We start from the raw sequence: 50,972 nt of genomic DNA, 5'->3' as shown, positions 1-50,972 counted from the left end.
AAATTGCTAATCGCGGGGCTAAAGCCAGCGCCTACAACGAACCGTAGCATGGCCTTTAGGCCATGGGTGTTAAATTGCTAATCGCGCGATTAAAGCCACCGCCTACAGCGAGCAAAAACATATCTCCTACTTATTTTCGTTTTTAAGTTTCAATTTAACCCTATACAGGTTATTTTTAATCCCGCTATAATTGCTATTTATATGTTTCCTCAAAGGGATTTTAGGATTTAGCTAGAAGTTTGTAATTAATATTTGTCGAACTATGTATCTAAGAAGACAAATATTAATTACAAAGTCTGATGAATATAGTGCTGTAGATTGATTTTGGGGTAAGCTTTGATAAAACTACTTTTAGTAGATGACCACGAATTGGTGAGAACCGGTATCCGTCGCATTCTTGAAGATGTTGCTGATTTTAAAGTTGTTGGCGAAGTCAATAATGGTGAGGAAGCGATTAAGTTTTGCCGCAACTCTCCACCTGATATTGTGCTTATGGACATGAATATGCCAGGTATTGGCGGGTTAGAAGCAACGAAGCAAATTATTCATTATGCCCAAGATTCAAAAGTAATAGTGGTTTCTGTGCATACCGAAAACCCGATTCCTGCAAGAGTGATGCAATTAGGCGCATACGGCTACATCACTAAAGGTACTGAACCGCAGGAAATGGTCATTGCTATCCGTAAAGTTTCTTCTGGTCAACGTTATATCGCGCCTGAAATTGCCCAGCAAATTGCCATAGGTCAATTAAACCTTAATGATACTAACCCTTTTGATCAGTTATCTCGTAGGGAACTGGAGATTACTATTATGCTTACCAAAGGGAGCCGAGTGCCAGATATTGCAAACAAATTAAATATTAGTGCCAAAACGGTTAATACTTACCGCTATCGAATGTTTGAAAAATTGAAAGTTGGGTCAGATGTGGAATTGACCCATTTAGCCCTGCGTCATAATTTAATCGATAGTAATCAACTATAAAAATTTGGCATGATGGATAAAGCAGTTCCTTTTGATCACAAAGGCTTTCTAAAAAATCTCACTTCAAAACCCGGTGTCTACCGGATGTATAATGATAAAAACGACGTTATATATGTTGGTAAAGCGAAAAATTTAAAAAAGCGTGTATCGAGTTATTTTAGAACCAACGTCGACAGTATCAAAACACAGTCGTTGGTCAGGCAAATTGCAGACATGGATGTGACTGTTGTACACAGTGAAACGGAAGCATTCATTCTTGAAAATAACTTCATCAAGAAATATAAACCTCGATACAACGTTGTTTTACGTGATGATAAGTCTTACCCCTTTATTTTCCTCTCCGAACATAGACATCCTCGTTTAGCATTGCATCGCGGATCAAAAAAGTTAAAAGGCTCTTATTTTGGACCATACCCAAGTGCTTGGGCAGTCCGAGAAAGTCTTAGGACTATGCAAAAGCTTTTTCCGATTAGGCAGTGTGAAGACAGCTATTATCGAGCGAGAAGCCGTCCTTGTTTGCAGTATCAATTAAAACGTTGTGCAGGTCCTTGTGTGGAAGGTTTGGTGACGGACGAGGAGTACACTGAACAAATTAATCTTGCGACCATGTTTTTGAAAGGCAAAAATCAGCAAGTTATTGAAAGTCTGGTGAATAAAATGGAGCAAGCCAGTAAAGAGTTGCGTTTTGAATCTGCCGGCCGCTATCGCGATCAAATTAGTGCCTTGAATAAAGTTCAAGAGCAACAGTGGGTGAGTGGTAACGAACAAGAGATGGATGTGTTAGGTTTTGTTTATCGTAACGGAATCGCCAGTATTCAAGGCTTATTTATCCGTGACAATAAGTTGTTAGGTAGTAAAAGCTTTTTTCCAAAAGTACCTAGCCAAACGACAGTAATGGAAATCTTACAATCCTTCGTTTTACAGTTCTATTTAGCTGGCAACAAAACCATCCCCAAACAAATTGTTATGCCAATGGGGTTAGAAGATGAAGACGCGATTACAAAACTGTTAAGTGCTGAAGCTGGATACAAGGTTAAATTTTACAAAGGTGCCAGAGACGAGAAAAAACGTTATTTACAACTGGCCATCACTAACGCTGAGAACGCATTAGAAGCTAAACAGAATCAACAAAAATCTGTGTTTGCTCGTTATTTGGAGTTGGAAAAGGTATTGGAGTTCGAGCAACCGATTCAACGAATGGAATGTTTCGATATCAGCCATACATCTGGCCAGCAAACTGTTGCCTCTTGTGTTGTGTTTAATCGTGACGGACCATTTAAAACAGATTATCGTCGCTATAATATTGAAGGTATCACCCCAGGGGATGACTACGCTGCTATGGCGCAGGCATTGAGCCGACGCTATAAACAACCTACTGACGAATCTAAAATTCCAGATATCGTTTTTATTGATGGTGGTAAAGGCCAATTAGCCCAAGCAGAAGCGCATTTTGAAAATTGGAAAGCCCCTAAAAAACCATTGTTAATTGGTGTGGCTAAAGGAACGAGTCGAAAACCTGGGTTAGAGACGCTTATTCTTGCTGGGAATCATGATACTATACCTTTGTCCGCCGATTCCCCAGCACTACATTTGATTCAACATATTCGAGATGAATCCCATCGTTTTGCTATCACCGGTCACCGACAACAGCGTCAAAAAGCTAAGCGCACCTCCGTATTAGAGTCAGTTCCCGGAGTGGGTGCTAAGCGGCGACAAAGTTTATTAAAGTACATGGGGGGAATCCACGGCGTCTTGCAAGCTAGCCGAGACGAGATATCCCGAGTGCCTGGAATTAGTGAAGAGCTTGCTGATATTATTTATGAGCATCTGCATTCTTAACCAAGACTCAAATACTGGAAAATTAAGCAAAGGTTAGATAGAAGTATGTGGACAATTCCAAATATTATTACCATGTTAAGAGTCGTACTCATCCCTGTATTTGTGGTGGTGTACTATCTCGATTGGGAGTGGGCCAGACAAGCTGGAGCATTTATATTCTGGTTTGCAGCGTTAACTGATTGGTTTGATGGTTACTTAGCACGGAAATTAAAGCAGTCTTCTGCATTTGGGGCATTTTTAGACCCAGTGGCAGATAAACTGATTGTAGCTGCCGCATTGTTAATGATTACCCATAGTTATAATACTGTGTGGATCACTATTCCTGCGATTTTGTTAATGTCGAGGGAAGTGTATATTTCAGCGCTGCGCGAATGGATGGGGCAACATGGTAAAAGTGACATCGTTGCGGTTTCATTTATTGGTAAAGCAAAAACCATGGCGCAAATGCTTGCGTTGATCGGTTTATTGTCTGAAATGGATTATTTCATGGGATTCCCCATCTATTGGGTGAAACTGGGTTACGTATTATTATATATTTCTGCGGTGTTGTCGGCTTGGTCGATGGTTTCTTATACAGTCGCAGCTTGGAAAAGCTTAACCAGTAATGAGCAATCTAGTATAAAATAAACACGGTTTGCTCGAAATTGATGCGTTTAAGTCATTTTTCGTGCAAACAGTACAAAATCATCATTTTTGTTGTTGACAGTTATCTCTTTGAATGTAAAATGCACGCCATCATTTAGCGAGAGCCAAATGTAATTAACTGAAAAGATTTAAAAGCAGTTAAATGCGGGAATAGCTCAGTTGGTAGAGCACGACCTTGCCAAGGTCGGGGTCGCGAGTTCGAGTCTCGTTTCCCGCTCCAAATTGGCGGAATGGCAGAATGGCTATGCAGCGGATTGCAAATCCGTGGATCTCGGTTCGACTCCGGGTTCCGCCTCCATAACGCCTCCTCATTTAGTATGAGGATTGGAAAACCCTCTCACAGGTTATGTGAGTTCATCCGATGCCCGGGTGGTGAAATTGGTAGACACAAGGGATTTAAAATCCCTCGATCGTAAGATCGTGCCGGTTCAAGTCCGGCCCCGGGCACCATTCTCTTTTTAGAGAATTCAGCAATACTTCTTCATTTAGGCTCTACCCTGTAAATGGGGGATCAGCATTCACCTTACTCGATTGATAACACCATTCCACCCACAATGGGTTATCACTCTTATTCTGTAATTTTCAAAATTTCTAAAACCATACGCTCTTCTCGATATCATTTCCATTTTGTTGTGGAAGCCTTCTGTAATGCCGTTGTTGCGTGTAAAGCGCCACATGGCAATGATGGGTTGTAACCATGAAGTTAGGGTTTTGGCCAGTGCTCGTAGTGGACTGTGATGTAATTGCTCAACTAGATCTAAAAAACCGGGGAGCTTCTTTTCCATCCGCTTTTCATTCATTGTCTTTAAGAGCATATATCTGATGAGCTTTTGTTTAACCTCATACAAGGTTTTTAGCACCGGATAATCAGCTAAGTAACGTTGTAAGTTAGCGTTATTATCTTCGTTCAGTCGCCACTGATGCCGCCGCATCAAACTCAGTAAACCTCTGTTCTTACGCCCCTCAGGGTGATGTTGCTGCCAGGCTTTTAAAAAGTGGTGGTTTATCAGGCGAACCACATGAAACCGGTCAGCAACTATCGTCGCATTAGGGAAGTACTTATTAGCAATGCTACGGTACGTCTCTGACAAGTCCATGGCGATTAGCTTAACGTTTTCTTTGCTGGGTAAGTGGCGCAGGTAACTACGTAAGCTCAACTCAGAGCGTCCCAGCTTCACATCAAAGACACTGCGATGCCGTAAATCCACAAACGTGGTTGCGTAGCCCTTCTTACGGGTGAAAAAGTGCTCATCAATCCCTAACATCTCGGGGCAAGGGCGACTGATAATCTCTTTGTATTTTTGACTGATGTGAGACTGATACCAACGCTCGACGGTGGTCGGGCTAATACGGTGTGTGCGTGATATACCACGCTGCGTGACACCGCCATGATGCGCTTCGAAGACTTCTAATCGAAAGCACTCCGACGCGCGATAGCGAGGACGAATACCCACAAACGGGTGTCTGAAATAGCGACCACAACACCGACAGTGATATTTAGGCACCTTAAGGTGCAACGTTAATACCTGATTACCTTGGCGCGTGTGTTTTACCGTGCGTTTATGCGTGGCTTTAATCCGTAATTGTCGGCTTTCACAATGCTTACATACCGGCTTTTTAGTGGGCCTTGCCCACACTTCAATAAAATCATGTCGATGAACACGTTCTATTTCTAACTCACTTATGCCTAAAATAGTACCTGCGTGGGACATCTGTACTCTCCATTAAATGATTCTTCGCAAAATCAGTTTAATGAATGCGGATGTCCCCCGTTAATGATGAAGAGCCTTCATTTATTTCATACTTCATACTTCAATTTGCGCGGACTTTAACAGTCGCTGTGTGTATTAAAATTTCCAGTTCAACAGTTAGCCATATCAGTTGGTTTTGTCGGTGGTGGCTTTAGCCCCGCGATTGTTAATTGATGTCCATGGCCTAAAGGCCATGCTACGGTTTTTGTAGGTGGAGGCGTTAACCTAGCGATTGTTAATTGATTAGATCAGGGATGTGTTTTACTCTGCTTTCTTTTATTTCAGACGTAACGATAACTGAATAACCTGTTATCTGTTCGACCTCATTAATGGAGTAGGATTACGATGCACTTTGTGCACTATTGGAAAAATATTTTACGGGATACAGGTAAATTGTGGTTGGATGAAAATGCCTTCAGTTATGCTGGGGCTCTAGCTTTTTACACACTGTTTTCGTTAGCGCCTATTGTCATTATTGCAGTCACTGTGATTGGCCTAGTTTTAGGGGAAGACGCCGCTCAAGGGCAAATAGTCGCTCAGTTTGCTGACATCATGGGCAAAGAGGCCGCTGCTGTAGTTGAACGTGCGGTAAGCCAATCTCGAATAGAAGCTTCAGGAATATTACCAACTTTACTTGGGGTTGGAGCATTGATGTTAGGTGCAACCACGGTATTTGGTCAAATGCAGTATTCTCTAAATTCAATATGGGGGGTAACCGCGAGTCCTGATCGCAACGGTTTGTTTTTGCTAGCCAAAAAACGATTATTTTCATTAATGGTGGTGCTATCAATCGGTTTTGTATTGCTTGTGTCTTTGCTACTTGGTGTAGCTTTGCGAGCCGTGCTTAATTACACCGCTGAGTTTCTACCATTCGTTGAAATGTTACTCGGAAGCGCTGAGTTTATCGTTTCATTGGCGATGATCGCACTGTTGTTTGCGACTATTTTTAAAGTACTGCCAGATGTCAAACTCAGTTGGAAAGATGTTATGGCGGGTGCTCTGGTCACCGCGATATTGTTTTCATTAGGCCGTTATGGGATTGCAGCTTATCTGGCTTATACCGCAACCGCGTCTGCCTATGGTGCGGCTGGTTCAGTGGTGATAATTTTACTTTGGGTTTATTATTCGTCGCTAATCTTGCTATTCGGGGCTGCATTTACCCGTGTTCATTTGGAGGCTAGAGGAAAATCTATAGTGCCGCGTAATACTGCAGTACGAATCGATAAACGAATAATGTCGTAGGTTTTCTGTTTCGTGTAAGCGCAGGATAAGAGGGCACAGACAGTCGGATTAGGCGGTACAAACAGAACGCCTAAAAATCATATGTACAACGAAGCCTTCAAATGGTGTTTTCACAGCGGTTCCCAAGACGGATCAAACCATCTTTTTAGATCTTAAGATGCAATGAGTTGTATAAGTTTAATGCACACAATGTGTGCATTAAACTATTGATAGCTGTTTATCTGAGCCTTATTATATGCTTTACTTAATCGATTTAGTTTGAATTAAGCATGCAAATGACTAACTTAAGCGTAGGCAAATTAGTTTATCTGAAGTTTTGCGCTTAATTGAATTGAATCTTGGATGCTAAATAACTTGTGCAGCTATGATTGGCGTGAACCTTGCTCGCTAACTTTATATTAAGCTAAGTACAGATATGGCCCTAAGTAGTAAAACAAGTAGTTAAAGACGTAACTCATTTTTGAAATCACGGTGGTAATTTATCGATCGTACTAAAAGCATAATGTGATTAACTTTTTCAAGATGCACATTTTCAGCATCTCTTTTCCACAGTGATAGGAACGACTATGCAAGACATTAACTTAAGAATTAGCCTAGATAAATATTATCAGCAAATTAAGGCGGTCATAATTGACAAACAGCACCCTATATCGGGGTTATTGCCGGCTAGTACTGCGATAACAAATCATGGTAATTATCAAGATGCGTGGGTAAGGGATAATGTTTACAGTATTTTAGCGGTTTGGGGACTAGCGTTAGCATATCGCCAATTGGATGATGATGGAGGGCGTGGATTTGAGCTTCAACAGCGCACAGTAAAATTAATGCGTGGTTTGTTACGGTCAATGATGAGTCAGTCAGCTAAAGTCGAAGCCTTCAAAAAAAGCCGTAGTCCAGATGATTCCCTGCATGCAAAATATGATACCGCGACCGGCGACAATGTAGTGGCAGACCATGAATGGGGACATTTGCAAATTGATGCGACCTCTGTATTTTTGCTGACACTAACGCAAATGATCGCATCTGGATTAGAGTTAATTTGGAGCGATGAAGAAGTTGATTTTATTCAGAACTTGGTGTTCTACATTGAACGGGCTTATCGCACACCAGATTTTGGTATTTGGGAGCGCGGGGCTAAATCTAACAGCGGACATGTTGAGCTAAACGCAAGTTCGTTAGGCATGGCCAAAGCCGCGTTGGAAGCATTATCAGGATTTAATTTATTTGGCGCTAAGGGCTCACAAAATTCTGTTATTCACGTTGTACCGGATAATATCGCTCAAGCCAATATTACGCTAAGTGCTATGTTACCAAGGGAGTCCATTACCAAAGAAATAGATGCAGCTTTGTTGAGTGTTGTCGGCTTTCCGGCGTTTGCGGTTCCAAATCAAACGCTTTCGGATAAGGTACGGAACGATATTATTGGTAAACTTGAAGGTAGATATGGGTTAAAACGTTTCCTACGTGACGGCCACCAAACCGTGTTAGAAGATGAAGGTCGTCTTCACTATGAAGAACAAGAGCTAAAACAATTTGAAAACATTGAGTCAGAGTGGCCTTTGTTTTATGCCTATTTGTATTTAGACGCCATTTTTAGAGATGACAGAGAGCAAGTGGAGCATTATCGAAGTCGTTTAGACTTGGTGATGGTTGAGCAAGAAGGTCATCTACTGCTTCCCGAATTGTATTATGTGCCTTTAGAATCCATTGATAAAGAGCGAAAAACTCCACATTCGCAAGATCGTTTGCCAAACGAGAACGTTCCTCTTGTTTGGGCTCAGAGTTTATTCTTATTAGGCGCGATGTTGGAAGATGGACTGTTGCGTCCGGGTGACTTAGATCCGATCGGACGTCGACATGTTAAACCTGTCAAACAACCAGTTGTTCAACTAGTATTTTTGGCTGAAGACGAAGCACTGCAATCTGAATTGGCAGGCAGTGGACTAATGACGGAAACGATCAGCGATATTTCACCGGTTAAGGTTTGTCGACCAGAAGACATTGCAACTATGTATTCGCAAGTCGGTGCGAATCAGTCGTTAGGATTAACTGGGCGCTCTTTTAGGATCCCCAAAAGTTTAACCACAAGCCGAGTGTATGTATTAGGCAAATCACGTTTTGTTTGCTTAACCCCATCTTTTATTCAACAAGCGTTCTTTTTAAGCTATGACATCGATTTTATGGTTCGACGCTTCAAAAGTGAGTTGAGTTATTTGCATCGAAATTGGACGGAAACAGGCAGACCTACCGTGACCGTTATGTTAACTCGTCAAATGTTAGATGCTGACAGAACTTCCTTTTTCGAACTGATAAAAAAGATTGATTCCGGTTACGTAGACGGTATTCCTGTGAAAATGGGCAAAATGGCGCAACTCACTCCTACAGCGGCAATTGAGCGTTTTGATGATTTGAATGGCTATGCGTTACCAAATGAAATATCCATTAGTGTTACGCCATTTAGAACTACATTAATCTCTAGCGGCTCCAATGCACCTTTAACACAAAGTGAAGAAGTTGAAATCTCCTTTATCACTGATACGCAATTGCTAGCAGATAGATTGGCCGCCTCAGATAATTTATTTGAACAAGTCGAAATTTTATCGGTATTGGTAAAACTTCAAGGGTTGGATTCAACCATTACCTACAGTGATACCTGTTATCGATTAACAGACGCGCTTGAAGAGGTTTATAGTGAAGCAGGGCGCTTACGGCTTTGGTCTGTATTGCGCCATGCAGCAGGCTTATTAGAAAAAGTAGATGGTGATCTTGGCTTAGTGGTAAGCGCAATCCTGGTTGCCCAGAAAAACATTCAAGTTGGGCGTTCTTATACCGACGAATCGCTTATATCTAGGCCTTTAACTGATGACGAGTTATTAGCAAAAATTCATCATTATTGCCGTGATGATGTGCGCGACCAAATTTTAACCCAAGAAGTGTTGTTATGCCTTGGATTGTTAATTAAAGCACGTCCCGAATTATTCAGAGAATTAATGACGATCCGTGTCAGTCACCTAATTATATTGCTTACCAGCCAAATTGCGCGTTCACAGAAGTTAGCTACCGATGAAGCGTACGAAAGTTTGATGGCCATGGCACCGTCGGTCATTCAGGAACGCTTGGAAGCGGTATTAGAAGATTATCAATCGCTCTCTGATTTACCGCAAAAAATGGAAAAATTGCATGCTAAAGGTATTTCCGAAAAACTAAACTGGCAGCAAAACTTAGGGCTTGAACAACTTTCTACGCCGAAAGATGGCTGGTTAGTGTGGCGACAACATCAGGGGATTATTGACCGTCGTTCTGCATCTTTCAATCAACAGATTTGGCAAATTTTACACCATACGCCAGGGCTAGTGATTGGTAATAAGATGGACCGCAGGAATCGCATTGATAGCGGTATTGTATTGAGTGATATGACTCCTGGAGAAACAGCCTTTGCGCTGATAACCGAACACCTGTTGAATAATATTCATGCCGCAGAATATCGCCAATTAACCATTGAATCATTAAATGCAATGGCAAGCTTTTTTGAACAAAATTCAAGTTTGAAAATCGATGAGCCGATTATTGTTGATGCTACTATCGGTCACGCTGTCAAACTAGCTTATATCGACAAATATCCCGATAGAGTAGATAGTTATACCGATTATAAGAGTCAGGCATGGGATTATTTTTACACTCTATCACCACAAAAAACCACAGCATTTATTGTGTCTGCTCTGAGTATGTTATTAACGGTTCGCTCTAGTGCGAATGAACAGTTTGAACCACAACAGGATGACAAAAAGAAGGTCAATTCTGAAGCAGACGAGTAAAATACGTTTAACAATGACTAAGTTTAAAAAAAAACGTATAGCGCAAATTAAAGCTGAGATTACGAATAGATTATTGGTGTTTTTCACGGTAATCTATTCGTTCAGAAAATGATTTAACGGAGTAAAGTTATGTTTAGTCACATTATGTTAGGTGCAAATAGCATAGAAGAGTCGAAAGCGTTTTATGATGCTACTTTCGCTGAGTTAGGTTGCAAACCTGGTGTCATTGACCCTAAAGGTCGCTGTTTTTATATAACTGATACTGGTATTTTCGCAATTACTAAACCAATTAATGGTGAGCCTGCAAGTCATGGTAATGGCAGTACTATTGGTTTTTCAGTAGATAGTCCAGAACAAGGAAATGCTTGGCATGCTGCTGGTTTGGCAAATGGTGGTACTGACTGTGAAGATCCTCCTGGGATCCGCAAATCTCCTTCAGGTGACATGTATTTAGCTTATTTGAAAGATCCAGCAGGAAATAAACTCTGTGCTTTGAAGCGCATGGGCTAAGCGTTACATTATTTATATTTATGTCTGCCGAATAAGGCAGGCATAAATTGTTAACTTGTTATCTTGTTATCTTTTTCTTATACCTCTTATTCAGTTTTTCCGTCACAATTTTCTGTCAAATAAATTTACACTTTCACTCCTTTAAGCAACCTGCTTGTTTTTATGTTTTTGTTTTTACAAAGATAAATATTTTGGCCTATGTTATGCTTGCTCATAAAATGAACAAAACTCAGGGAGTAGAGGTATTATTGGGTTTTAAGATAAAACATGTTTACATTTGATAAGGATTAATCTAATGAAAATAAAAAACCTTGGCATTTCGCTATTCTTCGTCTCCTCTTTTAGTGCTAACGCAGGATTGTTAGGACTGGATTTAATTGAAACTGGCGATGACGCTATCTCTGACATTACCAGTTCTTTGGTTGTTTCCGGTGGTGGTGTAAGTGTAATTGCAGGTAGTGAAACCTTTGTAGGGGCAATTGGTGATGGTTTCAGCAGTAACTCTGCCCAGTCTGGTATTTTTTCCGGTGTTAATATTACTGATGGCTCTTCTACTGTCAGTATGGGAGAAGGTGCAGTATTAACCAGTGGTACAGCGAACATACCTAGTCTTAACACAGAAACAAGTTTTGACCCTTTCATTCCAGGAACCGGAGGTGATGCAGACTTAACCGCAATTTTGAATGATGCGGGTGCGCCATCATCAATAACCAATGATGTCAATTATATAGAATTTGATTTCATGTTGGGCGCAGGTTTTAACGCTATATCTCTAGATTTCATATTCGGTAGTGATGAATTCCCAGATCAGGGAGTCACTGATGTGTTCGGTGTATTTGTAGATGGAACCAACTATGCGTTTTTTCCAGATTCAAGTTTAGTGTCATTTGTTGAAGGAGCTAATGCGAGTAACTTCTTGGATAATACAACAGGATTATTCGATATTGAGTATGATGGATTTAGTCAGAACTTAAATTTAATCGGTCTGGTTGATGAAAGTTTAACTCAGCATACCCTTAAAATTGCTATCGCTGATACGTCAGACAGCGTTTATGACAGTGGCGTATTCTTAAGTAACTTAACTGGTATTTATACTGACAACGACGGTGGAGTGAATAATCCACCGACTACCAACGTCGATGAACCTCTAGGCGTTTTTTTATTGCTCAGTGGACTAGGTTTAATGATGCGGTTGAGACGTCGTAGCTAAGTGTATTTGTGAGAATATAAGAGACCAAGTTTAGCTTGGTCTTTTTTTTGTCTGTAATCTCACTTTTGCAGTTGAAGCTTATATCATCCCAATGTGCCTAAATTAATGTTGCCTTTTTACAGCAGTTTTAATTGGACGAGATCTGAAAGTGCGTGACTGCGAATGAGAGTTTTTGCGTTCTCAATATCAGGTGAAAAATATCTATCTTTATCGTAAAAAGGTACTTTTGAACGCAGTAAACGCTTAACTTTTTCGAGTTGAGTACTGGATGTCAAAGGCGCTCTAAAGTCCACGCCTTGGCTTGCTGCAAGCCACTCAATGGCTAATATTCCCGCCACATTATCATAGATATCTCTTAATCGACGGGCAGCAAAAGTAGCCATGGATACATGATCTTCTTGATTTGCAGAGGTTGGCAGTGAATCTATAGACGCCGGATGAGCATAGGTTTTATTTTCGCTAGCTAGCGCTGCACAGGTGACTTGGGCGATCATAAAGCCGGAATTGACCCCGCCATTTTCAACTAAAAATGGGGGTAAACCGCTAAGATTATTGTCGATCAGTAATGCCATTCTGCGTTCTGCCAAAGATCCTATTTCACACAATGCAATGGCTAACATATCAGCGGTCATAGCAACCGTTTCAGCATGAAAATTGCCGCCAGATAAAATATCTCCGCTATCTGCAAACACCAGTGGGTTGTCTGATACGCCATTCGCTTCAACAAGCAGGGTTTGCGCGGCAAATCGTATTTGCGCTAAACAGGCACCCATTACTTGAGGCTGACAGCGCAAAGAGTAGGGGTCTTGTACTTTGTTACAGCCTTGGTGGGAATTGCCTATAGTGGAAGATGCCAATAGTTGTCTATAAGCCGCTGCGATATCCGTTTGCGCTTGATGTCCACGGACAACATGAATACGTTCGTCAAAAGGCACTCTCGAGCCCAACGCGGCTTCCACGCTTAAACTGCCGATTGCAATGGCACTGTTTAATGCGTTTTCGGCATAAAACAAACCTTGCAGGGCAAAAGCGGTTGACGCTTGTGTTCCGTTTAACAGCGCAAGCCCTTCTTTTGGTGCCAATGCAATCTTCGATAACTTGGTGATTTTTAATGCCTTTTTAGCTGGGTATTTTTGACCTTGAAAAAAGGCTTCACCTTCACCAAGCAGCACTGCACTCATATGTGCTAATGGTGCTAAATCGCCAGACGCTCCAACTGATCCTTTTTCTGGAATGGCTGGATAAACTTGCGCATTAAATAGAGTGATAAGGGCATTAATGACACTTAATCGAATACCTGAAAATCCCCTTGCTAATGAGTTAATTTTTAGAAACATCATTAACCGAACGGTATTATCAGGCATGAAGTTACCTGTACCAGCAGCATGGGATAACACAATACTGCGTTGTAATGCCTCTAATTCATGTTGCGGAATTTTGGTGTTTGCAAGTAAGCCGAATCCAGTATTAATACCGTAAACTGTTTTGCCTTTTTCGATGGTATTTAACACTGTTTCTTCAGCGGCATTAATGCCTTCAATGGCAGACTCATGTAACTCCAATGGAACATGCTTGCGATGAATCTTAGCTAATTGTTCAAGACTAACCTGACCTGGTTTTAAGATGATTTTAGCCATGGTTAGCCTCTTCTATCATAGGCAAATCTAAGCCTTTTTGTTTTGCACATTGAATTGCAATATCATAACCGGCATCAGCATGGCGCATGACTCCTGTGGCTGGATCATTAAGCAATACTCTTGCTATGCGCTCATCTGCCTCGGATGTTCCGTCACAGACTATGACTACCCCAGAATGCTGGCTAAATCCCATACCAACACCGCCACCATGATGCAAACTTACCCAAGTCGCGCCACTAGCCGTGTTTAACATTGCATTCAATAGGGGCCAATCTGATACAGCGTCTGAACCGTCTAACATACTCTCTGTTTCACGGTTAGGGGATGCGACAGAACCAGAATCCAAATGATCTCGGCCAATTACAATGGGAGCGGAAAGTGCACCTGAGCGAACCATTTGATTAAAAGCTAGACCAAGTTTTTGTCGTTGTCCTAAACCTACCCAACAAATTCTAGCGGGCAGACCTTGAAATTGAATTCGCTGTTTGGCCATATCTAACCAATTATGTAGGTGAGGATCATCACTGATCAGTTCTTTTACTTTGGCGTCAGTTTTATAAATATCCTCAGGATTACCAGAGAGTGCGACCCACCGAAATGGACCTATACCTTGGCAAAATAATGGACGAATATAAGCGGGCACAAAACCTGGAAAATCAAATGCATTATCAACTCCCGTTTCAAATGCCATTTGACGAATATTGTTACCATAATCTAGCGTTGCTGCTCCCTTAGCCTGTAAGCGTAACATTGCGTTGACTTGTACCGCCATTGACTTTTTAGCAGCTAGAACTACTCTATTTTCATCTTTTTTACGTATTTTAGCAGCTTGATCAAGTGTCCAGCCCTGTGGAAGGTAACCGTTTAGAGGATCATGGGCACTGGTTTGATCGGTGACTACATCGGGAATATTGTCTGATTCAGCAATTTCACTAAATACGTCAGCGGCATTTCCCAATAATCCTATTGAGATGGCTTCACCATTTTGTTTCGCTTGCTGAAGTAATGCTAAGCCATGATTCAAATTTTTGGCTTTTTTGTCTAGGTATCCGGTTTTTAAGCGGAAATCTATGCGGCTTTCATCAACGTCTACCGCTAACATTGAAAAGCCTGCCATGGTCGCCGCTAAAGGTTGAGCTCCACCCATTCCTCCTAAACCACCGGTTAAAATCCATTTGCCTGCTGCTTGTCCATTAAAGTGTGCCTTGGCGATACTTACAAATGTTTCATAGGTTCCTTGAACTATGCCTTGTGAACCTATGTAAATCCAAGAACCAGCAGTCATTTGCCCGTACATCATTAGACCTTGTTTATCTAACTCATTGAAATGTTCCCAAGTCGCCCAGTGAGGTACTAAATTTGAGTTGGCGATGAGTACTCTAGGGGCATTTTTATGGGTCGGAAATACGCCTACAGGTTTACCACTTTGCACCAATAGAGTTTCGTCATCGTTAAGCCGTTTTAGCACTTCTACGATTTTATCAAAACACGGCCAGTTTCGTGCTGCGCGACCAATGCCGCCATATACTACTAACTCATGAGGATGTTCTGCGACCTCAGGATCTAAGTTGTTCATTAACATCCGCATTGGTGCTTCAGTTAACCAACTTTTAGCGGTTATATTGCTGCCTGTTGGCGCTTTTAATATGCGTTTGGAGTAACGTTTGTTCATGCTTGAATGTCTCTCAATTAGAGGACTCTTGTTAAAGAGCCTGAAAGTCTAGGTGGCCACCCAATCGATATCGATTGCCTGGATGGTAAAGGCTGGCAAAACTCACTATGCCTTTAGCTGAAAAGGTACGACGTGAAATCAATAAACAAGGTTGTTCTATAGCAACAGATAGTGCCGCTGCAATGTCTGGTGTAGGTAATAAAGCTTCTATTACATGGTCTGCTTCGGTTAGTGGGGCAACCTGATTAAGATAGCGATTAGCCGTTGTATTGTTAAAATCCTGCTCGATGTAATCTTGTGCATAATGAGGATTTACTAAACGGTCTTCTAATTGAATAGGCGTATCGTTTTCTAGGTGAATTATTTTAGTATTGTAAACAAGAGACCCGACAGCCATCCCTAACAAATTTGCTTGATGTGTATTGGCAAATATTTTTTGTTGGCATATCACCTGATTCGAATAACTATGACCCCGTTTTAAAACTTCGTCATCAATACTATTAATTTCTAACATTGAACTCATAGGTCGCTGATCATTCACAAAGGTTCCTAAACCTTGCGAACGTAATAAGATCCCTTCGTTAACTAAATCTGTCAGCGCTCTTCGTGCCGTCATCCGGCTAACACCAAATTGTTCAGCTAGTTTATTTTCAGAAGGAACCTTATCCCCATGCTGCATTGTGCCATTGGCTATTTGTGCCAATAGATGGGATTTTATTTTGACAAAATGTGAGGCCATTAAATTGTTATTTTATTGTAAATAAAATGCATCTTACTTGTATATACAAGTTACCGCAAGTACACTGATTACTCGTGCAACGGTACTATAGAGATCTTATGTCGAATCCCTGCGATTACCTTATTTACAACGTTCAAATAGCTACTATGTTGACTGGCTCTGCCCCCTATGGCGAAATAAAAAATGGCTGCATCGCAATAGACGGCGAGCGCATCGTTTATGTTGGTGAATTGTCTAATTTTTCTGGAAATGCGAAAAGCAAATTTGATGGCGGTGGAAAGTGGATATTACCCGGCTTTATTGATTGTCATACTCACCTAGTGTATGGCGGTGACCGTGCCAATGAATTTGAAAGGCGACTCAACGGTGAAAGTTATCAAAGTATTGCTGCTAAAGGTGGTGGCATAAAAAGTACCGTAAACGCAACCCGTAAAGCGACAGCAGATGAGTTATTAGCGTCTGCAATATTAAGGGCTACTGCGTTAGTCAATGAAGGTGTCACAACGTTGGAAGTCAAATCAGGTTACGGTTTGGACTTAGACACTGAAATAAAAATGCTACAAGTTGCAAAAAAATTAAGTGACGAATTACCCGTTAATATTCTTGCAACTTACTTGGGTGCCCATGCGTTGCCAGCAGAATTCGCTCAGGACGCGGATGCTTATATTGATTTCGTTTGTGACGAGGTCATGCCTAAAATAAGCGAATTAAAGTTAGCTGACAGTGTGGATGTGTTTTGTGAAAGTATCGGTTTTAGTCCAGCTCAATGTGAGCGAGTATTTAAAGCTGCTCAACAGTTTGGGCTAACGATTAAAGCTCATGTAGAACAACTTAGTGATTTAAAAGGTGCGAAGTTAGCATGTGATTATCATGCTTTATCCGTTGATCACATTGAATATCTGCCTGCATCTGATGTATTTAATTTAAAGCTATCCGATACTGTTGCAGTTTTGCTTCCTGGCGCGTTTTACTTTCTAAATGAAACACAGAAGCCGCCCATTGAAGCATTACGAAAGCAACAAGTACCAATGGCTATAGCCACCGATTTAAACCCCGGAAGTTCTCCTATCGCATCAATTCTCACCTGTGCCAACATGACTTGTGTGTTATTCGCACTAACCCCTGAAGAAGCATTGCGAGGCATTACCGTAAACGCTGCCAAAGCGTTAGGCTTAAAAGACCGAGGAGAAATAAAAGCTGGGTGCCGAGCCGATTTGTGTTTATGGGATATTTCCCATCCAGCGCAACTCGTTTATACAGTAAATCAATACAAACCCGTTAGTAAATGGTTTGGAGGCAAGCTTGTTTAGTCAAAATTCTCATTTTCATTGGACTGGACGAGTCGACAATGAAGGCGGAATTAACAGCCGTCGCTGGCATCAAGTCATGGAACAAACCACGTCGCAAACGGATATCGCTTTATTGGGATTTAGTTGTGATCTTGGTGTGGCAGTCAATAAAGGCCGAGTAGGGGCGAAAGCCGGTCCTAACGCGATTCGCGCTAGTCTGTGTAGTTTGGCTTGGCATTTAGACAAATCAATTAAAGATCTGGGAAACCTGGACTCCCAGCATAACCTGGAAGAAGCGCAACACAATTATTCTCAACAAATTAATGCTGCGTTAAATTCATCAGCGTTTGTAATTGGTTTGGGCGGCGGACACGAAATTGCCTTGGCCAGTTACTCTGGCTTACGCAAAAATGTGCAGGCTAAAACAAAACCTAAAATAGGCATTATCAATTTCGACGCGCATTTTGATCTGCGCATACCGTCGCCTAATGCAAGTTCTGGTACCGCTTTTTACCAAATAGCGCAAGCTTGTAAACAATACACTGAGGCATTTCATTATACCTGTTTGGGCGTTGCTAAACCGGCTAATACGCAAGCATTGTTTCAATGCGCGCAAACACTAAAGGTAGGCTATTTATTAGATGAAGATTGTCAGTTAGATGCGGCGAAAGCGTTGCTTACACCTATGCTGCAAGAGGTTGACGAACTTTATGTTACTGTTTGTTTAGACGCTTTTTCTGCGTCCCTTGCTCCTGGTGTTAGCGCGCCAAGCTCTTTCGGTATTTCGCTGCCTTTTGTTATATCCATCATTCGATGGTTGACCACCCAGCAAGCACAAATGAATTTTAAATGGAGGTTAATGGATATTGCAGAACTGAATCCAGTATTCGATATTGATTCTCGAACCGCTAAGTTAGCGGCTCGTATTTTGTTTGAATCAGTTCATGCAAAAGCAGTGAGTATCGACAATAGCGTTTAATTTAAATTTTGCAGGTACCAATCTGCTACTAGTTTTCGCTCTTCATTTGTCATTTGAGTTTTATTTAAAAAGGGCATATCACGAGTCACGAATACCCGTTGATAAATGACGCTTAATTTGTTTTCCACATCTTTCCAATCATCCATAACTAAGCCCAGTGGAGGCGACGGAAACATGGGGTCTGTTGGTGTTTTTGAATGACAAGAAACGCAGTGGCTATCTAACACTTGTTTCACTTGGCTTTGAGAGACTAATTCCGTGCCTTGCTTAGTTTGTGGCTCTGATGTGGTTAATATATTCGGAGCAGAAACCCAAATTGCAATTGCCAGCATAGCCACAGCACCACTAATTAAGATTGACGGTTTAAATACACCGAGATGTTTTAAATTGAAAAAGTGTCTTATCCATGCCGAAACCACACATAGTGCTATCAACACTAGCCAGTTCTGCTCGTGTAAATAAGTCATGGGATAATGATTGCTAATCATGATGAACAAAATAGGTAGGGTAAGGTAGTTGTTGTGTACTGAGCGTAACTTAGCTTTCTCTCCCCAGCTTGGGTCGACCTCTTGTTTGTTCTTTACGGCATCAACCATGGCTCTTTGTGACGGCATGATTTGCAAGAAGACGTTTGCCACCATGATAGTTCCAATCAGCGCTCCGATATGTATGTAAGCGCCACGCCCGCTAAACCATTGGGTTGCCAACCAAGCCGCAACCGTTAACAGTATTAATAGAAAGATCGCGAATAACAATGGGCTTTTTGCTAACGGACTGCGGCAGGCTACTTCATATATCAACATGCCGCCAAATATTAACCCTAAACCCATTAATACAGCTTGGCTTTGGGTTAACTCCATAATATTAGGATCGATTAAAAAAGCAGACGCTCCAAAGTAATAAACTAAAATAAGTAAACTAAATCCACTTATCCAAGTGGTATAGGCTTCCCATTTAAACCAATGTAAGGTTTCTGGGATTTTTTCAGGGCCGTATTGATATTTAGCGACTTCGTAAAAGCCACCTCCATGAACCGCCCACAAATCGCCTTTAATGCCTTTGTTCTTTTTCCATTCCGGTGGTTGCTGTAAGTTGTTATCTAACCAAATAAAGTAAAATGATGCGCCAATCCAAGCCACACCCGCGATAACGTGAAACCAACGAATAAACAACGATACCCAGTCCATCCAAACCATTTAATTGCTCCTCGTGGGTTGTTTAAACACCGCTTTTCCGGCGATGTAAGTGGCTTCAGTGGTTCTTTCATCTGCCAACATGCTCAATGCAAATAACACATCAGAGGGTAAGTTGACAGTCCCTTCTGTTATTAAAGAATCTGTTCTTATTTCACTAAGCTGACTAAATTTAGGATCCAGTACGACAAAATCTGCATGACTACCTGGATTTAAATTACCAATACTATGTTCCAGATCTAATGACGCTGCGGTACCTTGGGTCATCATATAAAGGCCACTTAATGCAGACAGCTTACAATGATTAAGTTGGCAAACTTTATAAGCATCCCCCATGGTCCTTAGCATATTAAACGAAGTGCCGGCACCAACATCGGTCGCCAACGCGACATTTACAGATGATTGCCTTGCTTTGTCTAGGTTAAATAAGCCGCTGCCTAAGAACAAATTAGAAGAGGGGCAAAAGGCAATAGTTGCTTGTGTTTGCGCCAATAAATCCCATTCAGCTTGCTGTAAATGAATACAATGACCAAACACACTGCCTTTTCTGACTAGGTGATGATGATCATATACATCTAAATAGTGTTGATGTTGTGGATAAAGTTCTTTTACCCACGCAATTTCATGCATATTCTCAGATAGGTGAGTTTGAATATATACATCTTGGTATTGTTGCGCTAATTCGCCTAAAGACGCTAACTGCGCTTCAGTGCTTGTTGGTGCGAATCTTGGTGTTAATGCGTATTTAGTGCGATTTTTGTTATGCCATTTTTCAATCAGTTCAGCGCTGTCTTTTTGCGCTGACGTTGGACAGTCTTGTAAATCTTCAGGACAGTTTCGGTCCATGCAGACTTTACCAGCAATCAGCGCCATTTGATGTGCAGTCGCGGCGCTAAAAAGTGCATCCGTAGCTTGCTTATGCACGCTGGAATACACCATTGCAGTAGTGGTTCCGTTACAAAATAACTGGCTTAAAAATAACTCAGCCATGGCATGGGCATAGTCATGGTTCTGAAACTTAGTTTCTGTTGGGAAAGTAAAGTTCTGTAACCATTGCAGTAACTGTTCACCATAGCTAGCTATCATCTCGGTCTGTGGGAAATGTAAATGGCTATCAATGAAGCCTGGAACTAACAACTTACCTCGGTAGTCTTCAACCGCTAAAGACACATACTCGTCGGGCAACGCTGAATAGTGGCCAATTGCTTCGATTTTACCGTTACGCGTAACCAAATAACCGTCCTTATAGAACGCGTAACCCTCATCTGGAGAGCTTGTTGTCAAAGGGAAGTGCAAAATACTACTGCGAAATATTTGTAAATCTGATTTCATATAGTATTAGCTGCCTCGGTAACTACTGAAACCGTACGGCGATATCAATAAAGGGACATGATAATGGCCGCCGTCTTCAGGTAAATTAAAGCTGACATCAACGAATGGGTAGAAACTCTCACCGTGTTTTTCGATTAAATAGGTTTCTACATAAAAGCGCAATTGATATTGACCAGCAATAAAATTAACGTCGCTCCATTGATTACAACGTCCATCATTATCCGTTTGAGCGTCAATAATTTTGCCATCAGGAGTCGTGAGTTGTAGGGCTAAATCTGGCACAGGTTTTCCCGCTGCCGTATCAAGTACGTGACTAGATAAGCTATTCATAGATTTCTTCTCTGTTTAGGCGGTTAAGCCTTTTTTGATTCTTAATAGTGCAATTTTTAGCTGTTGCTCTGCTGCTAACCCAATTTCAGTTTTACGATCGTTATGAATGCGCTTCTGAATCGCAGCTAACATGTTCTCAGCGCTTTGTCCGGTGGCACAAATAATGAAAATAAACTGATTTTTTTCAAGGTACTGCTGATTTAAGCGGTGAAGTTCCTGTAACACTTTTGGATCTGCGCCTATGGCACTGGCTTGTTCTTGTTCCGCTAAAGCGGAAGTATTAGCAAACTTAGCTTCTAAGGTTGCAATATCTCCGATCATTGGATGGGCTTTAAAGGCTTCTAAATAGTCTTCCTCAGTGAGTGAAGGCCATTTATGACTAGCGACCTCGTTAATTTGTTCAATTGATGTGAAAGGTCGAGACTGCACCATGAATGTAGACCAAACAGAGGATTCACAGCAACTTTTAAACCATGTGTAAGCTTCGTGGTCTGGTAATTTATTGAGTTCATCTAAGGTCATAATAATTTCGCTATTTCTTTGGTTTGTAACCAAGCAGCTTGGCTATTTTGCGATTCATTTGATTCATGTTTATTGAGTAAGCCAATGAGTTGACCGGCAATAGAGACGGCAACTTCAATAGGGCGTTTACCTGGAATATCAGTAATACCAACAGGACAGACTAATTTTTCTAGCATTGGGGCGCTAATCCCATGATTAGCTAAGCGTGTTCGAAAACGTTTGGCTTTTGTTGCAGAACCAATCAAACCTAAATATTCGACACTATCGATATTTAACGCTTTGTGGACCAGTTCAAAATCCAATTGGTGATCATGGGTCATAACCAATACGTAATTGACTGGGTATTCATCCAAAGCGTCGGTGCAATCTTCAGCAATTAAGGCGCTTACATTGGTGGGTAACTGAAGTTCTGATTTATCTACTTCATCAAACATCTCTTGGCGTGAATCAACCCAGACAATATTCAAAGGAAGTTGCGATATTATCGGCACTAGCGCCTGAGCGACGTGACCTGCGCCGAAAAGCATTAACTGATTAACGTGCTGGCAGAATACTTCAAATAATACATGAGTCGCACCGCCACAGCATTGGGCTAATTTAGCACCTAAAGGAAAATACTCTACATGTTGACTTTGGCTTTTTAGGGTGAGTAATTCGCGAGCTTTTTTAATCGATAAATGTTCAAGTTGACCACCGCCAATGGTGTCAAAAATCCGATCTTCGGTTACCACCATTTTGGTACCTTGCGCTCGAGGCGTTGATCCTACAGACCCCATTACGGTCAACACAACATAAGCTTTTGCGTTATTTTGGCAGTGCATTACACCATCAAACCACTGGTTCTTCATCATGCTGGAGTGTCCATCGAAGTACGGATGTTTTGACAAGCTTTTAGAATTTTCTCAGGGGTGGCCGGGGTATTTAATTGTGGATCTAATGCATAGTTAGAAACACTGGAAATTGCATCCTTAATTGCACACCAAACGGATATCGCCAACATCAAAGGTGGTTCGCCCACCGCTTTAGAGTTGTATATGGTATTTTCAGTGTTGGCGTGGGGATAAAGTTCGACATTAAATTCCCTAGGGGTATCACCAATTGCTGGAATCTTATAAGTTGCGGGATTATTACTAATTAGTTTACCGGTTTTATCCCACAATAATTCTTCGCTGGTCAACCAACCCATGCCTTGTATAAATCCTCCTTCAATTTGGCCAATGTCGATGGCTGGATTGAGGCTGTTACCGACATCATGGAGAATATCCACACGTTCTACTCGCATTTCACCGGTTAGGGTATCAATTAGCACTTCGCTACACGAGGCGCCGTAAGCAAAATAGAAAAAAGGACGCCCTTTGCCTGTTTCCCGATCGTAATGAATTTTTGGGGTTTGGTAGAAGCCGGTAGTTGAAAGTGATATGCGCTCAAAATAGGCTGCTTGGATCAATTCGGCAAAGGGGATTTTAAAATCCTGAATACAAACATGCTGATCGACAAACTCTACATCATTGACGCTTACAGATTGTTGGTTTGTATTTTGTTGTTGCGCCGATTCTCTTGCGAATAGCGCGAGCATTAATGGCGCTAAACGTTGTTTAATTTCAATACACGCATTTTGCGCGGCTTTACCATTCATATCTGTACCACTAGATGCAGCGGTGGGAGAGGTATTGGGCACTTTATCGGTGCGTGTTGCTGTTACCTCTATTTTATCAATTGGCAAGCCAAACTCGTTCGCTACCACTTGCGCCACTTTAGTATGTAACCCTTGACCCATTTCGGTGCCGCCATGGTTTACTTGAATACTACCGTCAGTGTAAACATGCAGCAGCGCACCCGCTTGATTAAGGTGTTTAGCGGTAAATGAAATACCAAATTTTACCGGAGTTAATGCCAAACCTTTTTTAATAATAGGGCTGGATTGATTGAATTCTTGGATTTGTTTTCTGCGATTCCAATAATCACTGCTGTGTTCCAATTTTTCGAGCAAATCAGGCAGAACATTTTGCCCGATTGGCATTCCATAATGGGTTTCATTTACCCCAACGTTTTGGTACAAGTTGCGTTTTCTAGCAGTGAGCGGGTCTATTTTTCTATGCCGAGCAATCTTATCTAGCATGTCTTCAGCAACTATCATTCCTTGGGGGCCACCAAATCCTCTGAAAGCGGTATGAGATACTTTATTGGTTCTGCATCTATGTCCAACCACTTCGGTTTGACCGAGGTAGTAGCCGTTGTCAACGTGAAACATTGCACGGTCAACTATTGCATCAGATAAATCAGGGGAGTGTCCGCAATCACCATTAATTTCAAATTCACTGGATTGAATGAGTCCGTTTTGATCAATGTTCACTTTATATTTGTTAGTAAATGGGTGACGTTTCCCTGTCACCTGCATATCCTGCATTCTCGGTAGGCGTATTTTTACTGGCACTGATTGACGATGGGCCAAAATCGCGGCTATGCATGCCCATTGTGCTGCTTGTGTCTCTTTACCACCAAATCCGCCACCCATGCGACGCATATCAACGGTGACTTTGTTGATTGATACATCTAGCACTTCAGCAACCAATTTTTGCACTTCGCTTGGATGTTGACTAGATGTATAGATCATCATTCGATCTTCTTCTTGGGGAATAGCAACTGAAACTTGACCTTCGAGGTATAAATGTTCTTGGCCACCTACCTCTAAACAGGATTCAATTTGCTCAATATTGTTGTTCTTAATTTGAGATGGGAGGGTCTGTTGCATTTTGTGCGCAGGACGCACAAATTCCTGTTTTTGATGAGCTTCTTCAGTGCTCAAGGTTGCTGATGATGGGCTATATTCAATCTCGGCGTTTAGAACAGCTTGTCTAGCTAATCGAGTAGATGTGGCTAAAACTGCGAAAATAGCCTGACCATTAAACGAAATTTGATCGCTGGTGAGTATGGGATCGCCTTTAAATACAGGCCCAATGTCTGCGTGCCCTGGAACATCCTCAACTGTAATTACATCGACTACGCCAGGGCTAGCCCAGACTTTTGATAAGTCCAGTTTTTGAATCTGCCCACAAGCGATCTTGCTGGTTCCGATAGCAGCGAATAAGGTATTGGCTGGTAAATTTTTATCATCAACATAAATAGCTTTACCTGTTACGTGACGATTAGCACTATCATGTTTACTGGATGTTCCAATCTTGCCACTAGGTGTTTTGTCGATTGCCAGATCAATTAATTTACGCATGATTTACCACCCGTGTTTCAATTATATTATTTTGTTGGGTGTTCTCTAACCAGAATCGATGCCATAAATTCACCACTAAATCAGTGCGATATTGGGCCGAAGCGCGCACATCGTCCATTGGTTTAAATGCATTTTGCAAAAGCTGCTTACCCAATTCTAGGGTTTCAGAGGCGTTCCATGTTGCGCCTTGCATTGCTTGTTCAAATTCGTTCGCAGTTACAGGAGTCGCAGCAACACCTCCAAATCCGGTACTTATATTTTCAATTTTATTGTCTTTTATAACAACATGAAAAACGGCGCAAACAGCGGAAATGTCATCCTCTATGCGTTTTGAAACCTTGTAGGCTTTTAAAACTGCGTTTGTTTGCAACAGGGGAAGGTGAACAGAATCAATCCATTCCCCGTTTTGCATCGCTGTTTTACGATAATCTAGAAAAAACGATCTGGCGGGCACTTGTCTGGTGGCATTGCCATTGTCTAACAATATTTGCGCATTTAATGCCAACAGAACCGGCGGCATATCACCAATGGGAGAGGCGTTAGCTACATTTCCACCAAGGGTTGCTTGATTCCGAATAGGCACAGAAGCAAATCGCCACAATAATTCATCTAAGCTTGGGAAGTGACTCAGTAGTGTGGGTTCGATTTGGTTAAATGGTAGTGCTGCCCCAACCTGTAAATGGGTGTCTGTGACTGTTAATTTGTTTAGTTCTGGAACAGATTTAAGGTCAATCAAACAGTCCAAATTGTTTAATTGTTGGGTCACCTCTAATGCCAGATCAGTGCTGCCTGCAACATAACGAGCTTCAGGGTAGGTTTTGACCAGCTCCGCTAATGCTTGTCGTGTAGTCGGTACATATAGCCCATCTAATCCCGCATTCTGATTTTTGATGGCCTTTAAACTTTCTATTGTTTGCTGTTCAACCTGATCAAATTTGTCGGCGGTTTTAGATTGGCAACTATTTAGCGCTGCATCGATAATAGGGCGGTATCCTGTGCAACGGCATAGGTTGCCCGATAATGCCAACTCCACATTGTGTCGGCTGTTTGGCTTGTCTTGATGATATAAAGCAAAAAGCGACATCACAAAACCAGGTGTGCAAAAACCACATTGAGAGCCATGCTGTTCTACCATTGCCGATTGCACCGGGTGCAATTGCTTGCCATCAGACAAATGTTCTACAGTGATAAGTTGTTTACCCTGCAAAGCACTGGTAAAAGTAACGCAGCTATTGATTGACTTGTATTCAATACCATCTTGTTGCTCATTCAATTGCGCTAATACTACAGTACAAGCACCGCAATCACCTGAAGCACATCCTTCTTTAGTACCACACAACCCTTGATGTTCACGAAGGTAGTCTAAAACCGTTAAATCTGTTTCCACTGAGTCAATATCAGTCTTCACATTGTTAAGTAAAAATTGAACCATAGTTTTTCCCGACTACCGATTGGTTATCCATTATCTTATATATCAATGTTCTAGATTATTTGAACAAACTAATATTGCGAATTTTTGTTTTGCTTGATTACCTTTATACATATAATATAAAACCTGACCAGCTGGTCAACTTATATTGAATGTAATTGATGATTTTATTTAAAATAGTTTGCATGGCGACTTAGAAATGCCAAGAACTAATGATACATTGTCAAAAGGAAGATAGATGCATGCCTTAAAAGGCTTCAACCTTCAATAACAGAAATAATGGACCATGACTGATAATAAAATCAATAAAGAAGGCCGAATAGGCGCAGCAAACAAACAATTAATATTAAATGCAGCAGAACATGAGTTCGCAAAACATGGATTTAAAGGCACTCGCATTCAGCAAGTTGCTGATAGAGCGCAATTACCTAAAACCAATGTTCTTTATTATTTTAAGAGTAAAGAAAACCTATATCTTGCAGTTTTACAGCAAATCTTAGAATTATGGAACTCGGTTTTTGATGAAGCTACTAAAGATGATGATCCAGCGGAAGTGTTAGCCAGATACATAAAAGATAAAATGGAATTTTCATTAGTTAGACCAGAAGCTTCTCGGATATTCGCATTAGAGATCATCAACGGTGCTCCAAATCTTTACGGTTTTTACAAAGACCAACATGCAGCTTGGATGAAGGGGAGAGTTGAAGTTATTAAGCATTGGATGGATGAAGGTAAAATTCAAGTTTCCAATGCCCATTATTTGCTTTACCACATCTGGGCGTGTTGTCAGCACTATGCAGATTTTGCAGTACAAATTACTCACCTTGAGGGTAAAGAAATGGATAGAGCGGAATTTGAAAATGCGACTAAGTCGATTATAAGTTTAATTTTGAAGGGTTGTAGTTTAGACATACCTGAGCAATATCGATAAGAAGGAATAGAAATATGCAATCCTATCCTCGTGATCTCAAAGGGTACGGGCAATTCCCACCAAAGCCTAAATGGCCTAATAAAGCTAAAATTGCCATTCAGTTTGTGTTGAATTACGAAGAAGGTGGTGAAAACTGCGTATTACATGGAGATGAATTCTCAGAAATATTCCTGTCTGAAATCATAGGTGCCAAAGCCTATGCAGATAGACACCAAAGCATGGAAACCTTATATGAATATGGTAGTCGAGCCGGTTTTTGGCGGATTTATCGTTTACTCAACGAGTTGAATGTCCCGGTAACCGTTTTTGGTGTCACCATGGCGTTGCAGCGAAATCCAGAAGCTGTAGAGGCGATGTTAGCGTCGAATTGGGAAATTGCTAGTCATGCCATGCGTTGGATTGACTATCAAAATATGCCAATTGAAAAGGAGCGTAAGTTGATTGATGCGTCAATCCATTTACACGAGAAAATAACCGGCACTAACCCTAGCGGCTGGTATACCGGCAGAACCAGTCCGAACACCCTTAAGTTAATCGCAGAACGAGATGATATTCTTTACTGTGCAGACAGCTACGCCGATGATTTGCCTTATTACGACCATCACTATAGTAAACCGCTTTTGATTGTTCCTTATACCCTTGATACCAATGACATGCGTTTTGCTACACCCCAAGGGTTTAATAATGGCGAGATGTTCTATCAATATTTAAAAGACGCATTTGATACTTTATATTTGGAAGGGGAGCATAGCCCTAAAATGTTGTCGATTGGTTTGCATTGTCGAATTATAGGTCGTCCTGCAAGAATAGCAGCGCTGCGTCGTTTTATTGAATATGTGCAGAGCTTTGAAGATGTGTGGATGTGTACCAGAGAGCAAATAGCCCAGCATTGGCTAACTCACTTTCCCGTGGAACAATCAAAGCGATAATAAAGAGCAGATATGAACAACTTAATTCAACTATTACCAAAAACGGAATTGCATCTTCATATCGAAGGTACTTTAGAGCCTGATTTATTACTTGAGCTGAGTAAAAAACACAAGCTTAAATTACCTTATCAAAGCATCGACGAAATTCATAAGGCGTACAATTTTGAAGATCTACAAAGCTTTTTAGATCTGTATTATTTAGGCGCATCTGTGTTGGTTGACGAAGATGATTTTTATCAGTTGATGTGGCGTTATTTGCTGAAGTGCAAAGAACAAAATATTGTTCACACTGAAATGATGTTCGATCCTCAAACCCATACGCAAAGAGGGATTGCTTTCGAAACGTTTATGTCTGGGTTTATTCGCGCCATTGAGGATGCGAAGCAACAATGGGGTCAATCTAGTTTGTTGATAATGTCATTTTTACGGCATTTAAGTGAGCAAGAAGCCATCGATACTTTACAATCCGCTATTCCTTATTTTGAACATATCGATGCAGTAGGATTGGATAGTTCAGAATTAGGTAATCCACCTGAAAAATTTGCGCAGGTATTCGAACAAGCCAGAACCCTTGGTTTGCCGTGTGTCGCCCATGCCGGAGAAGAAGGACCGGCGGATTATATTTGGCAAGCCCTCAATTTACTGAAAGTAGATAGAATCGATCACGGCGTTAGAAGCAGTGATGATCCTAAATTGATACAAACACTGGCAGAGTTGCAAATGCCGTTAACTGTGTGTCCTTTATCAAACACTAAACTTTGCGTGTTCGATGATATGTCAGAGCACAATATTCTCGAGCTATTAGAAAAAGATATTCTAGTCACTGTGAATTCAGATGATCCTAGTTATTTTGGTGGCTACTTAAATGAGAACTACCTAGCGTTACACCAGGCGCTCAATTTAAACCAAGAACAACTTATAACCTTAGTTAAAAACGGCTTCACAGGAAGTTTCCTTTCAGCGCAAGAAAAACAGCAATGGGTGCAGGAAATAGACAAACTAATCCAAACCCGAATTTAACATCACTACCGCTAAACTAGTGTTGGCGAGTTAAGCGTTTAATCAGTGTTTTATGCTGTGGAAAATCTTTTGTCAATGTTTGTCTTTCGGCTAATTGCATATCTTCATACTCAAATCCAGGAGCTACGGCCTCACCAATCAATCCATATCCGTTTTCACCTGTTACCGAAATGGTTGAGGCTTTCCACACACCGCCTTTTACAACAAACTGGTACTCATGTCCGGCAAGTACGTCAGGACCCAACACTTTCGTTTCTAAACTCCCATCAGGGTGTATAAGATAATAAGTGATTGGATCACCGGCATGAAAATAATGCATGATGTCTGACGTATTGCGATGAAAGTGCCCTATGGGACTATCCGCAGTGAGTAGGTAATATATTGACGTCATCGTCACCCTAGAGCCCTTTGGCGTGTTGACTAGAGGTTGACTGTCTGCTTTAAATGTTTGTTTGAAGTAGCCACCTTCGACATGTGGTTCCAGAGCTAATTTTTCGACTAATTGTTTAATTGTTGGATTTTGCTTATGTTCTGCCATATTGACTTGCTGATGACTTTGTTGTGCACAAGCACCTAAGGATAACGCTAAAAAACTTGCAGTGAGATAATATATGGGTAACTTCATTAATATGCTTTGAGTCGGTTTAATTAGGTTACTTACTATATCAAGGAGTTTAAGAATGACGCAATTGGCTAAAACACCTTCACCGCCATATTATGCGGTTATTTTTACGTCGTTGCGCACTGAGGTTGACGAGGATTATGCTGCCACGTCAATCAAAATGCTTGGGTTAGCGCAGCAAATTGATGGTTATTTAGGGGTGGAATCAGCGAGGGAAGAATTAGGCATTACGGTATCCTATTGGCGTGATCTAAAATCTATTCAAAATTGGAAGAAGCAACAAGACCATCTGGCAGCCCAGGCATTGGGAAAACAAAAATGGTACCGATCGTATTCAGTAAGAATAGCTAAAGTAGAGAGAGATTATGAATTCTGAGCAGAGTCAAACAAATAGGGCGCTTATTAACCCAGAACAATTGCAGTTGTTATTAAACACTGAAACGGTACAAATGCTGTTTACTGATGTTGCCTTTCCGGTGAATTACGTTAGTAAACAAAGTGAAAAGTGTTATATACCTGACTCCAAACTATTCGATTTTGATTCCGTTTTTGTAGATAAAGACAGTGGTTTACCTCATTCACTACCCCCGCCGACATACTTTGCACAGCAGATGTCTAAACTTGGTATTAGTAATAATGCTACTTTGGTTATTTATGATGACCAAGGCAGCTTTAGTGCACCAAGGGCATGGTGGATGTTAAAAATTATGGGGCATAAACGAGTATTTGTTTTGGATGGAGGACTTCAAGCTTGGATTGATGCCGGTTTCAAAGTGCAACCAACACTCCTTCAAAATCCGCAAAAAACCAATTACCAAGTAAAATTCAACTCTGATTTGTTGGTGAATAAACAACACATTATGGACAACTTGAATAACCCTGATTTCACGGTTGTTGATGCTCGAAGTCCTGCTAGATTCAATGGTACAGAGGCTGAACCTAGGAAAGGAGTAAGAAGTGGGCATATACCACATTCACATAATTTGCATTATACCCAACTACTTAATGACGGTAAGTTCATTGACACAGCGAGTATTAGGCGACTTTTTAAACCTTTTACTAATGCTGCAAATGTCCAGCTTCACTTTTCCTGTGGTTCAGGTGTCACCGCTTGTATACTCGCCCTAGCGGCTTACCAAATAGGCATAGAAAACTGGAGTGTCTATGATGGGTCTTGGAGCGAGTGGGGGGCTGATCCACTTTGTCCCATCGAATAAACATCGAAATTAATGGTGAAATTAGTTTGCTCTAGGCTACAAGCTCGCTACTTTCACCATATTGCTTTGCTAATTGGTCAACATATGACTTTAGCACTAATAAAGTATCATTAACGTCTTCGAAGTTAACTGATTCTGCAGGGTTATGGCTAATCCCTTTCGCGCATCTCACAAATAACATACCAGTAGGACACAGTTCGGCCATTGCCATGGCATCGTGACCAGCTCCCGAACTCAACACAAAGGGTTTTATTCTGTTCATTGCGCAGGCTGATTCAAGCTGCGACATGATGTCTGGGTGGCAGAGTGTCGCATCGGCTTCATGGGTCAGATGTTCGGTTACAGTAAGGCCCCTTATTTGCGCTATATACTCAACTTTTTGTTTGATCTGTTCGATGCATAGGTCACGTTTGCTATTATCTAAACTTCGTACATCTAAGCTAATATCCACTTTACCACTAATTACGTTAACGGCATTTGTTAGCGATTGAATCTGTCCTACAGTGGCAACAACTTCATGCTCAATTGCGGCTTGTTCTATTGCCAAAATCATTTCAGCAGCACCTGCAATCGCGTCTTGACGTAAGGCCATAGGCACGGTTCCCGCATGACCTGCGTGCCCCTCTATCTCTATTTTGTAACGTTTTGCGCCAGCAATTCCGCTGACAATTCCCACCGGTAGATTTTGACTTTCAAGTACAGGGCCTTGCTCAATATGCACTTCAACAAAACCCAACAAATTACTTTGCGCTCTGCTCGCATTGTGAATATTGTTAATATTCAGCCCAAAATCTCTCAGTGCGGTGGCTACGGTTAATCCGTCTTTGTCCAGTAAACTGGCCCATCTATCTTGCCAAGTACCAGCCACAGCTCTGCTGCCTAATAAAGTCGTACCGAAACGGGTGCCTTCTTCATCGGCAAAGCCAACAATTTCTAAGTTAAAGGGTAACGTAATGGAATTATCAGCAAACCATTGCACCAATCCTAATGGTAAAAGTACACCAAGGATGCCATCGTATTTACCACTGTTAGGTACAGTGTCTAAATGACTACCTATTATTAACGTTTCGGCATCAGGGTAAGGGCTTTTATAGCATCCCCATTGATTGCCGGCCTCATCTTGCCATGTTTGCATGTTGGCCTGTTCCATCCAACTTGCTACTAATTGATTTGCGAGTTTATGTTCATTCGTCAAATAGCGACGATCTATGTATTCAGGACTTTGACTAATCAAAGCCAATTCGTCACATCGTTTGAGGACAGTTTGAACATAGGAAGTAAACATCTTTAGTTCTCCTCATTAGTGTAAACATCAAACGCCATATCAGTGGCTAGTCCAGACTGCAATTGATGACCAGCACGCCTTAAGGTGTTTTCAAGTGCTTGTAAAGTATGTAAAACCGTGTCTTTTCTGGCGTTATAACCCATGGTTCCAATGCGCCAAATTTTGCCGTGTAACGGGCCGAATGAAGTACCTATCTCAATGTTATATTGGTGTAGAAGTTGTTCACGAATTTGCTCGCCATTCACATTGTCTGGAATATAAACTCCCACAACATTGTTCATTTTATGAGTTAAATCGCCAAAGGGTTTTAAGTTCAAACCTTTAACACCGGCGAGCATAGCGTCACCATGTAATTTGTGTCGCTTAATACTGTTTTCTATGCCTTCGTCCAATAATTGGAGAGCGCACTCTCTGGCTGCGTATAACATTGATGTCGCTTCAGTATGATGATTAAGGCGTTCTTCTCCCCAATAATCCAAAATCATCGGAATATCGAAATAGTTAGAACGAATACGTAAACCTAATCCATCAGCATGTTGTTCGTTTCGAATTCCTGCTTCAACGTGTTGTCTGCGTCTAACCCTTTGCACGTATTTTTCACTTAAGGTTATAGGTGCACTGCCCGACGGGCCGCCAAGACATTTTTGTAACCCGACTGAAACGGCATCTAATTTCCATTCATCAGTTTTAAACGGATTACCACCAATAGATGCTGTGGCATCGCTGTAAAATAACACGTCATACTTTTCACAAATTTCACCAATATTTTCTAATGGCTGAAGCATGGTTGTAGAGGTGTCACCTTGAACTAAAGCCAAGACTTTAGGGCGTATCTTTTTGATTTCTTGTTCAATTTGTTCGGGCTTGAAAACTTCCCCCCAAGGAGCTTCAATAATATGAACCTTTGCACCTGCACGTTCACTAATTTCAGCTAATAAATGCCCAAAACGTCCAAATACGGGTACTAAAACATCGTCGCCGGGTTCAATGCATGAAACCAAAACAGCTTCTATACCCGCTCTGGATGTCCCGTCGATTAACAATGTCGCTTCATTGTCGGTGTTAAAAACACCACGGTATAACGACATAACTTCGTTCATATAGCCTGTCATAACGGGATCGTATTGACCTACCAACTGGGTCGACATGGCATTCAGTACTCGTGGATAACAATTTATTGGACCAGGCCCCATTAAAAGGCGCGGTGGAGGACTAAGTAAAGACATGATTCTCCTTAAAGTAGAACTTGAGCAAGCATTCGACCGCCCGTAATTAATAGTGCAACAGCAAACACTCTTTTCAGTAAATTGCCATCAAGTTTAGCGCCAAGTGATGCGCCCACTGGAGCAAAAAGTACGGTAAGAGGAACGATGCAAACAAAGCCGACTAAATTGACTAATCCATAGGTAAAAATAGGGGCATCTACCGGTGTTTGACCAAAAATCAACATAGTTAGCGCACCTGGCAACGAGATTAATAATCCAATCGCTGCTGCCGTTCCTACCGCTTTGTGTGCCGGATAATTAAAACTGGTTAAAATTGGCACGGATAGGGTTCCGCCACCGATACCAACCATGGAGCTCAGCATGCCAATGATACTGGCAATTAGGCTTTGGCCCGCTCGGTTAGGAAGTTGGTTAAAAATTGGAGGTTTGGATGCTCTAAATAGCATGTTTAACGCCGCAAGGGTGGCAATAATCGCAAACATCAGCGTTAACCAATAACCATTTACAATGGTCACCAAGAAGCTACCGACTAGGACACCTAGTAACACAAACATCCACCAAAATTTTAATAATTCGAAATCAACATTGCCTTTTTTGCGATGGGAGCGAATCGAACTAACGGATGTAGGTACAATAGTGGCCAATGACGTCGCAGTGGCAATTAACATGGCAGAGCTGGGATCAACACCAAAATGTTGAAACAAGAAATACAGCACTGGCACTATCACGATTCCGCCACCGACACCCAGTAAACCCGCTAATATACCTGCGAACACACCAGTCGCCATCAACGCCAGTATAGTAGGGTAATTTTCGATTATTAAATCCATGTACTTTTACTTCTCTTGTTTAGTAAGGAAATGCTTTACCGTCGCTACGTGGATCGGTAGCTGCGCTCACTTTGCCATCAGGATTATGCACAATCATCCCAGCATGCCCCATCATTTCATTGTTTGGAGGTACTATTGCTATATCATGGCCCTTCGCCTGCAAAGATTCGATCACTAAGGGATCAAGGTCTTCCTCAATTTTCAAATTGTGTGATTGATCCCCCCAAGTTCGACCTAGTAGCCAACGAGGGGATTCAATTGCTTTATCCATGGGCAAGTTTTGAAAAACATGACGACTAAAAATCGCAGCTTGTGTTTGCGGTTGACCTTCGCCACCCATAGTGCCGTAGCTAATTCGTCGACCATCATGTAATTCTGCAAATGCAGGGTTAAGGGTATGAAATGGTTTTAAACCAGGTTTTAAATATTGGTTCGAATTAACATCTAAGCTAAATGATGTACCTCGGTTGTTCCAAACAATCCCTGTAGAATCGGAAACAACGCCACTTCCAAATTCCCAGTATAAACTTTGAATGTAGCTCACCATTCTGCCAGAGCTATCACATGCACCCATCCAAACCGTGTCACCTAGTTTGGCTTCGTTTGGCCAATCTAAGGCTTTAGTTGCGCTGATTTTGGTCGCTAATTCATCAATAATAGATTGTTCAAGCATGTCCGATAATGGGCGTTCTAATCGGCTCTCATCAGTCACAAATTGATTGCGTATTAGGAATGCCTGTTTGGTGCATTCCACTAATAGATGCGGATATTCGTGTTCTCCAGCGGCCAAATGTTTAACCTTGTCAAACAAAGCTAAAATTAATAAAGAGGCTACGCCCTGTGTGGGTGCGCCAAGGTTGTAGAGTTTACCAAGGGAAACATCAACACTAAGTGGGGTAACTAACTTTGCTTGATAGTCAATGAAGTCTTGTTCACGAAGTGGTGACCCTGAGGCCGTTAAATCAGCTGCTAATTTTTGGCCAATTTCTCCACGGTAAAAATCGTCCAAACCTCTTTCAGCTAGTTGAGAAAGGGTTTTTGCCAATTTGGGTAATTTTACTATTTTTCCCTTTTTAAGGGCTTTTCCTTTAATTAAAAATTGCTCAAAAGGCGGGCTTTGATGCAAATCATCAAAGGTCTTAAAACTTGCATCCGTTAAACTTTGAGTAACTTCTAAGCCCCATTCAGCTTGTCCAATTGCGGTGGATAATAGTTCTTCTAAAGGTTTATTAGCTTGCCATTGTTGGCTAATTTCAAGCGCTTTTTGCCAACCCGACACCGCACCAGCCATTGTCAATGCAGCCTTTCCACCTCTCGATGGTATTTCGCTAAGATCTTGGTAGAACTCTGAAGTCGCAAGGGCCGCAGCACATCCGCTGGCGTCAATGCCGATTGGCGCTTTACCAGGTTCGCTAATTAACCAAAATCCGTCTCCGCCTAAACCGTTCATATGTGGGTAAACTACTGCTATAGATGCTGCAGCTGCAACCATGGCTTCAATGGCTGTACCACCAGTGTCTAAAATATGTTGACCGGCCTGAGCTGCTGCATAATGCGGAGCAGTAAACCCTGTTGTGGTCGATGTATGTTCCAGATTTTGTATTTTATGTTTCATTCAGCAGTTTCCATAAGCTTCTGACCTAAACTTAGCAATGCTAAGTCGCTATTTTTAGGACCTAAAATCGACAAACCATAGGCTGTATTATCATTTTTAAATAACGGCATATGTAATTGTGGACAACCCGTTAAACCGGCTATACAGGTGAATTGCATTAGCTTTTTTCGATATTCTGCAATTTCTGATGCGGAGGTATCTAATCTTGGCGCAGGACCCGGTGTAGTGGGTAGTATTAAATACCGGTCTTGTTTTAACAGTGAAGAAATGTCTGTTTGCAATTTTTGCTGTTGCTGAATTGCCGACAATTCATCTTCTTTTGTTAACGTTTCACACCATTCAAAGCGTTGTTGAATATCTTCGGCAAACTTGGGTCGTGAGTTTATTATCCAATCACCATGAGTTTGCCAGATTTCTCTTCCTTGTAAAACTCTAAATGCGTTAGAGGCTTGTTCTACAGTTTCCGCGGATATCTCTTTGTCTTTTACCCAGCAACCATTAAATTTGCTTTCAAGCCAATTAAAAATTTCTTGCCTATGCTGACTAAGTCCCACAAGTTCACTGAGTACAACCGGCGTATTAAGAGATTTACTGTTTTCTTGTTGATCTGGTATCAGACATTTAGCGATAGCTAACGCATCTTGAATCGTATTGGTTATAAAACCAGCGGTATCGAAAGAGGGGGCGAGCGGCACAACCCCTTTTAATGATATTACTCCGTGGGTAGGTCTAAAGCCGACTAAATTATTATAACTCGCTGGTACACGAATAGATCCACCGGTATCTGTGCCTAAACCAATTCGGGCTAGATTACGCCCAACAGCAACAACAGAGCCACTTGATGAACCACCACTAATACGTTCTTCGTCCAAGCAATTAACCAGTTCAGGATAATGTATATTCTGACCGTTAAGACTGTAAGCTAATTCGTCAGTGATAGTTTTACCCACGAATTCGGCACCGGCTTCTAATAAACAGGCGACAGTCTCCGACGTTTGCGTTGGAACCGGATGTGTAGCTGCCCAATCTGGGTTGCCGGCGGTTGTGACAATGCCGTCAATATCAAACAAATCTTTAACCGCCAAAGTCCAACCTTTTAAGGGCTGTGATTTCGAACGATGACTAGTTTTGTTTATATCTAAGTTAACGGGCAGTACAAATGGCGAGTGAAATGAAGACTTCATGAAACCAAACTTAATTAAACATAGGCTTATGAAACAACTGTTTCACCCATTAGTCAAGAGAAACAGTTGATTAAATGGTGGTTTTTACTCTAATTCGTCTAATTGTTTGAATAAATTGGAAATTGCATCAATACGATTTTGTTCAGCGTACCTATCGGAATTGAGAATTTGATTGCATATAACTGAAATTACACTCATAGGAGCAGAGTAGCTGTCTAAGGGTAATTCTTGCCCTAGTTGACATATAAATAATTGGTTTACCTTTTCTTTGTATATTTGTGCCGAGGGGTCGGCCATTAATACAAGTTGTTTTTTAGGGATAAGATCTATCAATTTTTCAACAATTTTGGGGCGTCGACGAAAGGCAATAATAATGACTAATTCGTCGTTAGAGATATCTTCAATTTCTTCACCAAGGGTTTGACCAGGTAGGGGTAAAAGCCTTACTTTTCCTCGTACTTGCAGAAGCTGTTGGCGAAAATGCATCGCCACCGGGTAGCTATTTCTAAAGCCAATTAAGGTTATTCTAGAAGCAAGTGTTATCGACTCTACGAGTTGAGTAATATCTTCAGGTTTTACATTATCCCAAGTTTGTCTTATTCGATCTAATTCTTGAGTGATATAATCGTTGTTCTTATGCACCGTGCCTAACGGCATACCAGCATTACGAGCTTGGCGCATTTGCTCTTTTACTTGTTGAAGGTTGTCATAACCTAACTGCCGAAAGAAACGACTTACGGTTGCTTTAGAGGTGAGGGTGATTTGGGCTATTTCAGCTACAGATAAATTTAAAACATCAGTTGGGTTTTGTTGCAGATAATTAGCAATTTTACGCCCATTTGGTGACAGCTGCTGGTAAGATTGAGAGATAAGCGCTACAAATTTTGATTTTGGCAAACCATTTTCCAAGATAATGAGTTAATCCAGATCTAGTGTAACCAAAAGCGCGTCATCTACAAAGTTTAAACGCTTCAAAATCAAGGAATATAGTACAAATCATGTTTAAAGGGTTTACAAAATCATCCAAGGTGGTGGTGTTAACTGGCGCTGGCATTTCCGCCGAGTCAGGTTTGAAAACGTTTAGAGATAATGATGGTTTATGGGAAAAGCACCGTGTTGAAGATGTTGCAACTCCTGAAGCATTTGAACGTAATCCCGACTTGGTCTATCGTTTTTACAATCAGCGCAGAGCGCAATTACAGTCGCCAGAAATCGCCCCTAATAAAGGTCATTTAGCATTGGCTGAATTAGAGGAGTATTTAGCAGACAACTTTCTTTTAATTACCCAGAATGTTGATAATTTGCATGAAAGAGCAGGCTCAAAACGACTTTTACATATGCACGGCGACTTATTAAGTTACCGCTGTTTAGGAAGTCAAAAAGTAACAGAAACTTTTGATTCTTACGATCAAAATAGTCAATGTGATTGTTGCCATCAACCGAATATGGTTCGACCGAATATTGTGTGGTTTGGTGAAATGCCAATGTATATGGACGAAATATCTGAAGCATTAGCAAAAGCCGATCTTTTTATATCTGTAGGGACTTCCGGAAACGTGTATCCTGCTGCTGGGTTTGTTCAACAGGCGAGTCTTTATGGTGCCCATTGTGTTGAGCTAAATTTAGAACCAAGTAACGGTTTTAGTGCGTTTTCAGAGAGTCACTATGGACCTGCTACAGAAGTTATTCCTGATTATATAGAGTCGCTAATAAAGCCATGATTTTTCCTGATTTATCCCCATATTGGTTAGAGTTCGCTGCTATTGCTAGCTTACATTTTTTTGCGGTTGCCAGTCCTGGCCCTGATTTTGCTGTGGTTTTAAAACAAAGTATAAGTAGTGGAAGGCGCTCTGCTATGTATACCAGTGTGGGTGTCGGCGCGGGAATTTTGATCCATGTTGCTTACTCTTTATTGGGCATTGGTATCTTAATTAAAACCACACCATGGCTATTTCAAGTATTTGCCTATTTGGCGGCAGCTTACTTGCTGTATTTGGGCTGGGGGGCTGTCCGCAGTGTGCCAAATAGATTAGAAAATGATGTATCATTGCAAGCACAATCAATAGAGAAACAGGTTACTTCTGATAAAAAGTCTTTCTTAATTGGCTTTATGACAAATGGATTAAACCCTAAAGCTACTTTGTTTTTTCTAACCGTATTTGCAGTTGCTGTAGCCCCACAAACTCCAATGTTAATAAAATTTAGCTACGGCATTTATTTAGCTTTTGCGACGGGCATATGGTTTTGTTTTTTGTCGTACATAATGAGTGGCTCTAAAATTCGCTCTTCATTACTGAAAAATGGTTATATTTTTGATCGAATCATGGGCGTTATTCTAATTGTATTAGCCATTAACCTCCTTTTGTCCACTTAATTTAACGAATGAAATATTGATGTTTAAACTCATACAAAAAAACTATTCAGAACTTATTAAACAGAACTTAAATGGTGAATATAACTTTAACTTGAAGAATATATTGGCCAAGGGATTTAAAAATACTACTGGTAGTATTTTAATTTTCTTGCAAATGTTACTGGTGGTTTTTGGACTAAGTTTGTTAATTGCAACGGCATTTTTCAAATTTAATGATATACAGACCATGGAACAAGTAACTCAAAGTCATCTGATGACATTGGATTTAATTATTCAAATGGTTTTAGCGCCTGTCACTGCAGCATTGATGTTACAAGGAGCTCGGTCTCATCTGAAGCGAGTGGGTTCTGTTAAGTTTTTATTCTCAACAATTCCACAAGCAATCCCTATATGTTTGGTAACCGCATTTATAATCATAATAACTAAAGCTGGGATGACGTTATTTATCTTGCCTGGTTTATATTTAATGATCGCTACGAGTTTTGCAGTATTATTGGTAGCAGATAAAAAGTTCACACCAATAGATGCATTATTACTTTCTATTAAGATGGTAAACCGTTATTTATTCCCGTTCACTATTTTATATGTCGTATTTTTATTGTTGTTGCTACTTTCGATAGTTTCTTTTGGGATTGGTTTGCTACTGTTTTTACCCTATTACTATAATATTAATGGTTTATTGTATTGTGAACTTTTTGGTTACGGTAACAGTACAGACAATAACAATTTAAACGATGAGACCCAACAACAAGGGTCTGATGGAGATACTACATTTGATGCATAACGTTGACTTTCCAGGCCCTAGACGGATTCTCTATTTGGGAATAATCTGGGTGTTTGGCGCTGTAGTGTTAAGTTACCCATTTTTATTTCCACCAAAGGAGTTAGATCCTTTTGATGAGCAAAATATCGCTCCTTATGTAGAACAAAAAATGCCTAACTTCGCTAAGATACAATCAATTACGGAACGGAAAAAAGCATTTTTCGACTATTTGTTACCTGCAATTCATCATCACAATAAAGTGATTATTCAAAAACGGGATTTTCTGAATGAAATAAAAAACGCAATTGAACAACAATTGCCTTTTAGTTATTTGCAGCAAAAGAGACTCGATTCACTAGTGAAAGAATATCGCGTTGACCCTGACGACGATTTGAATTCAATCGTGGACCGATTAATGCGTCGAATAGACATTATTCCTGTTGAGTTGGTGCTTATGCAAGCAGCGAACGAGTCAGCTTGGGGAACCTCTCGATTTGCTCAAAAAGGTTATAATTTTTTTGGACTTTGGTGTTTCCGAAAAGGGTGCGGTTTTGTACCAAAACGGCGAAATGAAGATGCCGCTCATGAGGTGGCTAAGTTTAAAAGTTTGGATCACGCAGTGAGTACCTATTTCCGCAATTTAAATCGACATGATGCGTATAAAGAGTTAAGGGCGATTCGTCTATCTTTGCGTGAAAACGACAAACAAATTACAGCAGAAAAGCTAGCCAAAGGGTTGAAAAGTTACTCCCAGCGGGGTGATGAATATATCGAAGAGTTAATCAATATGATACGTTTCAATAGGAAGTTTTTACCAGTATGAAAATCTTAAGTTTTACCTTAGTGTTGTTTAGTTTTTGTGGTTTGGCTTTTGCTGATACACTTTCAGTTGAATACTCAAGTTTTTACAGTCACCTTAAAAAAATCGATAATGAAGAAACACCTGCATTGCAATTTGCATTTGGTTTTAAAAACGTCAGAAATGGCGATTTATGTGAAATTAAAACCGCTAATATAGTCACTCAAAAAGTCACACTACCTGTTACAGTAACGCCTGAAAACCGGTTTTTGTTACCCACCGAAAAAGCATTAAGCCAAGCTAAAGCAATTGTCGAATTTGAACTATTAGAAAATAATAATCAATGTGACATGTCAGTTCAGTTGGAAACTAAACCTTCTTATTTAAAACAGCAATATACACATCAAGAGTTACAAGATTTGTATCAGCAATACACAGTGTTTTTTGATGATATGGGCAGCTTTTTGTCGTTCCTAATGCCGTCAGTTACCGGCTTGCAGTTTTATTTCGATAATGTTGACAGAGACTCTATTCCTGCCGAAATTTATCTCGATGAACATCATGCAGTAATTACCGGAGACTGGCTAGAGCAGGGCAATCAGATCCAGTTTTCTGAAGCCCCATATCGCGTGACAGCAATAACCAAATAACGATATCCGTAGAGTGAATTAGTCGAGACGCAATTGATATTTAATCTGCGCAGCAACACGGTTGACGCTTTGACGCCCCTCTTCAATTAACTCAGCCGCGCGATGAAACTCCATAATGCCAAAGTCGCGTAACTGGGGTTCAATTAGTATATCGGGGGGATCGCCAGCTAATCGCGAGCGGGTGACTCTTGCCTGAAGGATATCTAACGAACTGGACATGACACCTAACATACTAGGGGTATTGTCAGTTAATTTAACATTTGATGATTTTTGCGTCGCCGTTACTTGCTCCGGCGTTTCTACCTGAGTTTCTGAGGTGGTTATTTGCTCTTCACTATTGGCGTCAAAGTCAGAATCCAGTGCCATGTTTTCTAGATCTTCTAAAGATTCAAGCTCATCATCGTCCATATCATTGTCTTTTTTGAACTTGCCACTGAAAAGACGCTGCATAAACGACTGACTTTTATTAAAAAAATCATTGGTTCGTTTTTGATTATTTTCATGTTCCATTTGATATTGAGCTTGAACTTCAGGCCTAAAATCTGCACTTAGATTAACCGCAAAAACAAAGTCAGCACCTAGTTGCCGACAAAGATTTACCGGCACTGGGTTGACCACAGCACCATCCACTAGCCAACGGCCTTTGTGCGCAATGGGTGGAAACAGGGCAGGTATTGCACAGGATGCTCTAACCGCATCCGCAATAGGACCTTGAGTAAATGAAACCTCTTTACCACTATATAAATCGGTCGCCACAACACCTAAGGGTTTGGATAAGTGTTCAAAGTCTCGTTCGCAAAAATTGTCTTCGAGGGCTTTAAACACTTTAATTCCGCTAGCCAGTCCACCTTTACGAAATCCAACCCCTAACAGTCCTAAAACTTGCCACTCAGTTAGAGAGCTTGCCCATTCTGCGAGTGGATCCAGTTTATTGCTTGCATACGCGGCTCCTACATAGGCACCAATGGAACAACCAGCGACCACGTCAACCTTGATGCCTAGTTCTTCTAACGCCTGTATTATACCGATATGCGCCCAACCTCGAGCAGCGCCGCTTCCTAGTGCTAATCCAATTTTCATTTACTAAAATGATCCTTAACTAATATTGATTATTTTGACAGTGTCATCAGCACTTGTTGAAGGTGTAGAAAAATCTTCTTGATCAAATCCAATATCACCGTTAACAAACGGTGTTTGTTGCGTCTCTAAGGTTTTAAAGTCGAAAAGTTCACTATCGGCAAGATGCGAAGGCACGACATTCTGCATTGCCCTAAACATACTTTCAATCCTACCCGGAAAACGCTTGTTCCAGTCTACTAGCATGTTTTTAATAACTTTGCGTTGTAGGTTCTCTTGCGAGCCACATAAATTACAAGGAATAATCGGGAACTCAATTAAATCAGAATATTGGGTAATTTCTTTTTCAGCACAGTAGGCTAGGGGACGAATGACCATTTGTTTGCCATCATCGCTGACTAACTTGGGAGGCATAGATTTTAAGCGTCCGCCATAAAACATGTTTAAGAATAGTGTTTCTAACATGTCGTCACGGTGGTGCCCCAACGCGATTTTAGTTGCGCCTAGTCGGGTTGCCGTCTTGTAAAGTATCCCTCTGCGTAATCTAGAGCATAGTGAACAAGTTGTTTTTCCCTCTGGAATTTTATCTTTTACAATCGAATAGGTGTCTTCCGTGACGATTTCAAATGGAACTTGCAATTCTTGTAAGTAGTTAGGCAGTATCTCAGCGGGGAAGCCTGGTTGTTTCTGATCTAAATTAACCGCAATAATTTCAAATTTAATTGGCGCAATCTTTTGCAGAAACATTAAAATATCAAGCATGGTGTAACTGTCTTTTCCGCCAGACAGGCAGACCATTACCTTATCGCCATCTTCGATCATATTAAAATCGGCAATTGCTTTGCCTACATTTCGTCTTAGGCGCTTTTGAAGTTTATTAAAACTGTATTTTTTACTCTCAGACAGAGACTCGACCTTACTCATCTTATTCCTAGAAAAACATTGCTATCAGCGCGGATTATACCTGTCCTCATAAAGGACATAAACACCCTAAATTTAAATGTTTGCAGTCATTTTCTAAGTATCACAAGGTTATGTAAGGTTAATGTTTAAGAGGACACTCAAAGCCTTCTGGTTTAATTGCTAAAACGTCACAATTGAGTGAATCTATTGTATGTTCAGCCGTGTTACCGATAAGGGCGGCTGTAATACCGGTGCGACCTACAGTACCGATAACCACTAACTCTGCGTCGATAGCTTTTGCCACTGAAGGAATGACATCCTCAGGCAAACCTTCACTAAGATGCTGATTTTCTTGTGGGATATTGAATTCTTGAGCGTGCTCAAGCATACATTTGGCGTGGTGTTGTTTAACTGACTCTGTATAGCCAACCGGATCGAACTCTGGTATTTCGATGGCAATATTAACCGGTGTACCTGGGTAAGAATTAACCAAGTTTACATGTCCTTCCAGTAAATCAGCCATCAATCCAGCGGTTTTAGTGATTAACTTGTTTAAGCTATGATGTTCTTCATCTTCACTGCCCACATCTACCGCAGCTAAAATATTGCCATTAATAGGCCAATCATGTTCTTTAACAAGTAAAACTGGAACCGGTGATTTACGTAGGATATGCCAATCAGTCGGGGTGAATATCACTGACTTTAGGGTGTCATGCTCGTGGGTTCCTTTGACGATTAAATCATAGCTGTGATCAATCACTTCGAACAATACACTTTCATATGGCCGATTATGCCAGACCACTTTTATATCTACTGAAATAGATGAGTTAGCCGCTAGGGGTTCAACTATATTGGCAAGCCAATCGGTTTTGTCATCCACCACAGCTTGGCGCATCGTTTCTCTTTCATCCACGGTGAGCATAGTGGTCATTTCATAAGAGAAATCATATATGGACAGAAACGCAGTAATACTGGCGCCGGTCTTTTCTGCCAATAAAAGCGCTCTTTTAAACGCTTTTTGATCTTCTGTAGTTGGGTCTACAACAGCTAGTATTTTGTTAAATACGGACATAAATTAATTCCCTTCAAACGTTTACACTACGTATATTAAGTGTATGGCTACTTTAGCTAGTTTGCCAATTAACAGACTAATTGTTTTGACCTGAATCAATTTAAATTAAAAGACTTAACCGCAGGCTTGTTTATTTAAAACGTGTTCACCAAGTTTCTCTCTAAGTACCGCCAAATTGAGAATTTGTATAAATTTCCCATCAACTTTGATGATATTTTCTTTTTGAAAACGGGTGAGTAAACGACTGACGGTTTCAACAGTTAAACCAAGGTGATTACCAATTTCGTTTCGGGTCATGGTTAAATTAAATTCTAATTCAGAAAAACCGCGGGAGCGAAAACGATCTGATAGATTAATTAGGAAGTGGGCAAGACGTTCTTCTGCTGTGCGCTTGTTTAATAACATCATGAGACTGTGATCTTGGTTTATTTCTGTGCTCATAATTTTAAGCATTTCTTTGCGCAGTGTAGGAAGTTGTGCGCTCATAATATCTAACTTGTCGTAAGGTAACTCACAAACCATGGAGGTTTCCATCGCTTGATTATAACTTTGATATTTTTCAGAAAATAGTCCATCAAAGCCGACAATATCACCGGGAAAATGAAACCCTGTAATTTGTTGTTCGCCATCGGGAGAGGTTATGTAAGATTTAAATGAGCCCGTTCTTACTGCAAACAGCGACGTAAATTTTTGCCCAGGAATAGTTAATTGATCATTTTTATGCAAAGGGCGCTTGCGTTCTATGATTTCGTCCAAACTCTCCATTTCAGTCTGATTCAGAGCCACCGGTATACATAGGTGATTAAAACTGCAGTTTTGGCAGCGAATACTGAACTTGTTCGGATCTGACATTAGTTAATTCCAATTAATTCATTAGTTACCAATTATGAATCCCTTGGTAACATAAAATCAAGCCAAATAAGCATAATAAGACTGCAACGCTTCGTTTTACCACTGGTTGGGTCAACCATCCTCTTATTTGGCTGGCGCTGGCTCCCATTGCTAACATGATGGGCAAAGTGCCCAAGCCAAAGCAAAACATGGTGATAGCACCTTGTACCACACTGCCGGTGGAAACACTCCATGTTAACGTCGAATAAACCAATCCACAGGGCAACCAGCCCCAGATTAGGCCATAGGGTACAGCATAGATTGGGTGTTTAAAGGGAATGAAACGCTTTGATATGGGACTAATTTTACGCCAAAAAATAGCGCCAACTTTTTCTACTTTAACCAGTAGTTTTGACCACTGTCCCACATATAATCCAAGCAGAACCATAAATACTCCGCCAAAAAGGGTCAGTGCTTGAGGATTGATAAAGGATTTTGTGGTGACGATCTGACCCAACAGCCCAGCGATTGCGCCAGCGAAACTATAAGATAAAATGCGGCCTGAATTATAGGCAATTAAATACGGCCATTGTGACTTATTCTTTGGTAATGCAAACGTAAATGAGGTCACAATTCCACCGCACATCCCAGCGCAATGCACACTTCCAGCAAGTCCGATTAATATTGCAGAAAACCAGCTTAAGTCGTTCATTTGTCGTTAGTTTTTGGCTTTTTTACTTGTACTTTTTTATCCACGTCATCATCGAATAGAATGTTGTATCCTTGACGCTCTAAATCTTCAAACTGATTGGATTTGACCGCCCAAAAAAAGATCCCTATGGCTAACAGTACTAGCACAATAGCGATGGGGATTAGCACATAAATAATACTCACTTTAATTTCCTATTAGCGCTGGTTAACGTAGTAAACGAATAGAGTTTGCGACCACAATAATTGAACTTAACGACATGCCAATTACGGCCATCCACGGGCTTAAATATCCGGCTACTGCTAGGGGAAGAATTAACGCGTTATAGCCAATGGCCCAAACCATGTTCTGTTTGATTTTGGTACGCACTTTAATCGCCATACTAACAGCAAACTTAACATTACTTAATTTTGAATTTAATAAAATGATATCGGCAGAACGTTTCGCCATGTCACTGGCGTCACCTACCGCAATTGATACATCAGCAGCGGCCAAAACTGGGGCGTCATTGATGCCATCACCAATCATCAAAACTTTGTGTCCTTTGGCTTGTAAGTTTTGAATGTATGTCAGTTTTTGTATTGGCGTTTGTCTAAAATAAACGTTCGGGATACCTAAAGAATCAGCGACCAAAGACGCGTTTATTTCTGAGTCACCACTTAACATCACCAATTGTTTGCTGCGTAAGTCATCGACGAGTTGTTTTGCGTCTTTTTTAACTACATCTTTTACGCTAAATGCAGCAATTAATTGCTTACCCAATTGCAGATAAACTCGAGAGTCATCCTCAGTGGGTCGTAAACCATCACTGTTATCAAGAATACTTATGTTACCTATCTTAACGACTTGAGATTGGTAGGTTCCTTGTAAACCTTTTCCCGCCACAGTAACTACTTGGGAAACTGCGCAGGGGGTCTGAGATTGAAACGCGTGAGATATCGGATGTTTTGAATAGAGTTCTAATCCGGCAGCTAAATTATAAACAAAAGTTTCATCTGCTGCGTTAAAGAGCTCGACGTCACTTACACTGAAATGTCCATTGGTTAGCGTGCCTGTTTTATCAAAAATCACGGTGTCGACATCAGGCATAACATCGATAATATTTGCTCTTTTAACTAATAAGCCATATTGATTTAATTTTGCTATTGCACTGGTTAAAGCCGTCGGCGTTGCCAAGCTAAGGGCGCAAGGGCAGGTCGCAACTAGGATTGATATGGCAACCCAAAAAGCGCGTTCTGGTTGATAAGCCAGCCAGCCAACGTAACTTATTAAGGTGATACCTAGAACAATTACAATAAAGTACTTGGAGGCAATATCTGCATATACAGCTGCCTTGGGTTTATCTGAAAGAGCTAACTCTTGAAGGCGTAAAATTTTGTTCACCAGGGACAATTTAAGCTCGTTTTCAACTTCAATTTCAAAAGAACCTGATAAATTAATGGTTCCGCCATAGACATGAGCGCCGGTGCTTTTTCTGATTTTTTCTGATTCACCGGTCAACATAGATTCATCCACGTTGCCATTTCCGTTGATTATTACCCCGTCTACTGGAAAAGTTTCTCCAGGACGGACTACTATTTTTTGTCCTTTTTTAAGATGTTTGGCTAATACCGAAGTTTGCTTATTATCGTCATCAATTTGCATCGCCGTTAATGGAATATACTTAAACATATTTGCCGATATTAGGCTGGCCTGATGTCGTGAACGATGTTCCAAAAATCGGCTAATCAGTAATAAAAAGATAAACATACATACGGATTCAAAATAGATTTCTCCCGTATGGGAAATGGTTGCCCAGGCACTAGCCACAAAAGTGCCAATAATTGCGATTGAAACCGAAAAATCCATATTTACAGATCCCATCCGCAGAGAACTAAAAGCACTTTTATAAAAAGTAAATCCAGAATACAGCACAACCGGGGTGGTCAATAAAAAACTAACCCAATGAAGAAACTCTTTGGTCGCATCATCTATTGAACCGAAAATGCCGAAATAAAGACCAATGGCTAACATCATAACTTGCATGCTCATTAAGCCAGCCAATCCAATTCGTTTTAAATAGTTCTTGGATTCTTTCTGATAAGAGGCTTCATGTTCGTCTGCTTGGAAGGGAAGTGCGTGATAGCCGATAGATTCTAGTTGTCCGATGATTTCACTAAGTTTTAGTTCTGAATCTATCCAATTAATCGTTGCTCGACGTGCAGATACGTTGACTGCAATTCGTTTAATTCCGGGCGTTTTTAAAAGTTGTTTTTCAATCAGCCAACCACAGGCAGCGCAGCTTATTCCTTCGATGGTTAATTGTATTTGTTTTTGGCTGCCGTCATCGACCACAAATTCTTGCTGAATCTCTTCATGATCGTATGCTTTTAAGGTATCGAGTGTTTCGGTTAGTAATTCATCTCCCTTGTCGGCAAATTCGGTTCTGAAGCGGTAATAATCTTCTAGTCCGTTGCTGACAATTGCTTCAGCCACAGCTTGGCAGCCAGGGCAACACATTTTGCGAGGCTCACCTAAGATGTCTGCCCAGAAGACTTCTCCATTTATTATTGGAAGCCCACAATGATAGCAATTTTGTGAGTTACTATTTTGCATTAAGGATTAAAGTTGAAAGGGGCTTTTTGTGGTAAACCTGTATCCTGCATTATCTTCCATTGCTCATTCAAAGGTGAAAGAGTTAACTTCCATTTACCAGTAATAGGTTTCTCTGCATTAGCTTTGTAATTGCCATTTGCATCTTGGGTCAACAATAACGAAAAATCATTATCTTGGAGCGTTGCATGATAAAAATGCAGTTTTAACGCTTCACCAGAAGTGGGTTTGCCTGATAAAAACTCAAGTTGTACTCGACTACCATCAATTGTCAAAAGTGTGGTGATACCTTGAGCTTTGGCTTCTTGAATTTTAGTTAGTTCTAAATTGATGCCTTTGCCTTCCTTGTAATAGTCATCTATGACCAGACTATCCTCAGTATTTAAGGCAAGATTTAACATGGTGACACTAAGACATATGGAAACAACGGGTATGGTGATTAAAAACCAAGGCCAAAATTGTTTGTACCAAGGTGTTTTATCTGAGCGATTCATTAATATTTACTTCTTATTTAAGAACACAAAGCCTCGTTAAACGAGGCTTTGTTAGGTAACAACTCAATGTTTATTTATCTTTAGATAAACTATAAACATAGGTAGCCACTAGGTGTATCTTCTTCTCTCCCAAAGTGTTTTTGAAAGAGGGCATAACACCAGCTCGTCCGTAGTTAACAGTTTCAGTGACTACGTCGGTGCTGCCACCATATAACCAAATATTATCTGTTAAGTTCGGAGCGCCTAGCGCTTGATTACCTTTACCATCTGCGCCGTGACAAGCAGAGCATACTGCAAAGCGTACTTTACCTGCTTCTTTTAAGTCAGGGTCAACTTGTCTACCACTTAAACTTAACGCATAAGCAACGACTTCTTTAACACCTTGCTCACCAAAAGAAGGTAACCATGCGGCCATATTGGCTTGGCGACCATTTGTTAAGGTTTCAACAATCTTCTCTGGCGTTCCACCGTATAACCAGTCATGGTCAGTCAGGTTAGGGAAGCCTCGTTGACCACGAGCATCAGAACCGTGACACTGAGAACAGTTCTGCATAAACAAGCGCTGACCAATTTTTAGGGCTTCTTCGTTATTAACTAACACTTCAATTGGCTGTTCGGCGTATTGGTTGAAAATTGGCGCAAATTTTTCTTCGGCCTTTTCAAGTTCACGATCATATTCAACACCAACACCACCTAAACCGAAGAGAGCGTTTTTCGCTTCTTCTCGAGACGCTAAAACTGCATCTTTCGATTCTTGCAGGGTTTGAATATCTTGGTTTGAACTTTTCCAACCTAACAAACCTTTCCAATTCCCTAAACCCGGATAAAGTAATAAATACAAAATCCCCCAAATCATGGTCATGTAGAACATGATTGTCCACCATTTAGGTAGAGGGTTATTGATTTCGATAATACCATCAAACGAATGATGCATATCGTCACCTTCTTCAACGCCTGTTTTATTCAACAGACACCAGCGTAAGATTAGGTAACACCCTAGAATTGTTCCCAATGAGATTACTGAGACCCAAATACTCCAAAAGCTACTCATTTATCGAAGACTCCCGCTCTTTTTTTTCTGATTGTTGGGTTGGCTCATCATCAAAAACCAAATTTTCTGCTTCATCAAAGCGTTTTTTAGCGCGGCTGCTAAAAGCCCATACCACTATGCCGATAAAGCAAACAAAAACCACAACTGTAAATATGCTACCCGCTGCACCGTAATCCATACTATTTCAGCGCCGTTCCAAGAGATTGTAGGTAGGCAATTAAAGCCTCCATCTCTGTTTTACCTTGTACTGCTTCTTTTGCGCCAGCGATTTCTTCCTCGCTATAAGGCACTCCAAAGTCTTTAAATACACGAAGTTTTTTCTCAATTAATTTGCCGTCAAGTGTATTTTCAGCTAACCAAGGGAAACCAGGCATATTGGATTCAGGTACTACGTCTCTAGGATTAAGAAGGTGAACGCGGTGCCAATCATCACTGTAACGACCGCCGACTCTTGCCA

48 protein-coding genes and 3 tRNA genes (1 of these 51 cut by a window edge) are annotated in these 50,972 nt (G+C 40.9%); 22 read left to right on the top strand and 29 right to left on the bottom strand.

The features are described from left to right. Window positions 1-336 precede the first annotated feature (336 nt). From uvrY to Q4567_RS07760, 6 genes are all read left to right on the top strand, one after another. Complete coding sequence (gene uvrY, locus Q4567_RS07785; RefSeq protein WP_216046676.1) at window positions 337-981, top strand: UvrY/SirA/GacA family response regulator transcription factor; 645 nt, start codon at window positions 337-339, stop codon at window positions 979-981. Window positions 982-993: 12 nt separating this feature from the next. Next, window positions 994-2,820 carry an excinuclease ABC subunit UvrC gene (uvrC, locus tag Q4567_RS07780; protein WP_303500002.1) on the top strand — a complete coding sequence of 609 codons (1,827 nt, stop codon included), beginning with the start codon at window positions 994-996 and terminating at the stop codon, window positions 2,818-2,820. Between the two features lie 45 nt (window positions 2,821-2,865). Further along, window positions 2,866-3,447: a CDP-diacylglycerol--glycerol-3-phosphate 3-phosphatidyltransferase gene (pgsA, locus tag Q4567_RS07775; protein ID WP_216046675.1), complete on the top strand. Its 582-nt coding sequence runs from the start codon at window positions 2,866-2,868 to the stop codon at window positions 3,445-3,447. A gap of 162 nt (window positions 3,448-3,609) precedes the next feature. Beyond that, window positions 3,610-3,685, top strand: a tRNA-Gly gene (locus tag Q4567_RS07770). 4 nt (window positions 3,686-3,689) lie between these two features. Continuing rightward, window positions 3,690-3,763 (top strand) — tRNA-Cys (locus Q4567_RS07765). Between the two features lie 65 nt (window positions 3,764-3,828). Beyond that, window positions 3,829-3,915 (top strand) — tRNA-Leu (locus Q4567_RS07760). A gap of 68 nt (window positions 3,916-3,983) precedes the next feature. Here the strand turns inward: Q4567_RS07760 and Q4567_RS07755 are convergent. Beyond that, entirely contained in the window at window positions 3,984-5,177 is a 1,194-nt protein-coding gene (locus tag Q4567_RS07755; protein WP_303499992.1) for an ISL3 family transposase, read from the bottom strand. A gap of 384 nt (window positions 5,178-5,561) precedes the next feature. Here Q4567_RS07755 and Q4567_RS07750 point away from each other — a divergent pair, with 384 nt between their 5' ends. From Q4567_RS07750 to Q4567_RS07735, 4 genes are all read left to right on the top strand, one after another. Continuing rightward, window positions 5,562-6,458, top strand: coding sequence for a YihY/virulence factor BrkB family protein (locus tag Q4567_RS07750; RefSeq protein ID WP_216046674.1), 897 nt, complete (start codon window positions 5,562-5,564; stop codon window positions 6,456-6,458). A 566-nt stretch (window positions 6,459-7,024) separates the two neighbouring features. Next, on the top strand, window positions 7,025-10,273 hold the full coding sequence (locus Q4567_RS07745; RefSeq protein WP_303499991.1) for a glycoside hydrolase family 15 protein: 3,249 nt from the start codon (window positions 7,025-7,027) through the stop codon (window positions 10,271-10,273). A 129-nt stretch (window positions 10,274-10,402) separates the two neighbouring features. Next, window positions 10,403-10,783, top strand: coding sequence for a VOC family protein (locus tag Q4567_RS07740; protein WP_216046672.1), 381 nt, complete (start codon window positions 10,403-10,405; stop codon window positions 10,781-10,783). Window positions 10,784-11,078: 295 nt separating this feature from the next. Next, entirely contained in the window at window positions 11,079-11,993 is a 915-nt protein-coding gene (locus Q4567_RS07735) for a choice-of-anchor L domain-containing protein (RefSeq protein WP_303499990.1), read from the top strand. 116 nt (window positions 11,994-12,109) lie between these two features. Here the strand turns inward: Q4567_RS07735 and hutH are convergent, their stop codons facing one another. The 3 genes from hutH to hutC are packed head-to-tail and all read right to left on the bottom strand — an operon-like array spanning window position 12,110 to window position 16,041. After that, window positions 12,110-13,630, bottom strand: coding sequence for a histidine ammonia-lyase (gene hutH, locus Q4567_RS07730; RefSeq protein WP_303499989.1), 1,521 nt, complete (start codon window positions 13,628-13,630; stop codon window positions 12,110-12,112). Further along, a complete protein-coding gene (gene hutU / locus Q4567_RS07725; RefSeq protein WP_303499987.1) occupies window positions 13,623-15,302 on the bottom strand; it encodes a urocanate hydratase in 1,680 nt (559 codons plus the stop codon). Before hutU ends, hutH begins: the two co-directional genes overlap by 8 nt. 31 nt (window positions 15,303-15,333) lie before the next feature. Continuing rightward, the gene (gene hutC, locus Q4567_RS07720) at window positions 15,334-16,041 is read right to left on the bottom strand and encodes a histidine utilization repressor (protein ID WP_216046668.1); all 708 of its coding nucleotides are present in this window, start codon (window positions 16,039-16,041) and stop codon (window positions 15,334-15,336) included. Between the two features lie 98 nt (window positions 16,042-16,139). On the opposite strand from hutC, the gene hutI reads away from it, so the two are divergent. Both hutI and hutG read left to right on the top strand, forming a co-directional pair. Further along, a complete protein-coding gene (gene hutI, locus Q4567_RS07715; protein WP_303499986.1) occupies window positions 16,140-17,351 on the top strand; it encodes an imidazolonepropionase in 1,212 nt (403 codons plus the stop codon). Beyond that, window positions 17,344-18,309: a formimidoylglutamase gene (gene hutG / locus Q4567_RS07710; protein WP_303499984.1), complete on the top strand. Its 966-nt coding sequence runs from the start codon at window positions 17,344-17,346 to the stop codon at window positions 18,307-18,309. The genes hutI and hutG overlap by 8 nt, the downstream gene beginning before the upstream one ends. On the opposite strand, the gene Q4567_RS07705 is transcribed toward hutG, so the two are convergent. From Q4567_RS07705 to xdhA, 7 genes are read right to left on the bottom strand one after another with little or no spacing between them, the layout of a single operon-like run. Next, entirely contained in the window at window positions 18,306-19,505 is a 1,200-nt protein-coding gene (locus Q4567_RS07705; RefSeq protein WP_303499982.1) for a urate hydroxylase PuuD, read from the bottom strand. The two genes, hutG and Q4567_RS07705, sit on opposite strands and share 4 nt — an antisense overlap. After that, window positions 19,506-20,834, bottom strand: a complete 1,329-nt coding sequence (gene guaD / locus Q4567_RS07700) for a guanine deaminase (protein WP_216046664.1) — start codon at window positions 20,832-20,834, stop codon at window positions 19,506-19,508. It abuts the gene before it with no gap. 6 nt (window positions 20,835-20,840) lie between these two features. Then, window positions 20,841-21,164: a hydroxyisourate hydrolase gene (gene uraH / locus Q4567_RS07695; protein WP_216046663.1), complete on the bottom strand. Its 324-nt coding sequence runs from the start codon at window positions 21,162-21,164 to the stop codon at window positions 20,841-20,843. 15 nt (window positions 21,165-21,179) lie between these two features. Then, window positions 21,180-21,686 carry a 2-oxo-4-hydroxy-4-carboxy-5-ureidoimidazoline decarboxylase gene (uraD, locus tag Q4567_RS07690; protein ID WP_216046662.1) on the bottom strand — a complete coding sequence of 169 codons (507 nt, stop codon included), beginning with the start codon at window positions 21,684-21,686 and terminating at the stop codon, window positions 21,180-21,182. Continuing rightward, entirely contained in the window at window positions 21,683-22,537 is an 855-nt protein-coding gene (gene xdhC / locus Q4567_RS07685) for a xanthine dehydrogenase accessory protein XdhC (protein WP_216046661.1), read from the bottom strand. The genes uraD and xdhC overlap by 4 nt, the downstream gene beginning before the upstream one ends. Continuing rightward, the gene (gene xdhB, locus Q4567_RS07680; RefSeq protein ID WP_303499980.1) at window positions 22,534-24,912 is read right to left on the bottom strand and encodes a xanthine dehydrogenase molybdopterin binding subunit; all 2,379 of its coding nucleotides are present in this window, start codon (window positions 24,910-24,912) and stop codon (window positions 22,534-22,536) included. The genes xdhC and xdhB overlap by 4 nt, the downstream gene beginning before the upstream one ends. Beyond that, entirely contained in the window at window positions 24,905-26,344 is a 1,440-nt protein-coding gene (gene xdhA / locus Q4567_RS07675) for a xanthine dehydrogenase small subunit (protein WP_303499978.1), read from the bottom strand. The genes xdhB and xdhA overlap by 8 nt, the downstream gene beginning before the upstream one ends. A 283-nt stretch (window positions 26,345-26,627) precedes the next feature. On the opposite strand from xdhA, the gene Q4567_RS07670 reads away from it, so the two are divergent. Genes Q4567_RS07670 through Q4567_RS07660 form a run of 3 tightly spaced genes read left to right on the top strand, consistent with a single transcriptional unit; the run spans window position 26,628 to window position 29,221 of the window. Further along, the gene (locus Q4567_RS07670) at window positions 26,628-27,272 is read left to right on the top strand and encodes a TetR family transcriptional regulator C-terminal domain-containing protein (protein ID WP_216046658.1); all 645 of its coding nucleotides are present in this window, start codon (window positions 26,628-26,630) and stop codon (window positions 27,270-27,272) included. Between the two features lie 14 nt (window positions 27,273-27,286). Then, entirely contained in the window at window positions 27,287-28,201 is a 915-nt protein-coding gene (gene puuE / locus Q4567_RS07665; protein ID WP_303499976.1) for an allantoinase PuuE, read from the top strand. A 12-nt stretch (window positions 28,202-28,213) separates the two neighbouring features. Then, complete coding sequence (locus Q4567_RS07660) at window positions 28,214-29,221, top strand: adenosine deaminase (protein ID WP_216046656.1); 1,008 nt, start codon at window positions 28,214-28,216, stop codon at window positions 29,219-29,221. 16 nt (window positions 29,222-29,237) lie between these two features. Here Q4567_RS07660 and Q4567_RS07655 read toward each other — a convergent pair whose 3' ends face one another. Then, window positions 29,238-29,846: a cupin domain-containing protein gene (locus tag Q4567_RS07655; protein WP_303499974.1), complete on the bottom strand. Its 609-nt coding sequence runs from the start codon at window positions 29,844-29,846 to the stop codon at window positions 29,238-29,240. Between the two features lie 55 nt (window positions 29,847-29,901). On the opposite strand from Q4567_RS07655, the gene Q4567_RS07650 reads away from it, so the two are divergent. Next, window positions 29,902-30,219, top strand: coding sequence for an antibiotic biosynthesis monooxygenase (locus Q4567_RS07650; protein ID WP_216046654.1), 318 nt, complete (start codon window positions 29,902-29,904; stop codon window positions 30,217-30,219). Next, window positions 30,209-31,060 (top strand): sulfurtransferase, encoded by an 852-nt coding sequence (locus tag Q4567_RS07645; protein WP_303499973.1) that lies wholly within the window; start codon window positions 30,209-30,211, stop codon window positions 31,058-31,060. The genes Q4567_RS07650 and Q4567_RS07645 overlap by 11 nt, the downstream gene beginning before the upstream one ends. A 31-nt stretch (window positions 31,061-31,091) precedes the next feature. On the opposite strand, the gene Q4567_RS07640 is transcribed toward Q4567_RS07645, so the two are convergent. The 6 genes from Q4567_RS07640 to Q4567_RS07615 all read right to left on the bottom strand — a co-directional run bounded on the left by Q4567_RS07640 (window position 31,092) and on the right by Q4567_RS07615 (window position 38,097). Further along, complete coding sequence (locus Q4567_RS07640) at window positions 31,092-32,345, bottom strand: allantoate amidohydrolase (RefSeq protein ID WP_216046652.1); 1,254 nt, start codon at window positions 32,343-32,345, stop codon at window positions 31,092-31,094. 2 nt (window positions 32,346-32,347) lie between these two features. Next, window positions 32,348-33,571, bottom strand: a complete 1,224-nt coding sequence (locus Q4567_RS07635) for an alanine--glyoxylate aminotransferase family protein (RefSeq protein ID WP_216046651.1) — start codon at window positions 33,569-33,571, stop codon at window positions 32,348-32,350. Window positions 33,572-33,579: 8 nt separating this feature from the next. Continuing rightward, on the bottom strand, window positions 33,580-34,401 hold the full coding sequence (locus tag Q4567_RS07630; RefSeq protein WP_216046650.1) for a sulfite exporter TauE/SafE family protein: 822 nt from the start codon (window positions 34,399-34,401) through the stop codon (window positions 33,580-33,582). A 19-nt stretch (window positions 34,402-34,420) separates the two neighbouring features. After that, window positions 34,421-36,016 carry a gamma-glutamyltransferase family protein gene (locus Q4567_RS07625; RefSeq protein WP_216046649.1) on the bottom strand — a complete coding sequence of 532 codons (1,596 nt, stop codon included), beginning with the start codon at window positions 36,014-36,016 and terminating at the stop codon, window positions 34,421-34,423. Further along, a complete protein-coding gene (locus tag Q4567_RS07620) occupies window positions 36,013-37,200 on the bottom strand; it encodes an amidase (protein ID WP_303499972.1) in 1,188 nt (395 codons plus the stop codon). The genes Q4567_RS07625 and Q4567_RS07620 overlap by 4 nt, the downstream gene beginning before the upstream one ends. 84 nt (window positions 37,201-37,284) lie before the next feature. Continuing rightward, window positions 37,285-38,097 (bottom strand): MurR/RpiR family transcriptional regulator, encoded by an 813-nt coding sequence (locus Q4567_RS07615; RefSeq protein WP_303499970.1) that lies wholly within the window; start codon window positions 38,095-38,097, stop codon window positions 37,285-37,287. Between the two features lie 101 nt (window positions 38,098-38,198). On the opposite strand from Q4567_RS07615, the gene cobB reads away from it, so the two are divergent. From cobB to Q4567_RS07590, 5 genes are read left to right on the top strand one after another with little or no spacing between them, the layout of a single operon-like run. Continuing rightward, complete coding sequence (gene cobB, locus Q4567_RS07610) at window positions 38,199-38,921, top strand: Sir2 family NAD+-dependent deacetylase (RefSeq protein ID WP_216046646.1); 723 nt, start codon at window positions 38,199-38,201, stop codon at window positions 38,919-38,921. After that, entirely contained in the window at window positions 38,918-39,574 is a 657-nt protein-coding gene (locus Q4567_RS07605; protein ID WP_303499969.1) for a LysE family translocator, read from the top strand. Before cobB ends, Q4567_RS07605 begins: the two co-directional genes overlap by 4 nt. A gap of 19 nt (window positions 39,575-39,593) precedes the next feature. Next, a complete protein-coding gene (locus Q4567_RS07600) occupies window positions 39,594-40,358 on the top strand; it encodes a hypothetical protein (RefSeq protein WP_216046644.1) in 765 nt (254 codons plus the stop codon). Further along, window positions 40,351-41,160 carry a glucosaminidase domain-containing protein gene (locus Q4567_RS07595; protein WP_216046760.1) on the top strand — a complete coding sequence of 270 codons (810 nt, stop codon included), beginning with the start codon at window positions 40,351-40,353 and terminating at the stop codon, window positions 41,158-41,160. The genes Q4567_RS07600 and Q4567_RS07595 overlap by 8 nt, the downstream gene beginning before the upstream one ends. Next, a complete protein-coding gene (locus Q4567_RS07590) occupies window positions 41,157-41,786 on the top strand; it encodes a DUF2987 domain-containing protein (protein WP_216046643.1) in 630 nt (209 codons plus the stop codon). The genes Q4567_RS07595 and Q4567_RS07590 overlap by 4 nt, the downstream gene beginning before the upstream one ends. A gap of 18 nt (window positions 41,787-41,804) precedes the next feature. On the opposite strand, the gene Q4567_RS07585 is transcribed toward Q4567_RS07590, so the two are convergent. The 11 genes from Q4567_RS07585 to ccoO form a co-directional block, all read right to left on the bottom strand. Then, window positions 41,805-42,866: a patatin-like phospholipase family protein gene (locus Q4567_RS07585; RefSeq protein ID WP_216046642.1), complete on the bottom strand. Its 1,062-nt coding sequence runs from the start codon at window positions 42,864-42,866 to the stop codon at window positions 41,805-41,807. Between the two features lie 15 nt (window positions 42,867-42,881). Then, entirely contained in the window at window positions 42,882-43,769 is an 888-nt protein-coding gene (ttcA, locus tag Q4567_RS07580) for a tRNA 2-thiocytidine(32) synthetase TtcA (protein ID WP_216046759.1), read from the bottom strand. Window positions 43,770-43,905: 136 nt separating this feature from the next. After that, entirely contained in the window at window positions 43,906-44,838 is a 933-nt protein-coding gene (gene uspE, locus Q4567_RS07575) for a universal stress protein UspE (protein ID WP_216046641.1), read from the bottom strand. Window positions 44,839-44,952: 114 nt separating this feature from the next. After that, the gene (fnr, locus tag Q4567_RS07570; RefSeq protein WP_216046640.1) at window positions 44,953-45,690 is read right to left on the bottom strand and encodes a fumarate/nitrate reduction transcriptional regulator Fnr; all 738 of its coding nucleotides are present in this window, start codon (window positions 45,688-45,690) and stop codon (window positions 44,953-44,955) included. 25 nt (window positions 45,691-45,715) lie between these two features. Continuing rightward, window positions 45,716-46,381 (bottom strand): sulfite exporter TauE/SafE family protein, encoded by a 666-nt coding sequence (locus tag Q4567_RS07565; RefSeq protein WP_216046639.1) that lies wholly within the window; start codon window positions 46,379-46,381, stop codon window positions 45,716-45,718. Then, entirely contained in the window at window positions 46,378-46,563 is a 186-nt protein-coding gene (gene ccoS / locus Q4567_RS07560; protein ID WP_216046638.1) for a cbb3-type cytochrome oxidase assembly protein CcoS, read from the bottom strand. Before ccoS ends, Q4567_RS07565 begins: the two co-directional genes overlap by 4 nt. A gap of 22 nt (window positions 46,564-46,585) precedes the next feature. Further along, the gene (locus Q4567_RS07555) at window positions 46,586-48,973 is read right to left on the bottom strand and encodes a heavy metal translocating P-type ATPase (protein ID WP_216046637.1); all 2,388 of its coding nucleotides are present in this window, start codon (window positions 48,971-48,973) and stop codon (window positions 46,586-46,588) included. Then, window positions 48,973-49,464, bottom strand: a complete 492-nt coding sequence (locus Q4567_RS07550) for a FixH family protein (protein WP_216046636.1) — start codon at window positions 49,462-49,464, stop codon at window positions 48,973-48,975. Before Q4567_RS07550 ends, Q4567_RS07555 begins: the two co-directional genes overlap by 1 nt. Window positions 49,465-49,534: 70 nt before the next feature. After that, window positions 49,535-50,515, bottom strand: coding sequence for a cytochrome-c oxidase, cbb3-type subunit III (ccoP, locus tag Q4567_RS07545; protein WP_216046635.1), 981 nt, complete (start codon window positions 50,513-50,515; stop codon window positions 49,535-49,537). Further along, window positions 50,508-50,693, bottom strand: a complete 186-nt coding sequence (locus Q4567_RS07540; RefSeq protein ID WP_216046634.1) for a cbb3-type cytochrome c oxidase subunit 3 — start codon at window positions 50,691-50,693, stop codon at window positions 50,508-50,510. The genes ccoP and Q4567_RS07540 overlap by 8 nt, the downstream gene beginning before the upstream one ends. A gap of 1 nt (window position 50,694) precedes the next feature. Beyond that, a protein-coding gene (gene ccoO, locus Q4567_RS07535) for a cytochrome-c oxidase, cbb3-type subunit II (RefSeq protein ID WP_216046633.1) crosses the window boundary here: on the bottom strand, window positions 50,695-50,972 show its 3' end. The gene runs 328 nt beyond the window's last position; the window shows 278 of its 606 coding nt (coding positions 329-606); the start codon falls outside the window, past its right edge; its stop codon occupies window positions 50,695-50,697.

It is taken from the genome of Aliiglaciecola sp. 2_MG-2023, from assembly GCF_030548145.1.
Lineage (GTDB): Bacteria > Pseudomonadota > Gammaproteobacteria > Enterobacterales > Alteromonadaceae > Aliiglaciecola > Aliiglaciecola lipolytica_A.
The sequence above is the reverse complement of the archived record's forward strand: the minus strand, read 5'-3'. Positions and strand labels throughout refer to the sequence as shown.

Coding starts and splice junctions, on each gene's coding strand:
- pgsA (WP_216046675.1), top strand. CDS start 2,866: ATGTGGACAATTCCAAATATTATTACCATGTTAAGAGTCGTACTCATC.
- Q4567_RS07620 (WP_303499972.1), bottom strand. CDS start 37,200: ATGAAGTCTTCATTTCACTCGCCATTTGTACTGCCCGTTAACTTAGAT.
- Q4567_RS07745 (WP_303499991.1), top strand. CDS start 7,025: ATGCAAGACATTAACTTAAGAATTAGCCTAGATAAATATTATCAGCAA.
- hutC (WP_216046668.1), bottom strand. CDS start 16,041: ATGGCCTCACATTTTGTCAAAATAAAATCCCATCTATTGGCACAAATA.
- Q4567_RS07555 (WP_216046637.1), bottom strand. CDS start 48,973: ATGCAAAATAGTAACTCACAAAATTGCTATCATTGTGGGCTTCCAATA.
- fnr (WP_216046640.1), bottom strand. CDS start 45,690: ATGTCAGATCCGAACAAGTTCAGTATTCGCTGCCAAAACTGCAGTTTT.
- uraH (WP_216046663.1), bottom strand. CDS start 21,164: ATGAATAGCTTATCTAGTCACGTACTTGATACGGCAGCGGGAAAACCT.
- xdhB (WP_303499980.1), bottom strand. CDS start 24,912: ATGCGTAAATTAATTGATCTGGCAATCGACAAAACACCTAGTGGCAAG.
- uspE (WP_216046641.1), bottom strand. CDS start 44,838: ATGTCCGTATTTAACAAAATACTAGCTGTTGTAGACCCAACTACAGAA.
- Q4567_RS07625 (WP_216046649.1), bottom strand. CDS start 36,016: ATGAAACATAAAATACAAAATCTGGAACATACATCGACCACAACAGGG.
- xdhA (WP_303499978.1), bottom strand. CDS start 26,344: ATGGTTCAATTTTTACTTAACAATGTGAAGACTGATATTGACTCAGTG.
- puuE (WP_303499976.1), top strand. CDS start 27,287: ATGCAATCCTATCCTCGTGATCTCAAAGGGTACGGGCAATTCCCACCA.
- xdhC (WP_216046661.1), bottom strand. CDS start 22,537: ATGATGAAGAACCAGTGGTTTGATGGTGTAATGCACTGCCAAAATAAC.
- hutU (WP_303499987.1), bottom strand. CDS start 15,302: ATGAACAAACGTTACTCCAAACGCATATTAAAAGCGCCAACAGGCAGC.
- Q4567_RS07670 (WP_216046658.1), top strand. CDS start 26,628: ATGACTGATAATAAAATCAATAAAGAAGGCCGAATAGGCGCAGCAAAC.
- uvrC (WP_303500002.1), top strand. CDS start 994: ATGGATAAAGCAGTTCCTTTTGATCACAAAGGCTTTCTAAAAAATCTC.
- Q4567_RS07750 (WP_216046674.1), top strand. CDS start 5,562: ATGCACTTTGTGCACTATTGGAAAAATATTTTACGGGATACAGGTAAA.
- Q4567_RS07660 (WP_216046656.1), top strand. CDS start 28,214: ATGAACAACTTAATTCAACTATTACCAAAAACGGAATTGCATCTTCAT.
- Q4567_RS07585 (WP_216046642.1), bottom strand. CDS start 42,866: ATGAAAATTGGATTAGCACTAGGAAGCGGCGCTGCTCGAGGTTGGGCG.
- Q4567_RS07540 (WP_216046634.1), bottom strand. CDS start 50,693: ATGGATTACGGTGCAGCGGGTAGCATATTTACAGTTGTGGTTTTTGTT.
- ccoP (WP_216046635.1), bottom strand. CDS start 50,515: ATGAGTAGCTTTTGGAGTATTTGGGTCTCAGTAATCTCATTGGGAACA.
- Q4567_RS07630 (WP_216046650.1), bottom strand. CDS start 34,401: ATGGATTTAATAATCGAAAATTACCCTACTATACTGGCGTTGATGGCG.
- Q4567_RS07590 (WP_216046643.1), top strand. CDS start 41,157: ATGAAAATCTTAAGTTTTACCTTAGTGTTGTTTAGTTTTTGTGGTTTG.
- Q4567_RS07735 (WP_303499990.1), top strand. CDS start 11,079: ATGAAAATAAAAAACCTTGGCATTTCGCTATTCTTCGTCTCCTCTTTT.
- hutH (WP_303499989.1), bottom strand. CDS start 13,630: ATGGCTAAAATCATCTTAAAACCAGGTCAGGTTAGTCTTGAACAATTA.
- Q4567_RS07705 (WP_303499982.1), bottom strand. CDS start 19,505: ATGGTTTGGATGGACTGGGTATCGTTGTTTATTCGTTGGTTTCACGTT.
- Q4567_RS07605 (WP_303499969.1), top strand. CDS start 38,918: ATGATTTTTCCTGATTTATCCCCATATTGGTTAGAGTTCGCTGCTATT.
- Q4567_RS07740 (WP_216046672.1), top strand. CDS start 10,403: ATGTTTAGTCACATTATGTTAGGTGCAAATAGCATAGAAGAGTCGAAA.
- Q4567_RS07550 (WP_216046636.1), bottom strand. CDS start 49,464: ATGAATCGCTCAGATAAAACACCTTGGTACAAACAATTTTGGCCTTGG.
- Q4567_RS07635 (WP_216046651.1), bottom strand. CDS start 33,571: ATGTCTTTACTTAGTCCTCCACCGCGCCTTTTAATGGGGCCTGGTCCA.
- Q4567_RS07565 (WP_216046639.1), bottom strand. CDS start 46,381: ATGAACGACTTAAGCTGGTTTTCTGCAATATTAATCGGACTTGCTGGA.
- Q4567_RS07595 (WP_216046760.1), top strand. CDS start 40,351: ATGCATAACGTTGACTTTCCAGGCCCTAGACGGATTCTCTATTTGGGA.
- Q4567_RS07600 (WP_216046644.1), top strand. CDS start 39,594: ATGTTTAAACTCATACAAAAAAACTATTCAGAACTTATTAAACAGAAC.
- Q4567_RS07640 (WP_216046652.1), bottom strand. CDS start 32,345: ATGTTTACTTCCTATGTTCAAACTGTCCTCAAACGATGTGACGAATTG.
- Q4567_RS07655 (WP_303499974.1), bottom strand. CDS start 29,846: ATGAAGTTACCCATATATTATCTCACTGCAAGTTTTTTAGCGTTATCC.
- guaD (WP_216046664.1), bottom strand. CDS start 20,834: ATGAAATCAGATTTACAAATATTTCGCAGTAGTATTTTGCACTTCCCT.
- hutI (WP_303499986.1), top strand. CDS start 16,140: ATGTCGAATCCCTGCGATTACCTTATTTACAACGTTCAAATAGCTACT.
- Q4567_RS07755 (WP_303499992.1), bottom strand. CDS start 5,177: ATGTCCCACGCAGGTACTATTTTAGGCATAAGTGAGTTAGAAATAGAA.
- uraD (WP_216046662.1), bottom strand. CDS start 21,686: ATGACCTTAGATGAACTCAATAAATTACCAGACCACGAAGCTTACACA.
- Q4567_RS07650 (WP_216046654.1), top strand. CDS start 29,902: ATGACGCAATTGGCTAAAACACCTTCACCGCCATATTATGCGGTTATT.
- cobB (WP_216046646.1), top strand. CDS start 38,199: ATGTTTAAAGGGTTTACAAAATCATCCAAGGTGGTGGTGTTAACTGGC.
- Q4567_RS07645 (WP_303499973.1), top strand. CDS start 30,209: ATGAATTCTGAGCAGAGTCAAACAAATAGGGCGCTTATTAACCCAGAA.